Origin of the sequence: Chelativorans sp. ZYF759, assembly GCF_012911015.1 — a bacterium.
Taxonomy (GTDB): domain Bacteria; phylum Pseudomonadota; class Alphaproteobacteria; order Rhizobiales; family Rhizobiaceae; genus ZYF759.
This window is the reverse complement of sequence record NZ_WVVV01000008.1, coordinates 1-57,028: the sequence shown is the minus strand read 5'-3', so window position 1 is coordinate 57,028 and position 57,028 is coordinate 1. Positions and strand designations below refer to the sequence as shown.

General features: G+C 63.5%; 52 protein-coding genes and 1 pseudogene (1 of these 53 cut by a window edge). 39 read left to right on the top strand and 14 right to left on the bottom strand.

Features of this window, described 5'->3' with window-relative positions; all coding sequences use genetic code 11:
• From GRZ55_RS14155 to GRZ55_RS14140, 4 genes are all read left to right on the top strand, one after another.
• Positions 1-365 carry the 3' end of a hypothetical protein gene (locus GRZ55_RS14155; protein WP_169287594.1) on the top strand. Its footprint begins 643 nt before the window's first position, so only the last 365 of its 1,008 coding nucleotides appear in the window; its start codon lies off the left edge, out of view; it ends in the stop codon at positions 363-365.
• 239 nt (positions 366-604) lie between these two features.
• On the top strand, positions 605-835 hold the full coding sequence (locus tag GRZ55_RS14150; protein WP_169287593.1) for a hypothetical protein: 231 nt from the start codon (positions 605-607) through the stop codon (positions 833-835).
• Positions 832-1,020 (top strand): hypothetical protein, encoded by a 189-nt coding sequence (locus GRZ55_RS14145; protein ID WP_169287592.1) that lies wholly within the window; start codon positions 832-834, stop codon positions 1,018-1,020. The genes GRZ55_RS14150 and GRZ55_RS14145 overlap by 4 nt, the downstream gene beginning before the upstream one ends.
• Positions 1,021-1,627: 607 nt before the next feature.
• Positions 1,628-2,551 carry an HNH endonuclease signature motif containing protein gene (locus GRZ55_RS14140; RefSeq protein WP_169287591.1) on the top strand — a complete coding sequence of 308 codons (924 nt, stop codon included), beginning with the start codon at positions 1,628-1,630 and terminating at the stop codon, positions 2,549-2,551.
• 369 nt (positions 2,552-2,920) lie between these two features.
• Here the strand turns inward: GRZ55_RS14140 and GRZ55_RS14135 are convergent, their stop codons facing one another.
• Positions 2,921-3,499, bottom strand: coding sequence for a hypothetical protein (locus GRZ55_RS14135; protein WP_169287590.1), 579 nt, complete (start codon positions 3,497-3,499; stop codon positions 2,921-2,923).
• A gap of 223 nt (positions 3,500-3,722) precedes the next feature.
• Between GRZ55_RS14135 and GRZ55_RS14130 the strand changes: the two genes are divergently transcribed.
• Positions 3,723-5,351, top strand: coding sequence for a DUF262 domain-containing protein (locus GRZ55_RS14130; RefSeq protein WP_169287589.1), 1,629 nt, complete (start codon positions 3,723-3,725; stop codon positions 5,349-5,351).
• A 68-nt stretch (positions 5,352-5,419) separates the two neighbouring features.
• Here GRZ55_RS14130 and GRZ55_RS14125 read toward each other — a convergent pair whose 3' ends face one another.
• From GRZ55_RS14125 to GRZ55_RS14105, 5 genes are all read right to left on the bottom strand, one after another.
• Complete coding sequence (locus GRZ55_RS14125) at positions 5,420-5,659, bottom strand: hypothetical protein (protein WP_169287588.1); 240 nt, start codon at positions 5,657-5,659, stop codon at positions 5,420-5,422.
• Positions 5,660-6,179: 520 nt separating this feature from the next.
• Positions 6,180-6,563 carry a hypothetical protein gene (locus GRZ55_RS14120; protein ID WP_169287587.1) on the bottom strand — a complete coding sequence of 128 codons (384 nt, stop codon included), beginning with the start codon at positions 6,561-6,563 and terminating at the stop codon, positions 6,180-6,182.
• Positions 6,564-6,621: 58 nt separating this feature from the next.
• On the bottom strand, positions 6,622-7,788 hold the full coding sequence (locus GRZ55_RS14115) for a site-specific integrase (RefSeq protein WP_169287586.1): 1,167 nt from the start codon (positions 7,786-7,788) through the stop codon (positions 6,622-6,624).
• A gap of 402 nt (positions 7,789-8,190) precedes the next feature.
• A complete protein-coding gene (locus GRZ55_RS14110; RefSeq protein ID WP_169287585.1) occupies positions 8,191-10,185 on the bottom strand; it encodes a CocE/NonD family hydrolase in 1,995 nt (664 codons plus the stop codon).
• Positions 10,186-10,267: 82 nt separating this feature from the next.
• A complete protein-coding gene (locus GRZ55_RS14105; RefSeq protein WP_169287584.1) occupies positions 10,268-11,839 on the bottom strand; it encodes an ABC transporter substrate-binding protein in 1,572 nt (523 codons plus the stop codon).
• 105 nt (positions 11,840-11,944) lie between these two features.
• Here GRZ55_RS14105 and GRZ55_RS14100 point away from each other — a divergent pair, with 105 nt between their 5' ends.
• Positions 11,945-12,736 (top strand): helix-turn-helix domain-containing protein, encoded by a 792-nt coding sequence (locus GRZ55_RS14100; RefSeq protein WP_169287583.1) that lies wholly within the window; start codon positions 11,945-11,947, stop codon positions 12,734-12,736.
• A gap of 51 nt (positions 12,737-12,787) precedes the next feature.
• Here GRZ55_RS14100 and GRZ55_RS14095 read toward each other — a convergent pair whose 3' ends face one another.
• Positions 12,788-13,474 (bottom strand): GntR family transcriptional regulator, encoded by a 687-nt coding sequence (locus tag GRZ55_RS14095; RefSeq protein ID WP_169287582.1) that lies wholly within the window; start codon positions 13,472-13,474, stop codon positions 12,788-12,790.
• Between the two features lie 114 nt (positions 13,475-13,588).
• On the opposite strand from GRZ55_RS14095, the gene GRZ55_RS14090 reads away from it, so the two are divergent.
• The 5 genes from GRZ55_RS14090 to GRZ55_RS14070 are packed head-to-tail and all read left to right on the top strand — an operon-like array spanning position 13,589 to position 17,942.
• The gene (locus GRZ55_RS14090) at positions 13,589-13,963 is read left to right on the top strand and encodes a TIGR04076 family protein (protein WP_169287581.1); all 375 of its coding nucleotides are present in this window, start codon (positions 13,589-13,591) and stop codon (positions 13,961-13,963) included.
• Positions 13,960-15,048, top strand: a complete 1,089-nt coding sequence (locus GRZ55_RS14085; protein WP_169287580.1) for an aldo/keto reductase — start codon at positions 13,960-13,962, stop codon at positions 15,046-15,048. Before GRZ55_RS14090 ends, GRZ55_RS14085 begins: the two co-directional genes overlap by 4 nt.
• Positions 15,049-15,078: 30 nt before the next feature.
• Positions 15,079-15,567, top strand: coding sequence for a TRAP transporter small permease (locus GRZ55_RS14080; protein WP_169287579.1), 489 nt, complete (start codon positions 15,079-15,081; stop codon positions 15,565-15,567).
• Between the two features lie 9 nt (positions 15,568-15,576).
• Positions 15,577-16,863, top strand: a complete 1,287-nt coding sequence (locus GRZ55_RS14075) for a TRAP transporter large permease (protein ID WP_169287578.1) — start codon at positions 15,577-15,579, stop codon at positions 16,861-16,863.
• 38 nt (positions 16,864-16,901) lie between these two features.
• Positions 16,902-17,942 carry a TRAP transporter substrate-binding protein gene (locus GRZ55_RS14070; protein WP_169287577.1) on the top strand — a complete coding sequence of 347 codons (1,041 nt, stop codon included), beginning with the start codon at positions 16,902-16,904 and terminating at the stop codon, positions 17,940-17,942.
• Positions 17,943-18,094: 152 nt separating this feature from the next.
• Here GRZ55_RS14070 and GRZ55_RS14065 read toward each other — a convergent pair whose 3' ends face one another.
• Positions 18,095-18,826 (bottom strand): DeoR/GlpR family DNA-binding transcription regulator, encoded by a 732-nt coding sequence (locus GRZ55_RS14065; RefSeq protein ID WP_169287576.1) that lies wholly within the window; start codon positions 18,824-18,826, stop codon positions 18,095-18,097.
• A gap of 67 nt (positions 18,827-18,893) precedes the next feature.
• On the opposite strand from GRZ55_RS14065, the gene GRZ55_RS14060 reads away from it, so the two are divergent.
• Genes GRZ55_RS14060 through GRZ55_RS14040 form a run of 5 tightly spaced genes read left to right on the top strand, consistent with a single transcriptional unit; the run spans position 18,894 to position 23,767 of the window.
• Positions 18,894-19,538, top strand: coding sequence for a TIGR00725 family protein (locus GRZ55_RS14060; RefSeq protein WP_169287575.1), 645 nt, complete (start codon positions 18,894-18,896; stop codon positions 19,536-19,538).
• Positions 19,539-19,587: 49 nt separating this feature from the next.
• Entirely contained in the window at positions 19,588-20,727 is a 1,140-nt protein-coding gene (locus GRZ55_RS14055) for an ABC transporter ATP-binding protein (protein WP_246734757.1), read from the top strand.
• Complete coding sequence (locus tag GRZ55_RS14050) at positions 20,718-21,620, top strand: carbohydrate ABC transporter permease (RefSeq protein ID WP_246734755.1); 903 nt, start codon at positions 20,718-20,720, stop codon at positions 21,618-21,620. Before GRZ55_RS14055 ends, GRZ55_RS14050 begins: the two co-directional genes overlap by 10 nt.
• A complete protein-coding gene (locus GRZ55_RS14045) occupies positions 21,617-22,447 on the top strand; it encodes a carbohydrate ABC transporter permease (RefSeq protein ID WP_169287574.1) in 831 nt (276 codons plus the stop codon). The genes GRZ55_RS14050 and GRZ55_RS14045 overlap by 4 nt, the downstream gene beginning before the upstream one ends.
• 60 nt (positions 22,448-22,507) lie before the next feature.
• Positions 22,508-23,767, top strand: a complete 1,260-nt coding sequence (locus GRZ55_RS14040) for an ABC transporter substrate-binding protein (protein ID WP_169287573.1) — start codon at positions 22,508-22,510, stop codon at positions 23,765-23,767.
• An 80-nt stretch (positions 23,768-23,847) separates the two neighbouring features.
• Here GRZ55_RS14040 and GRZ55_RS14035 read toward each other — a convergent pair whose 3' ends face one another.
• Positions 23,848-25,746, bottom strand: a complete 1,899-nt coding sequence (locus GRZ55_RS14035; protein ID WP_169287572.1) for an AMP-binding protein — start codon at positions 25,744-25,746, stop codon at positions 23,848-23,850.
• Between the two features lie 133 nt (positions 25,747-25,879).
• Here GRZ55_RS14035 and GRZ55_RS14030 point away from each other — a divergent pair, with 133 nt between their 5' ends.
• The 9 genes from GRZ55_RS14030 (at position 25,880) to GRZ55_RS13990 (ending at position 36,452) form a co-directional block, all read left to right on the top strand.
• Positions 25,880-26,776 (top strand): LysR family transcriptional regulator, encoded by an 897-nt coding sequence (locus GRZ55_RS14030; protein ID WP_169287571.1) that lies wholly within the window; start codon positions 25,880-25,882, stop codon positions 26,774-26,776.
• A 167-nt stretch (positions 26,777-26,943) separates the two neighbouring features.
• Positions 26,944-27,903 (top strand): TAXI family TRAP transporter solute-binding subunit, encoded by a 960-nt coding sequence (locus GRZ55_RS14025; RefSeq protein WP_169287570.1) that lies wholly within the window; start codon positions 26,944-26,946, stop codon positions 27,901-27,903.
• A 29-nt stretch (positions 27,904-27,932) separates the two neighbouring features.
• Complete coding sequence (locus GRZ55_RS14020; protein WP_246734754.1) at positions 27,933-29,900, top strand: TRAP transporter fused permease subunit; 1,968 nt, start codon at positions 27,933-27,935, stop codon at positions 29,898-29,900.
• A 294-nt stretch (positions 29,901-30,194) separates the two neighbouring features.
• The gene (locus GRZ55_RS14015; protein WP_246734769.1) at positions 30,195-31,799 is read left to right on the top strand and encodes an ABC transporter substrate-binding protein; all 1,605 of its coding nucleotides are present in this window, start codon (positions 30,195-30,197) and stop codon (positions 31,797-31,799) included.
• 69 nt (positions 31,800-31,868) lie between these two features.
• A complete protein-coding gene (locus GRZ55_RS14010; protein WP_169287568.1) occupies positions 31,869-32,813 on the top strand; it encodes an ABC transporter permease in 945 nt (314 codons plus the stop codon).
• 4 nt (positions 32,814-32,817) lie between these two features.
• Positions 32,818-33,705: an ABC transporter permease gene (locus GRZ55_RS14005; RefSeq protein ID WP_169287567.1), complete on the top strand. Its 888-nt coding sequence runs from the start codon at positions 32,818-32,820 to the stop codon at positions 33,703-33,705.
• Between the two features lies 1 nt (position 33,706).
• Positions 33,707-34,756 carry an ABC transporter ATP-binding protein gene (locus GRZ55_RS14000; protein WP_169287566.1) on the top strand — a complete coding sequence of 350 codons (1,050 nt, stop codon included), beginning with the start codon at positions 33,707-33,709 and terminating at the stop codon, positions 34,754-34,756.
• On the top strand, positions 34,753-35,757 hold the full coding sequence (locus GRZ55_RS13995) for an ABC transporter ATP-binding protein (RefSeq protein ID WP_169287565.1): 1,005 nt from the start codon (positions 34,753-34,755) through the stop codon (positions 35,755-35,757). The genes GRZ55_RS14000 and GRZ55_RS13995 overlap by 4 nt, the downstream gene beginning before the upstream one ends.
• Positions 35,754-36,452: an aspartate/glutamate racemase family protein gene (locus GRZ55_RS13990; protein WP_169287564.1), complete on the top strand. Its 699-nt coding sequence runs from the start codon at positions 35,754-35,756 to the stop codon at positions 36,450-36,452. Before GRZ55_RS13995 ends, GRZ55_RS13990 begins: the two co-directional genes overlap by 4 nt.
• A gap of 41 nt (positions 36,453-36,493) precedes the next feature.
• Here the strand turns inward: GRZ55_RS13990 and GRZ55_RS13985 are convergent, their stop codons facing one another.
• From GRZ55_RS13985 to GRZ55_RS13965, 5 genes are read right to left on the bottom strand one after another with little or no spacing between them, the layout of a single operon-like run.
• Positions 36,494-37,672, bottom strand: coding sequence for a geranylgeranyl diphosphate reductase (locus tag GRZ55_RS13985; RefSeq protein WP_169287563.1), 1,179 nt, complete (start codon positions 37,670-37,672; stop codon positions 36,494-36,496).
• Between the two features lie 8 nt (positions 37,673-37,680).
• A complete protein-coding gene (locus tag GRZ55_RS13980; RefSeq protein ID WP_246734752.1) occupies positions 37,681-39,018 on the bottom strand; it encodes a BCD family MFS transporter in 1,338 nt (445 codons plus the stop codon).
• The gene (gene chlG / locus GRZ55_RS13975; RefSeq protein ID WP_210257351.1) at positions 39,015-39,929 is read right to left on the bottom strand and encodes a chlorophyll synthase ChlG; all 915 of its coding nucleotides are present in this window, start codon (positions 39,927-39,929) and stop codon (positions 39,015-39,017) included. Before chlG ends, GRZ55_RS13980 begins: the two co-directional genes overlap by 4 nt.
• A gap of 57 nt (positions 39,930-39,986) precedes the next feature.
• Complete coding sequence (gene ppsR, locus GRZ55_RS13970; RefSeq protein WP_169287562.1) at positions 39,987-41,426, bottom strand: transcriptional regulator PpsR; 1,440 nt, start codon at positions 41,424-41,426, stop codon at positions 39,987-39,989.
• A gap of 21 nt (positions 41,427-41,447) precedes the next feature.
• Positions 41,448-42,020, bottom strand: a complete 573-nt coding sequence (locus tag GRZ55_RS13965) for a B12-binding domain-containing protein (RefSeq protein ID WP_169287561.1) — start codon at positions 42,018-42,020, stop codon at positions 41,448-41,450.
• Positions 42,021-42,642: 622 nt separating this feature from the next.
• Between GRZ55_RS13965 and bchF the strand changes: the two genes are divergently transcribed.
• The 14 genes and pseudogenes from bchF to GRZ55_RS13895 all read left to right on the top strand — a co-directional run.
• Positions 42,643-43,143: a 2-vinyl bacteriochlorophyllide hydratase gene (bchF, locus tag GRZ55_RS13960; protein WP_169287560.1), complete on the top strand. Its 501-nt coding sequence runs from the start codon at positions 42,643-42,645 to the stop codon at positions 43,141-43,143.
• Positions 43,140-44,411, top strand: a complete 1,272-nt coding sequence (locus GRZ55_RS13955) for a ferredoxin:protochlorophyllide reductase (ATP-dependent) subunit N (protein WP_169287559.1) — start codon at positions 43,140-43,142, stop codon at positions 44,409-44,411. The genes bchF and GRZ55_RS13955 overlap by 4 nt, the downstream gene beginning before the upstream one ends.
• A gap of 2 nt (positions 44,412-44,413) precedes the next feature.
• Positions 44,414-45,964, top strand: coding sequence for a ferredoxin:protochlorophyllide reductase (ATP-dependent) subunit B (gene bchB, locus GRZ55_RS13950; RefSeq protein WP_169287558.1), 1,551 nt, complete (start codon positions 44,414-44,416; stop codon positions 45,962-45,964).
• Complete coding sequence (locus GRZ55_RS13945) at positions 45,939-49,631, top strand: magnesium chelatase subunit H (RefSeq protein ID WP_169287557.1); 3,693 nt, start codon at positions 45,939-45,941, stop codon at positions 49,629-49,631. Before bchB ends, GRZ55_RS13945 begins: the two co-directional genes overlap by 26 nt.
• Positions 49,628-50,536 (top strand): ferredoxin:protochlorophyllide reductase (ATP-dependent) iron-sulfur ATP-binding protein, encoded by a 909-nt coding sequence (bchL, locus tag GRZ55_RS13940; protein ID WP_169287556.1) that lies wholly within the window; start codon positions 49,628-49,630, stop codon positions 50,534-50,536. Before GRZ55_RS13945 ends, bchL begins: the two co-directional genes overlap by 4 nt.
• On the top strand, positions 50,536-51,237 hold the full coding sequence (gene bchM / locus GRZ55_RS13935; RefSeq protein ID WP_169287555.1) for a magnesium protoporphyrin IX methyltransferase: 702 nt from the start codon (positions 50,536-50,538) through the stop codon (positions 51,235-51,237). The genes bchL and bchM overlap by 1 nt, the downstream gene beginning before the upstream one ends.
• A gap of 11 nt (positions 51,238-51,248) precedes the next feature.
• Positions 51,249-52,664, top strand: coding sequence for a BCD family MFS transporter (locus GRZ55_RS13930; protein WP_246734750.1), 1,416 nt, complete (start codon positions 51,249-51,251; stop codon positions 52,662-52,664).
• A 19-nt stretch (positions 52,665-52,683) separates the two neighbouring features.
• Positions 52,684-53,463: a photosynthetic reaction center subunit H gene (gene puhA, locus GRZ55_RS13925; protein WP_169287553.1), complete on the top strand. Its 780-nt coding sequence runs from the start codon at positions 52,684-52,686 to the stop codon at positions 53,461-53,463.
• Positions 53,463-54,137 (top strand): photosynthetic complex putative assembly protein PuhB, encoded by a 675-nt coding sequence (gene puhB, locus GRZ55_RS13920; protein WP_169287552.1) that lies wholly within the window; start codon positions 53,463-53,465, stop codon positions 54,135-54,137. The genes puhA and puhB overlap by 1 nt, the downstream gene beginning before the upstream one ends.
• 12 nt (positions 54,138-54,149) lie before the next feature.
• On the top strand, positions 54,150-54,605 hold the full coding sequence (gene puhC, locus GRZ55_RS13915) for a photosynthetic complex assembly protein PuhC (RefSeq protein ID WP_169287551.1): 456 nt from the start codon (positions 54,150-54,152) through the stop codon (positions 54,603-54,605).
• Positions 54,602-54,904: a hypothetical protein gene (locus GRZ55_RS13910; RefSeq protein ID WP_169287550.1), complete on the top strand. Its 303-nt coding sequence runs from the start codon at positions 54,602-54,604 to the stop codon at positions 54,902-54,904. The genes puhC and GRZ55_RS13910 overlap by 4 nt, the downstream gene beginning before the upstream one ends.
• Positions 54,901-55,965, top strand: coding sequence for a magnesium-protoporphyrin IX monomethyl ester (oxidative) cyclase (gene acsF / locus GRZ55_RS13905; RefSeq protein WP_169287549.1), 1,065 nt, complete (start codon positions 54,901-54,903; stop codon positions 55,963-55,965). The genes GRZ55_RS13910 and acsF overlap by 4 nt, the downstream gene beginning before the upstream one ends.
• Positions 55,966-55,981: 16 nt before the next feature.
• Positions 55,982-56,815 carry a putative photosynthetic complex assembly protein PuhE gene (gene puhE / locus GRZ55_RS13900; protein ID WP_169287548.1) on the top strand — a complete coding sequence of 278 codons (834 nt, stop codon included), beginning with the start codon at positions 55,982-55,984 and terminating at the stop codon, positions 56,813-56,815.
• 40 nt (positions 56,816-56,855) lie between these two features.
• A pseudogene (locus GRZ55_RS13895) lies at positions 56,856-57,028 on the top strand (5-aminolevulinate synthase); the annotation flags it as partial.

Here is a 57,028-nt window from a genome sequence, read left to right as displayed (position 1 = left end):
AGCCCGAATTGGTCATGCGCCAGGATGGCTCGGGCTTCTCTGTCGAATGGCCCCGCCAGCGCGTCCTGGCCGAACCGGCTGGTGTTGGCGGCATCCCCTACGCTACCGACGCACGCGCCATCGCATGCTGGATCGCCCCCGAACGGGTGGCCGAGTCCCTTGAGCGCCAGATACGCGCGCACCACGAGGGTGTCACCATGACGCTCACGGCCGCCGAGAAGCGCACACGTCTCCGGAAGATCGACACCGAGATTGAGAGCCTCAAGCGGCTCCAGATCGAAGCTCTCTGGCGTGCCAGGGACGAGGGCGCGGAGGTCGATTTTCCGCGCGGTGCCGACCCCCGTCACCTCCTCGGCATCCGGTAACCAGCTGCTGCGCTCGGTGGTTTGCCATCTCGACACCGAGCGCGCTGCGGTCGCGTCCCTTTGGTGAGGGGGACGCGGCCAACGGCGGGGCCGGGTTTTTCCTTTCGGCCTGGTCCCGCCAAGTCTCCGCCGCCTCCGCGCGTGTCCATGTCGCGGAGGCCACCTCGGGCGGGTCGTTTGGTTGGCTCCTAACCCGCGTGGCGACCCGCCCATTTTTTCGAACCCGAAGGATTCAGACAATGAACACAGAACCAAAATTCGTCCTCCTCGGCCGGGGCCACGACCCGAGCGGCCACATCGGCCACACCCACGCCGAGTGGGACCGGCTTTTTGACGCCATGGCTATCGCGGACCCGCTGGCCCGTGGTGCGGCGGTCTCTCAGGTCGTCGGTGCCGCCTCGGCCCCCAAGCCGCGCGGCCTCAGGGGCCTCGATGTTGCTGCGATCTACGCGAAGCGGAACGCACGATGACCGCGCGGACCGAGCACTTCACGCCCCCGAGCCTTCGCGGCGGTCGTGGCACCACCGAAGCGTTGGACTTGAGCGACGCAACCGACGCTTTCGAGCATCTTCACAAGACAACCGGAGACGCAACGGCCGCCGCGCTCTTGGCTGGCCTCGTATTGATCGCGGAGGCGGTCCGGGAGCGCGCCTAGTTTCGCCGCACGACGCGGCGGAATGGCGGGGACGGCGGTTTCAATTCTCGCCTCCCCGCCACCCTCAATTCCGGGATTGGAAGAATGAAACAGCCAAGATCAAAGTCCGGCACATTCGCAGCGCAGATCGATGAGGACGAGCTTCTCGTCTTCATCCACGAGATGGAGCCCCGCCGCCCGTCCGATCTTCTCGGAACCGGCCGCCCTGGCTGGAGCCGTGCAAGCATTTTCCGCGCATTGAAGCGAATGAGACAGGAGGGCTCCCTCAAACGGCGGCCGTCGATGAGGCTGACGGAGGAGGCAGCGGTGCGTGCCGAAGACCTTCTGTTGGACCGATATGCAGCCGAAGACCGTGAGACTGATTTTGAGTGAATTTCGTTCCGAAACGTCTCACTTGGGAAAGCCTGGGACACCTCTGGGACAGCCTCTAGGGGGTTTTCCCGCCGGGAAGAATTCTAGCTAAGTAATTGTTTTAATTAGGTCCCATGGGGGAAGAATTACGGGAAAGTTTCATCAATGGCCCTGTCCTAACACCCCACCACACACACCCCCCTCCCCCTTAAGGGGAGGGGGTGGGGAGGAGGGTGGGACTGAGACTTTTTCTGCCATGCGGGAGAGTAGCAAAGAGATTGAGGAAGGAGACAAAGCGATGCCAAGAAGTAAAGACATCCCCGCCGATCTTGCCGCCCTCCCGCGATCCCCTGCGGAGGCGAAAGCGGTCGGCTGCCGATACTACTTTACCGGAAGGCCATGCGCCCACGGCCACGTCGCGGCGCGGACCGCGCACAACGGCACATGCCAGGCGTGTTCAAATGCGAGGGGTCTTGTGTATGCGGGAAGGGCTCGGGAGGCCAAGGCACCCGAGCGTGCAGCGGCACGGGCGGAACGTCAAAGGCTGCGGGAGGAGCGGCGCCAGAAGCGGGCAGAGGTGGAGGCGCTCGGGTTCGACCGCAAAGGCGCCCTGGAGTCTATTGCTTGGTTGGATCGCATTGACGCTATCGGGTTGGAAGCCGCGATAATCGAACGGGAGGAGAAGCGCCGCGCGGCAATCGAGAAGATGAAACAAGCCCGCCTCGACAGGATGCAGGTTGAGGGCACCGAGGAGGTCTTTAGGCAGGACCAAGAGAAGTCACAGGAAGCCTATTGGCGTGACCCCGAGCGGTACCGGAAGCGCCGGAGGGATAGAACAGCACGTGGTCTATCGGGTCACCGAGCTCGGGTATTGAGGACGCCACCGTGGATCACCAAGGCGGAGAAGCTGGCAATACAAGCCTTCTACAGGGAGTGCCCCGAGGACCTCGTAGTGGATCACATCATCCCCATCGTCCACCCGCTTCTCGCTGGTCTTCACCGGCTGGCCAACCTCCAGTATCTCACCGCACGTGAGAATACACAGAAGGCCAACCGGTTCGACTGCACAGTTGAGGAAGCGGCTGAATACGTCGCGCGTGGATTGGCGGTGTGGGCCAGGGACGTGAACGATTTCGACGGGACGATTAACTGGAGCAGGTATCCTCCGCCGCGCGGATAGGGGCGAAATTTTCCCCCGGCAAATGGGTCCCCGGTAGCCGTTGATGCCTTACGGGGCGGCATAGCGCGTTCCGTGGCCAGCTATAAGGTTCAAAATCCCGATTCTACCCGATTAGGGCGCCGTCGATAGGATAATATGCCTACATACTATCCTATTCAACCCACCGTCATTGAGCCTAAGTGGTTGAAATGATGGTCGGATTGCCGTTCCGGCCAATCTGGCGCAACGCTATATCAGGCAAGGCTTCCCGGCCAGCTGGTGAGGTAGGCTGAGCGTGACATCCGGCCTACCCTGGCATCCCAACACCCACCCGGACATCAACACGCGCTGGCGGGCCTCTCAGGGGCCGTTATCGGCATGTTTCGGTGGTCAGGTGCCGGCGAAAATGTAAGGTCCAATCAGATCGCCAAAGCCGCTCAAGACCCCGCCTAGGACAATGAGAAACGCCTCAACCGAACGGGCCACCGGGCGGTGCCAGCGCACCATTCTGTTTGTCATCGCCCGGAACCGCTGCAATGCGATCTGGCTTTCCTCGCGCTCGTCCAGCTTGGCGAACGAAAACGATCCCTCAATCTCCAAGATCAATCGGCGTGGTGTCAGCTTCCACACCTCCTCCGCCAGCACGTAAAGGAAAGCCACGGTGACAATAACGGCTCCCGCCCGCGTCAACGGGCTAAAATCGCCGCCAGTCGAGTAGGTCAGCGCGGTAGCAATAGCCACGTAACTCAGGCTGAGGACGATGATCGGGGGGAGCGCCAGCGCGATGAGCGGATACTGGAGTTGGGATAGGATGAATAGATTGCCGATATGCACCGGGGGTTGCCGCTTATCCATTTCGGCCTTTGTCCTTCCTAGCCTCAAATGCCTGTCCAGATCATCCACGCGGCCACCGCGTTCGCCACCCCGGCCGCCGTCCAGGATAGCAGGCTCGGCCGCCAGATCGCCCACGCAACGACCGCCAAGGCGAGGGCTGAGACGGGCCACACTAGGCGGCCTCCTCAATCTCCACGAGCTCCCGCCTTTGCCGCACAAAATGCGGCGGGAAGCCTCCGCAAATTATTTGGTCGCCTCACGTTGCCGGCGCCTGAGATTTCATGTGAATTACTGATGATCTTTGCCCTACTTTGTTAACCTAGTCTATAGTGGCCACACGAATCGAGGGGCTATACACATGAAGAAGTCTACAAATATCGAAAGCAAGCCTCAGGTGCGCGCTCCGGAACCAACGGTTGATCGCATTGAGGAGCTGGCGGCGCGCATACTCTCCGGAGACATTTTGTTGCCGAAATTCCAAAGGGACTTCGTGTGGGAAAAATCCCAGATTATTGATCTCCTCGACTCGATATTCAACAATTATCCCGTGGGCAGTGTCCTCCTTTGGAGGAGTCGGCAAGAATTAAAAAGTGAACGAAACATTGCTGATCTGGATATCGCTCCCACCAAACAAGATTATCCCGTAAACTATCTTCTCGATGGTCAGCAACGTTTGTCGACTATATGCGGGGCACTTTACTGGCGCGGACGAGACCCGCGTAGCAAATGGAATGTCGCCTTCGATCTTCGGGACAAGCGCTTCGTACACCTTGAGTCCCTCGATGCTCCCCCAGTCCATCGAATTCGATTGAACCGTATTCCTGATGCCGCTGCATATTTTCAGCAGATCGCGTTTCTCGAAAAAGAAGAAGACGGGCAACAGCTTGCTGAGGATGCACGAGCTCTATTCAATAGATTCAAGGACTACAAAATCGCTACCGTTACGCTGCACGATATGTCCATCGAGGCTGTGGCGCCGATCTTCGAAAGGATCAACAGCAAAGGGACGCCCCTTACAATTGTAGACCTCATGAGGGCCGCGACCTGGAGTGAGGATTTTGACCTCGTAGATCAAATCTCCTCGATAACGGACGAGCTTGACGAGAAGCAATTTGGCGGCGTGGAGAGAAAGACGATACTTCGTAGCATTTCGGCCGCCGCTGGCGGAGGCTTTTCAGAGTCGAGCATTGATCAGCTGAGAAGGCATGAATCCGACCGGCTTATTGCGGCGGTGAACGCGACCAAGTCGGCCTATCAAAGGGCCGTCGATTTCTTGGTAACAGAGCTCCACATACCAAGCGACCGCCAGCTACCATACGTAAACCAAGTGGTCGTTTTAGGGGAAGTGTTTCGACTGCTTACCAACCCTACGCCCGTCCAGACCGAGGCGATCAAAAGGTGGTTTTGGCGTACCGCTATCGCTGGCTACTTCGGAGGATGGAACACCGGGAACATGGCCGCCGATCAAGCTGCTGCAAAGGAATTTGCGCAAGGGGTGGTTGCCGAAATCGAAGCATCAACTTCTGCTCCGCCGGCAGCGATCTGGCGACAACGGGAATTCCGCTCTAACTCTGCTCACTCCAAGATTCTCATTCTGCTACTCGCATTCAATCAACCTCGCGACCTCCTCACAGGTGCGAGAATCGATGTCGGTCGCGCCCTGTTTCACGGAAACGCAAGGGAGTACCATCACTTCTTTCCACGAGATTTCCTTAAGCACCGAGGGGTTGGGGCTCGACAGGCCAATTCTCTTGCCAATTTTGTCATGTTGAGCTCTGCCAGCAACAAGATTATCACCAACCGCGCGCCTTCTGACTACCTACAGCAGGTCATCTCCAATGCGGGAGAAGGATTGCGCGATCTACTGCAGTCCAATCTGATATCGGAGGAGGCATTCGAGGCGGCTCTAAATGACGACTACAATTCATTCCTCATTTTGCGTTCTGAGACTGTGCAGGCAGAGGCTTTGCGGCTCGCTCAGTGGTAACGGCATATGAAAGCGTCTTACTCAGGATTTTGTATGCGGATGAATTTCAACCCAGCGTTCGGTAACTGTTATTCCCACGCCTTCGGATCATAGACCTCACCATGGGCGCGGCGCCGGAATAGCTCCGCCTCCTCGGCATCGGCAAAGCGCAAGACCACATAGCCCCGGCCGCGCTCGTCCACCACATGCGTGGTCCGTTCCGAGATGCTTGGATAGGCCCCATTGAGGTGGACACCGAGCCCTTGAAGCGCGGCGGCTTCCACCACCACGGCATGGGGCCAGTTGGCCCTCACTTTGGCATTCGACATCCGGCCTTTGTAGCGCATGCGCCCATAGGACGATATTCCCAAGAGGGCGTCAAGGAGAGCGGCGAAGTGGGGAGGACATCCAACACCCGCCTTGGAGCTAACGCGCGCTGGTGAGGCTCTCAGGGGCCGTTACGCCTTTATTTCCCCGGCTTCCTAGCCAATTGCCCCAATGGGAAACAACTCAGTCTCGCTCATTCCTGAAAAGGCTCTCAAGAAGCGTCTTCGCGGACATTACCGATACAAATAACAGCGCAGTGCCCCCGACAACATAAACCATAAAATGCATAATGAACCAAATCGGGTATTCTGAAAAAGATCGCCACCCACCTTTCATAAGTATGCTTCCATGGAACACGGCTTCATATATTACAAAAAGAGAAAATACTGCAAACGGGCTAAAAACAACAAAATACAGCAGAAGAATACCACGATTCTTGATCGCTAGGGTCCACCGAGATGTGCGCTCATTGGCTACCATGAGAGGCCCCTCCTTGGACCGCAACCGTGAAGAATCCTCGGACTAGACCCGCGACCTCCGCCAACCGGCCCTCCGCGCCTCCTCCTCAGTGCAAAACCAGCGTTCGCCATGCCTGAGGGAAATGCGCGTGGCATTGTAATAGCGTTGACCGGGGACATGATAAATCCGCTCGCCGGTGTTCTGGCTGATATTTCCCTTGATGTTGCAACCAAACCCCGGCGCCATGGGCGCCACGCGATTGACCAATTCGGTGTTAGCGGTGAAGCCAACGCCGAAGGCGCCACCAAGAAACACGGTGGTGAGGATCGCGGGCACCGAGGGTCTCAGCCACAAGCGGCGCGGCCGCAAGTCCTCCGAGAGGACCTTGAGCTTGTGCTCCGGGTCTCCCCATTTCACGCGGCGGAATTGAAAGACGTTCCGGGCCATGCACCGAGGTTGCCGGTCATGTTCTAAATTTCGATGGACTGGAAAGATCGGATTGGAGCTACCCGGCGCTACGCACCTTGGCGAGATACGCTGCCCAATCGTCCATCAAGGCCCGCCGCTTCGCCAGATAATCCCCGCGCCGATAGGCCCGCTCCACCGCGTCCCCAACTGTATGGGCCAGCGATGCCTCCACAATCTCGCGTGGGTGCTCGGTGGTCTCATTGGCCCATGTCGAGAACGAGGCCCGGAAGCCGTGGACGGTCGCGCCGTCTCTGAGGCCGCGCACACATTGCAGCATGGCCATGTTGGACAAGGGGAATATGCGGGCATTGTGGGCGCGTGCGCCCACAATGGGCATCTCGTTGAGCACCGCCACGGCCGCATCCGATAGTGTCACACGATGAGCCTTGCCGGCTTTCATGCGCTCAGCCGGAACGGTCCACACCTTCGCCTTGAGGTCCACCTCATCCCATGTGGCGCCCAACACCTCCCCGGTCCGCGCGGCCGTGAGGATGGTGAAGCGCAAGGCTCGTGCCGAGGCGGAGTCCATCTTGGCCAGATCGCGCATGACAGCCGGCACGTCCGCATAGGCCACCATCGCATGGTTGCCGGACTTCTGGACCTTGGCGGCGGCAGGGAGATGATGGATGAGGTTGCCTTTCCAGCGCGCGGGATTTTCGCCCTCCCTCATGCCTGAGGCCCCAGCCCAATCAAGCACGCGTTCAATGCGTCCCCGAACCCGCGTGGCCGTCTCGGTCTTGGTGGTCCAGATCGGCTCCAGCACCTTGAGGATGTGGTCCGTGTCCACCTCGTCCACGAGGAGCTTGCCGATGATCGGCCCCGCATAGGTGTCCAGCGTCGATTGCCACTGCGCTATGTGCTTGTCGTTTCGCCAGCCGGCCTTGTGGGCCTTGATGTAGCGCTCGGCACATTCGGCAAAGGTCAAGGCGTTGGCGCGGCGCTCCTCGCGTCTGGCCTTTGCGGGATCGATCCCGTCAAGGAGGAGCCGCTGGCCGGCCAGTGCTTTCCGCTTGGCTTCTGTTACGGTGATGAGGCGTGCGGGACCGAGGCCCATCCATTTGGGCTTGCCCCGGTAGCGATAGCGGAGAAGCCACGAGCGGGTCTTGCCTTCGTCGCGGATTTGCAGATAGAGGCCCACGTCAACGCGGTGCATCCCATCGCTGTCCAGGGCTTCCACTTCCTTGGCTGAGAGGGTCTTGGGCATGGGTTCGAATCCCGTTTCCGCATTCGAACCCTTAGCGCATTTTCCACATACACGTCCACATACACGTTGAGGACGGGCATTGGCGTTTTTCGGCGTGCATTGGCGTGGAGCCGATTTGGCCTAAGTCGCTGCAATCAAACGGAATTCCTGTTTGTTTTCAAATGCTTACCGGATGCCGAAACGGCCTCTCTCTCCGCCATCATACCGCTGACGGCAGTTTCGCTTCGCTCAATGCCTTCGCAGGGAAGCCGGACCGGCCGGCGGGCAGTCACCGGCTTGGATTCAAGTTCGAAAGCATGCCAGATCCCTCCGCCATCGTTCGTATCTCAGGCTGGTTCGGGTCGCGCAGGGTTCCGATCGCGCGCGCTGGCCGCTTGGCTGCGGCCGCGTCAGCCGGCGTCCTTACATAAGGTCCCGGGCGATCCGCTCTGACCGCGTGCGGGTGAAGACGCTCTTGCCATTGTGGAAGGCCTCGACAGTGGCCGAGATCACCCATTCCGTCTCGGTACAGGCGAGTGTGGAGATACAATGCGTGCTGGCTTCCCAGCCGGCCCGTTGCGCGTGGCAGGTCCATCTCGCCTCACCGGTCATGGAGAGCGGATCGTTCGCGAGGATCGACCATGTCTCCTCGCGGGTATCGCGGCTCGCAAGCCCATTTCCGGGATGCCGGTTGAGTCCGGTATCCTCGAAAACCTTGTAGGCGGTCACGCCCGAAACGAGATCACGTTCGACGCGGCGTCCACCGCTGCCGTCCACCAGCGTCTCGTACCTTGGCAGGGGGTCGGCCACGGCCGGTTGGGCGACCTGTATGCGGCGGTGATCACCCAGCAGCGGGAGCGCCAAACGCAGGGAGGCGAGTTCGATGTCCAGACCGGCATCACAGGGCGGTGGCAGGATCGTCGGCCAATAGGCGCTGGAAAGCGCAAGGCGCATACGGTGTCCCGGTGCAATGCGATAGCCGCAGGCATCAAGCGTCATTTCGATCTCGGTCGGCTCGCCTGGCGCCATCGGTTGCGGATCAGCATTCGAATGCCGGTGGGCGAGATTGAGCACCCCGAAGCAGATTCGGGTTGCCGTGCCGTCGGGATGCAAGTCTACAATGCGCGCGCAGAGATTGCCCTGCGGCGCATCGCTCGTCAGGCGGACGGACAATCGCGGCTGTCCGAGAAGGACACATTCTTCCTCTAGCGGCGCGCTGTCGAAAACCAAGGAGCCAGCGTCGTCGATGCGCTGGTCACCCGCCAGTTCCGCATCCGGCTTGCTCGTGAACCACTCACCTGCCGCCACGCCCGTATCAAGCGGTGACCGAAGTCGCATTGTGCCGGCGAAGGGCGTGCTCGGCGATTCGCTCAGCCTGCCCGCCTCGTCGAGACGCAGATTCCGTTCCTGCGGTGGTGTCCACTGGTCCTTGGCGATCCAGTAGCCCGGGTCGCTCTCACGCCAGAGCGCGGGGCGCGGCCCGTCCAGAATAAAGGCACGCATCTGTGGGAGACTTTCCGCGCCATTGTCGTCGTTTCGCAGCCAGCGGCCCCACCATGCGATCGCTTCGCCCAGAAAATCGGCCCGCGGCTTGGGATAGGCGAAATGTGGATATTTGTGCACCCAGGGACCGACCAGCGCCTTGGCCTTGTCGGGCATGCCCTCCACGGCCTTCAGCGGCGTATTGCGGTAACCGTCTGCCCAGCCGGCAATTACGAGGGCCGGCACGGGAAACGCGTCAAAGTCCTCACAGATAGAGCCTTGTTCCCAGAAGGCGTCGCGACGCTGGTGGGACAGCCAGTCTGCCATGAAGAAGGGCTCATGCTCCAGGCGTTCAAGCCACATCTCCTTCCATGCGTCGCCGACGATTTCGGGATCTGGCGGACGCGACTGATAAGCGAGCATTGTCGCCGCCCAGGACAATTGCGCCGAGAGGTGCGTGCCGTTCTTGTAGTGGATGTCGTCATTGTAGCGATCGACAGTCGAAGCGATCGAGATGACGGCCTTCAGCGCGGGCGGCTTGAGCGCGGCAACCTGCAGACAGTTGAAGCCGCCCCAAGAGATTCCCATCATGCCGACATTGCCGTTGGACCAGGGTCGGCTGGCGATCCATTCGATGACCTCCACCGTGTCGGACAATTCACGCGGCGTGTACTCCCCGTCGATGACGCCTTCGGATTCGCCAGAGCCGCGAATATCCACCCGCACGCCCGCGATGCCGGCGGCCGCGAAAGCGGGATAGGTGGATTCGTCGCGCGGGGCGGTGCCATTGCGCTTTCGGTAGGGCAGAAACTCGAGCACAGCCGGCACGGTCTCGACCTCGGCTCCATCCGGCATCCAGATGCGCGCGGCCAGACGTGTACCGTCGGCCAGCCGAATCCATTCGTTCTCGATGACGCGGAAGCTGCGTTCAGTCATTGTACGCTCATATGTAGAAGGAGAGGTCCGCGGCGGTGGTCGCCGCCACGGATCAAGGATTTCGGATTCGCCCAGGGGAGCGTCAGGCGTCGAGCCAGACCCTGCTTGCGATACGTCCGTTCGAGATGTCGTTGCCGATGTCGTGGACGAAGCCCCTGAGCCTTGCCGAGGACGCGTTCACGAAGTCGTTGAAGACCGGCAGAATCAGACCGCCCTCGTCACGCACCATCAATGCCATGTCGCGGTAGAGCGCGCGCCGCTTGTCCTCGTCGAGCTCGGCGCGAGCCTGGGCGGCCATGGCGTCGAAATCCGACCTCATGAAGCGGGTGTCGTTCCATTCCGCATCCGAAACATAGGAGGTCGCGTAGCGTGTATCCTGGGTGGGACGACCACCCCAATAGGAGGCGCAGAAGGGCTGAACGTTCCAGACTTCCGACCAGTAACCGTCGTTTGGCTCGCGGCGCACGTCGATCTCGATGCCCGCTGCGGCGGCGCTTTGCTGGAAGATCTGCGCGGCATCGACGGCCCCAGGGAAGGCTGTCTCGGCGGTACGCAGCAGAATCGGACCTTCATGGCCCGATTCCCTAAAGTGGAAGGCGGCCTTGTCGGGATCGTATTCGCGCTGCTCGATCTCCGGAGCGAGTGCATAATTGTCGTTGACCGGGAAATCGTTGCCTAGCGTACCGAACCCGCCGACGACCTGATTCAGGATTGCCTCGCGGTCGATGGCGTATTTCAGCGCCAGCCTGAGATCGTTGTTGTCGAAGGGCGCGGTATTGCAGTGCATGAGGAAGGAGTAGAAGCCCTTGCCCGATGTCTGCAGGATCTCGACGTTCGGCGCACGCTCCAGGAGCGCCACTGTCTTGGGATCGACGGTGTTGATGAAATCAACCTGGCCGGAGGTGATCGCGCTGACGCGTGCGGTCGCGTCGTTCATGACGATGAGCTCGACGCTGTCGACAAAGCCGCGGTCATCGCGCCAGTCGTTTTCGTTCTTCTCGAATGTCGCTCGGATGCCGGGTTCAAAGCTCACCAGCTTGTAGGGACCCGTGCCGATCGCGGCCATCGGATCGTCTTTTCCGCCATTGGGCTGAATCTGGATGTGGTAGTCCGACAGCACCAGCGGGAGGTCGGCACTGCCTTCACTCAGGGTAACAACAACATCGCCCGCGACCTCCTCGACGCTAACGACGGAGCCCAGAAGTCCGAGCGCACCCGACTGGGATTCGCTGTCGGAATGGCGACGGATCGTCTCGACGACGTCTGCTGCCGTCATCGGCGATCCATCGTGGAATTCCACGCCCTGACGGATCTTGAAGGTCCATTGCGTGGCATCGGGCGATGGAGTCCAGGATTCGGCGAGCGAAGGTACCGCCTCACCGGTCTCGGGATCCGATTCAACCAGCGTATCGCCCCAGCAATGCGCGATCACGAATGCCACTGTCGCTGTGGCCATCGCCGGGTCCAACGTGTCGGCCGATGCACCACCGCCGATCCCCATGCGCAGGTTTCCGCCACGCTTCGGTTCCTCCGCGCGCGCCGGCCCGGCCAGGAGGCCGCCGGCTGCGCTCACCAGGCCAAGCGCCGCGCTTCCTTGAACGAAGCTTCTGCGGGACAGGTTCAAACGGGGATATCCATTGCGTAGGTCGATCATGATGACGCCCTCCTTGGCTGCTGTTTTGCGGCAGATCATGACCGATGCCCCAAGCTACGCAATTTCGCGACTTGACGCGTCCTTGCGCGGCTTTACGCTATCGGCATGGATCATCATGCCCGTCACAAATTTTATGCCAATCTCAAGTATGCCTGCAGCACGCGCGTTTCGATTTCGGATTTCTGTCGCGAGGTCGGGCTGAACCGGCAGCAATTCAATCGCTACATAAACGGGCAGGCGCGTCCGTCGCCGCACAACCTGCTGCGCATCGCGTCCGCCTTCGGTCTTGAGCCCGGCGATTTCACGGCGCCCCCCGAGGAGTTCCGGCGCCGACTGGCTACCGGTCACGCGCCCGCCGATCCGCGTCATCCCCTGCTTGACGCGTTTCCGGGCGACCTCTCGGCGCTGCGCAGATATCTGGGCTTTTATCAGACCTACCATTTGTCCCTTTCGTGGCCTGGCCATGTCGTGTGCTCATGCGCACATCTTCGCGAGGAAGAAGGCCACGTCGTGGTGACCACGCTTGAGCGGATAGAAGATGCCGAGAGCGGGATCCGGCAAAGGTCACGTTATGTCGGACTGGCGGCCTTCTACAGGAACCGCATTTTCATCACGGAGCGAACGCGCGGCGACGCGCCGACCTTCGGCCAGACGGTGCTGATGCCCTTCGAGGTGCATCAGCGCCTGTTTCTAAGGGGGGTCACTATGGGTGTGTCCTGGCGCAAGGATAATCAACCCTACGCCTCTCGAATGATCTGGCGCCATCACGGTCACCAGACCGACCGGCGAGCCCTCATCTCGCGTTGCGGCAGCTACACCACGTCATCCGGCAACCTCCCCTCGCCAGTGGTCTCGTTCCTGGGATCAGGGGAACCCGTGACCGTGACGCTCGACTGATCAGTCTGCCGATATCGCTTCGCCGCGCGTCCTCCGTCCAACTGTCTCGCTTCAGGAGCCTGTGGGGTCGAGGGCTTCGCCGAGGTGGAGCTTGCCATCTTCCACGAGGGCGAAGCTGCGGAGTATGTCCTTTGTCACGGCGGCCGCCGCTGCACGACCGTCGCGCTGGCGCACGGCGTCAAGGATTTCGGCGTGAATGTCGTTGCCTCGTCCGATGGCGGGACCGGCCCTGGCGATCATCAGCTTCAGATAGGGGCCGTATTGTAGCCATAGGCCTTCAACCACCGGCAGGATCACCGGCGACCGGCTCTCCTTGTAGAGCGTGAAATGGAAACGGTAGTTCTGCTCGAGATCGGGCTGATCGCCAAGCAGTGTTCCCTCCTGCAGGATAGAAGCCAAGGACTGCTCGGTCTCGCCCGTCATCCGCTCTACGGCGAGTTCCGTCAGCATGGGCTCAAGCGCGATGCGCGCACGCATCAGGTCGGTCAGCCTTTCCGTATCGAAGGGTGGCACCTGCAGCGTGCGCGAAGGGGTGTCGACCAGTGCGCCCTCGGCAACGAGCCTGCGAACCGCCTCACGAACGGGGGTCATGCTCGTGCCCAGCTGTTCAGCGAGGCTACGCAGGCTCAAAACGTCAGCTGGAGCGTAGGCGCCCCGGGTGAAAGCCGCATGCAGAGCCGCGTAGACGCTTTCGCGAAGCTTGGACTGGTCGATGCGGTCAAGCACGATTTCCCCCATCGCTGGATCCTCTGACTATTTCTAGCACCAGTCGTTGACGCTTCAAAAGCGTCGAATTATAAAATATCACATATCACAGCGAAATAGGGCACATAAGCCCAGCTGGAGGGGAACATGGCGGAGAACGGGGCCTTCTGGCTTTACGATCTCAAAGTCGAAACCGTACTCGACGGGCGCACGCCCGTTTGCCGTCACGTTGAAGGTGAGAGCTTTCGCGTCGAGGGCGAGAACCTCGTCTTCGAGGTGGGTACGCGGATATCAATGTATGCGCTTGCCGCAGTCCTGCCGCTGCTCCCGGCCAAGCAGCGCGACACCTCCCCGCACGACTGGATGAGCACCGACGCCGAGGTCGCCTGCCCCGATCCCCATTGTGGCGGCCGCCTGCGGATCACCCGCCTTGAGAAACGCCATTTCACGCATGCCGAGACCACCGGTCTGCCGGAGGCACGCGACACGCCCTACTGGCAGAAACAGGAGCCTTCGACATGAGCGTCGAGACCACCGACCTGCGGGCAGACCATCCCATCTCACGCGTTATCAAGGGGGGTTGGCAACTGGCGGGGGACCATGGTGCGGTCGAGCCTTCAGCCGCCATCGCGGACATGGAGGCCTTCCTCGACGCGGGGATCACCACCTTCGACTGCGCCGACATATACAAAGGCGTGGAGGAAATGATCGGCTACTTCATAGCCGATGTGCGCCGCCGCCGTGGCGCGGAGGTCGCCGACCGCGTGACGGTGCACACGAAGCTGGTGCCGGATCTCGCGCTTCTCGGGACGATCGGCGGCGATGAAATCGAAGCCATCGTCGACCGCTCGCTCAAGCGACTGCAGATCGACCAGCTGCACCTCGTGCAGTTCTTCTGGTGGGACACGAGTGTCGGCAGCCCCGAAGCCGCGATGGAGCAGCTGGCGCGGCTGAAGGAGAAGGGCAAGATCCGCAATCTCGGCGTGACGAACTGGGACATACCGGACACGCAGCGCCTGATGGGAGCCGGGGCCGATCTCGTCTCAACGCAGATTCAATACTCGCTGCTGGACCGCCGCGCTTCGCGCGCGCTTGCGCCGTGGACACGAAACAACAATCTGCAGATCCTGTGCTACGGCACGCTGGCCGGCGGTTTCCTGACCGAGAACTGGCATGGCAAGCCCGATCCAGGTTTTGCCTTCGAGAACCGATCGCTGGTCAAGTATCGCCTGATCATCGACGAGTTCGGCTCCTGGGACCTCTTTCAGGAACTTCTGGCGCTGCTCAAGGACATCGGCGACAAGCATGGCGTTTCGCTCTCGTCGGTCGCCACGCGCTGGGTGCTCGACCAGCCGCAGGTGGCGGCAGCCATCGTGGGCGCGCGCTACGCACGGCATCTTCCCCAGACGCTGGAAGTCTTCAAATTCTCGCTGGATGATGCCGATCGAGCGGCGATCGAGGCGCTTCTGGCTAGATCGGCAGGTCCGAACGGCCCCGTCTACGGCCTGGAAGGCGATCGCAACAGCCGGCACGGCCGGATCATGAAATATAACCTCAACACACGTCCGGATACGCCGACACTTGCCGAAGAGGGCGTCAATGGCTGAGGCGGGCGCAGGCCGGCGGAGCCGGACGCGATGAGAATCGTTGATGGCATCGCGCGCGCCATCATCGCGATGCTGGCGCCGCTTTCGGCGCTGACGCTGGCCGCAATCATGCTCGTGATGGTGGCGGATGTCAGCGGTCGCTACCTGTTCAACCGACCGATCAGAGGCGCCTACGAGATCACCGAATTTCTCATGTGCGTGATGGTCTTCGGGGCCCTGCCGCTGGTCAGCCTTTGGGGCCGGCAGGTGGAGGCGTCGCTGCTGACCGACGTGGCTCCGCGCCTCGCCACCTCTTTGCGCTGGCTGGGCGGCGTCCTCTGCGTGGTCGTCTTTGCCTATCTCGCGATGCTGACCTGGAACTACGGCGACCAGCTCGCACGCCAGAACGCCCAGTCGCTGTTCGGGGGCATCCCGCGCGCGCCTTTCGCCTACTACATGTCCCTGCTCTGCCTGCTGACCGCGCTGGCGTCGGCGATTGCCATCATCCGCCGTGACGACGGCCCCGGCGCGCCGGAATAGGAGGCGGGCATGGTAGCGGCGATCGGGCTTGTGACGGTCTTCCTGCTGATCATGCTGCGCGTTCCCGTCGGCGTCGCCATGCTGGGGGTCGGCTTTCTGGGATTTGTCAGTATCTCCGGCCTGCGACCGGCCTCCTTCATGACGGCACAGACGGCCTTTTCCACGGTCAACAGCTACAGCCTGTCGGTGGTGCCGCTGTTTCTCCTGATGGGCAATCTCATCAACCGCTCGCGCATATCGAGCGATCTCTACGACGCAGCCCATGCTGCGCTCGGGCATTACCGCGGCGGGCTGGCGCAGGCCACGATCCTGGCCTGCGGCGGCTTCGCGGCGATCTCCGGTTCGAGCATGGCCACTACCGCATCAATGGCCCGGGTAGCCTACCCGTCCATGCGGCGCTACGGCTATGCAGACATACTGTCGACCGGATCCATTGCAGCCGGCGGAACGCTGGGGATCCTCATCCCGCCTTCGGTCGTGCTGCTGGTCTACGGCATCCTGACCGAGACCTCGATCTCGAAGCTCTTCATCGCCGGCATCCTGCCCGGACTGCTCGCGGTTGCCCTTTACATGCTGACCATCGCCGTGATCGCGCGGCTCAAGCCTGAATGGGGACCGGCCGGCGAACGAACGGACCGCGCGGAGCGGCGGCGCAAGCTCGCGCGCGTGTGGCCCGTTCTCGCGCTCTTTGTCGTGGTCATGGGCGGTATCTATGGCGGCATCTTCACGCCCACGGAAGCCGCAGGCATCGGTGCATTCGGCGCCCTCCTCTTCGCGTTGGCACGGCGTGCGCTTACATGGCGGGCACTCTTCGAGACGCTGACGGAGACCGCCGTCACCTCGGCGATGATCTTCTTCGTCATCATCGGGGCGATGGTGCTCGGCAATTTCCTCAACGTTGCCGGGCTGCCGTCAATGCTGCGCGATCTGATCATCACGCTCGACCTCAGCCCGTTCTGGGTGATGGTGACGATCTGCGTGATCTACGTGCTGCTGGGCATGGTGCTGGAAAGCATGTCCATGATCCTGCTGACGATCCCGATCCTTTTTCCGATCGTCGTCGGGCTCGGTTTCGACCCCGTCTGGTTCGGCATCCTGATCGTAATGGTCGTGGAACTGGCGCTGATCACGCCGCCGATCGGCCTCAACGTCTACATGCTACGCTCGGTACTGCCGCATGTGCCCCTGCGCACGCTGTTTGCCGGCGTTTTTCTCTTTCTGGTTCCCGATCTGGCGAAGCTCATGCTGATCGTGCTCTTCCCGGGCATCGTGCTGTGGCTGCCGTCGATGATGTGAGTTCTTGAACGACCAACCAACAAAAGAGGTGGAATGACATGACATACAGAACGCTGATGGGTGCGGCCGCTGCGCTCGCCATGCTGGCCGGCACGCTTCCTGCCACCGCAGAGGAGGTGGTGCTGCGCTATTCCAACTGGGTGCCTGCCACCCATCCGATCATCACCAAGGTGATAGAGCCGCTGTCGCGCGATCTGGAGGAAGCGACGGAGGGTCGCGTCTCCATCGAAGTGATGCCGGCGCTTGGACCACCCCCCGGCCATTTCGACCTGGTCGAGAACGAAGTCGCCGACATGGCGTTCTCCGTTCACGGCTATACGCCAGGTCGTTTCTCGCTGACGGAAATCGGCGAACTGCCCTTCACCCACAACAACGCGGTCGTCAATTCGCTGGCCTACTGGAACACCTACCAGCGTTTCATGATGGATGCCGACGAGCATGAGGGCGTGCGGCTGCTCGGCCTGTGGACGAACGGCCCCTACCAGCTGACCATGTATGGCGACTTGCTGACGTCGATCGACTCGGTGGAAGGCAAGCGTATCCGTGTTCCGGGGCCGCTCGTGGAGCGGGTATCGACAGCGCTCGGCATGGTGCCAATCTCTTCCTCGGTAACCGATTCCTACGAGCAGATCTCGCGGGGCGTCATCAACGGCATGTTTCAGCAGCTCGAGACGGTCTGGAACTTCAACCTGACCGAATATTTGACACATGTGTCGGTCGTGCCGGGCGGCTTTGCCCATTCCAGCCAGTATCTGGTGATGAGCAACGCGGCCTATGAGCGGCTTTCGGAAGAAGACCGCGCCGCACTCGATGAACTGACGGGCGAGGCGCTGGTCGTGCGGTTTGCCGAGATGTGGCAGGCCGAAGAGGACGATGCCATCGGCAAGCTCGAGGAAGCGGGAACCGAGTTCCTCGAGGTCTCCGAGGAGGTTCAGGCCGAACTCAGGGAACGCCTTGCCTTCATCGAGGACGAGTGGGTCGAAGCAGCCAACGAACGCGGCGTCGACGGCGCAGCTGCCCTGGCCTTCTACCGCGCGGAGATCGACAGGATCTCCGCCGAAATGGGCGTCGACAACTAAGAGTTCGCAGTCACATCGTCGCCCTGGGAAAGCACTTCGCATTCCCAGGGCGTTTAACGTTCGGTCGACCGATGCCCCCTTGCGGTTGCTTTGGACCGAGCGGCGGTTTTCAAAGATCCGATGCCGGCGCGATTTCCATCCGTGGCTGCGAGCTAGGTTTCGTCAACGTCGGCGGTCGTTTCCGTGATCACCTCGCTGAAGTCGGAAGTGTGCGCGATCTCGCAACGGGCCGTCTGGCCGAACTTGTCGCGGGTGGCGAGAAGTAAGTTCCTGCGGGCGACGCCCATTGCCGTGCGCTTAACGGCGATCTTGGCGGGATCAAAATCCATGACCTGGCCGTCGGTCTCGATAGCCGAGCAGCCGATCAGCGCCACGTCGAGGCGGAGCGCTTGCAAGGCCAGGATTGCATCCTCGCCTACCACCGATCCGTCGGGCCCGGCCACCCTGCCTGGCAGCATCCTGATCTCGTGTTCGGCAGGATCGACCAGCGTGGCCACATGAAGGCTGTTGGTCACGACAGTGATGCGGGGGTGCCCCCGTAGGGCGGCAGCCACGGCTTCCAAAGTGGTGCCTACATCAAAATACGCGAAAGCTCCCTCCGGCAGCATCGCTGCCACCCTGCCTGCTATCTCTCTTTTCTCCTGGACGTTCATGGACCGCTTCGCCCGATGTTCCACCCGGTTGAAGCCAATCCGTCCCTTGGCGCCGGCGCCACCGTGGAAACGCTCGATCAACCCTTCCTCATGCATGGCGATGACGTCGCGCCGAACCGTCTGCATGGAAACGGCAAATGCCTCGGCCAGCGCCTCAAGCGTTACGAAGCCACGCGCCTCGATTTCGGCGAGGATCGCGGTGCGCCGCTGCGAGGAAACCGGGATTGACAAGGCGAGACTCCGATGGACAAGAGCGACGGATGTAAGTTATCTTCCAAACAAGAGGAGGACAATCGTTATGACGGGCCTATTTTTAGCGCCGGAGGGGGCGGTGTACAGCGCCGACGGTCGGCTGTTCGACGTATGGGACTGGAACTGGACCAGTCCCCGCAATTCCGACCCCGCCGGCACAGGCTTTCGCGCGGTCGAACCGCTCGAGGCTCTACGCGCCATCGGGGCGGGCGGCAAGGCGCGCAAGGTTCCCATCGGTGTCATCGGCCCCCGCGAAGCCAACGCAGAGCAGATCGACCTCGCCTATAGCCTTGGACGCGCCCTGGCTGAATTGGGTCTGACCGTGATCTGTGGCGGCAAAAACGGCGTGATGCAGGCCGTGGCACAAGGCGTTCACGAGGCTGGCGGTCTCTGCGTCGGTCTGCTGCCCGAAGGTGACTGGCGCGAGGCCAACCCTTACGTAGATCTGCCCATTGCAACAGGCATCGGCAAGGCCCGCAACGTATTGATCGCCCAGTCATCCGCCGCGTTGGTGGCGGTTGGTGGACAGTATGGCACGCTGTCGGAAATCGCCTTCGGACTGCATTTCGACAAGCCGGTCTTCGGCCTGGGCGACGCTCCCGATCTCGCGGACATCCGCAAGGCCGCCTCCGTCGAGGAGGTCTGCCAAGGGTTGGCCGAGTATCTGCTCCGCCGCCCCTCGCTGTCATAAAACTTACATTGGCGGGCGCTATGCCGTCATCATCTTTACCTGGTGCATCATGATCGAGCTTCGCAACGTGACGCGACACTTCGGCCCAGTGACAGTCCTGGAGGGGATCTCGCTGGCTGCCGAGGAAGGCGCCTTCCTCGCCCTTCTGGGCCCTTCCGGCTGTGGCAAGTCGACCCTGCTGCGGATCATCGCGGGCTTGGACAGGCCGAATTCGGGCGAGGTGCTTATTGGCGGCCGCGAGGTGTCGGAGTTGACCGCTGCGCAGCGCAACATCGCGATGGTCTTTCAGTCCTATGCTCTCTACCCGCATCTGACCGTCGCCGAGAACATCGCACTTCCCCTGGCGATGCGTGGTCAAACGCGGCTGGAGCGCTCGATCGTCGGCGGTCTTCTTCCCAGCGCTCGCATCAAGCGCACCGAGCAAGGCAAGCGGGTGCGCGAGATCGCCGCCCAACTCGGCATCGAGCCGCTGCTGGAACGCAAGCCCTCCCAGCTATCTGGCGGTCAGAAGCAGCGGGTCGCCGTGGCGCGGGCGCTCGTGCGCGATCCATCGATCTTTCTGCTCGACGAGCCACTCTCGAACCTCGATGCCAAGTTGAGGGTTCAAATGCGCGCGGAGATCGTGGCGCTCAACCGTCGTATCGGGCGCACCTTCATCCACGTGACACACGACCAGGCCGAAGCCATGGCCATGGCCGACAAAGTGGCCGTCATGCTGGGTGGCCAGATCGCGCAGTTCGGAACGCCGCGCGATCTGTACGAAACCCCCGTCAGCAGGGACGTGGCGGCATTTGTCGGCACACATCCGATCAACTTCACGGCAGCAGCCACCCCCGACGCTCTGCCGAGCGGCTTCAGCCTGCCGGCGGGCATCTTGCCTACGGGAAGCAAGACCTTCATCGGGATCAGGCCCGAGCATCTCACCCCTTCCAGTGCCGGACCGGTGAAAGGGCGCCTGGTGCATCTGGAGTATCAGGGCGCGGAGATGCTTCTCGACCTCCGTCTCGAAGACGGATCGATCGTCCGGTCGCTCGCCCCTGGAGACTGGCATGCCGCTGGCGAAGGAGAGGAGATGCGGCTCGGCTTCGCGCCCCGCAACCTGCACATATTCGACGCCGCGACGGGCAGCCGCATCACGGTCGAGGGATATGGCCGCGATGGCGTCAAGGAAACCGCACGATGCGCCTGATCAGCAGAAGAAGCGCTGATGCGCTGACCGATCTTTGGCTGGCGGGGCCGGCGACACTAGCCATGCTGGTGCTGATCTTCATTCCCGTCGCCATCGTCGCGATGCTGTCCTTCACCGACTACCAGTTCGGCGCGCGCAGCTTTAACTGGATCGGCTTCGACAACTACCTCGTGCTGATAACCGACCCGCAGGCGCGGCGTGCCATCACCAATACAATTCTCTACGCCGCGATCGTCATACCCTTCTCGATACTGTTCGGACTACTCGTGGCGCTCGGGCTGCACGGCCTGATGCAATATGCGCCGCGCCTCTCCGCCATCCTGCGCGCGGCCTATTTCCTGCCCGTCGCGGCGACGCTGGTTGCGATGGCGGTCGTCTGGCAGATGATGCTTCACCCCAATCTGGGGCTGGTCAACCAGATGCTGGGCGCCGCCGGCATCCGGGGTCCGGCCTGGCTGTCAGATCGCGGGCTGGTGCTCTACACGCTGGCGGTGATCGGGGTCTGGCAGACCGTGGGCTACAACATGGTCTTGTTCCTGGCCGGCCTCGCGGCGATCCCGCAGCATCTTTATGACGCGGCGGAGGTGGATGGCGCCGACCGCGGCTGGGAGCGGTTCTGGACCGTGACCTGGCCGATGCTGGGCCCGACGACGCTTTTCGTCACGGTGGTGACAGCCACCGGCGCGTTCCGGGTGTTCGAGACGGTGGCGACGCTGACGCGCGGCGGGCCGGCCTTTGCCTCCGACGTGCTCGTCTACGCGATCTACCGGGAGGGCTTCGTCTACTTCAAGGCTGGCTATTCGAGCGCGATCACCATGGTCTTCTTCGCCTTCGTGCTCCTGTTCACCGTGGTCAAGTTCCGGTTCATGGAAAAGCGGGTGCACTACCGATGAGAACCGGTGTCTTCCTCAGGCGCGCCATCGCGCTCAGCCTGCTCCTCTTCGGCGCGGCCCTGGTGCTGACCCCGTTCTTCTGGATGCTGTCGCTGTCATTCAAATCCCAGGCAGAGATCTTCACGCCGCATCTGAAGCTGTTTCCGGAAGCGCTTCGCTGGGAGAATTATGTCGCCGCCTTCGAACGGTCGACCTTGCTGCGCTTCCTGTTCAACGGCTTCGTGGTGTGTGCGGGCATCCTCTTCTTCCAGGTGATGTTTGCCCTGCCCTGCGCCTATGCGCTTGCGCAACGGAATTTCCGGGCACGCAGCCTGATCTTCGGGCTGGTGCTGGCGGGGCTGCTCGTGCCGTTCCACGTCACCGCGATCCCAATCTTCCTGGGGCTGGCGGAACTGAGGCTTCTCAACACCTACAGCGCGCTCATCATCCCCTTCGTGGCGTCGGTGTTCGGCATCTTCCTGTTCCGCCAAGCGATCGCGGCCATGCCGGGCGAGCTTTTCGAGGCGGCACGGGTCGACGGCCTGTCGGAGACGGCGATTGCCTGGCGCATCGCCTTTCCGCTCGCCATGCCGGCGGCGACCGCCTTCGCGATCTTCTCGGTCGTGGCGCATTGGAACGATCTGTTCTGGCCGCTGATCGCCATCACCGATTCGAGCCTTGCGCCGCCGCCGCGCGGCATTCTCTACTTCCGCGACGAGGAGTCCGGCACCGATGTCGGCCCGCTAATGGCGGCTGCCGTGGTGGTCGTCGCGCCGATGATCGTCGGCTTCCTGCTTGCCCAGCGCCGCTTCATCCAGGGTCTCGCCGTCGGCGGGCTGAAGGGATGATCGACGCCAACTACAAGAGCGCACAGCGCGCCCATCGCCCCTGAGACAATGGAGACCGTCATGAGAAGACTTCTGATTTCGAGCCTGGCCGTTCTGGCCGTGGCCGGTACGGCTGCGGCAGAAGACATCACCCTGCGCGTCCACTACGCGATCCCCACCATCTGGTCGGATGCGCAGACCAAGCTAGCCGAGGCCTTCATGGCCGAAAACCCCGACGTGACCATCGTCATTGACGGTGCGGCCGAAGGTTACGAGGACGGCGTGCAGCGCATCTTGCGCGAGAGCGTGGCCGGCAATGCGCCGGACGTCGCCTATGTCGGCCTCAATCTGTGGCGGGTTCTGGAGTCGCGCGGTCTGGCCCAGCCGCTCGACGGCTTCATCGGCGACGAGGCCGAATTCGAGGCCAAGGGCTACACGCCGGCCCTGCGGTCGCTCGGCCAGTTCAACGACACGCAATATGCGCTCGGCACCTCCGCCTCCACGCTGGTCATCTACGTCAATCCCGACCTCGTCGAACAGGCCGGCGGGTCGATGGACGATTTCCCGACCGATTTCGACGGCATCATCGAGCTGGCCGCCCAGATCGACGCCCTGTCGCCGACAATCGACGGCATCTGGACCCAGCGCCACGACTGGCGCTTCCAGTCTTTCCTCGGCGCCTATGGCGGCCGCCCGATGACGCCGGACGAGAGCGACATCACCTTCGATGACGAGGCGGGCATCGCTGCCGCCACCCTCTACCAGCGCTTCGCCCAGGAAGCCGGCATGCAGAGCTACAACGAGGGCAACGCGCGCCAGGCATTTCCGGCCGGCACGCTGGGCATCATGATCGAGAGCTCCTCGCTGCTGAATCGCTTTCTCGAGGGGGCCGACGGACGTTTCGAGGTCGTCGTCAAGCCGTTGCCGATCATGGCCGAGCCGGAAGACGTCTACTTCCCGACCGGCGGCTCGGCCCTCGTCATGCTGACCGATGACGAGGCCAAGCAGGAGGCCGCCTGGCGCTACATGATGTTCGCCACCGGGCCCGAGGGTGCCAAGATCATCGTCGAGAACACCGGCTTTGCGCCCACTAATGCGCTGGTGATCGAGGACGAGACCTATCTGGCCGATTTCTACGCTGAGAACCCAATGCACCGGCCGGCGCACGAACAGGTCGCCCGTTTTGCAGGCCCCTGGTATGCTTTCCCCGGCCCCGAGGGCGTGGCTGTGACCGATCTCATTGCCGCCGCGATGGTGGAGGTCAGCGATGGCGGCGCCGATCCGGAAGAGACCGTCAAGGAACTGGCCGAGACCCTGCGCGACAGGCTTGGGATGCGCTAGAGGTCAGCTCCCCGCGCAAATTCGAGGAAGCTAAAGACGGGCCGTCCAAAGGGCGGCCCGTCTCGCATTTGCGACGGCGATCAGACTTCGAGGGTGTCGTAAGTGATGGCCAGGCGCGACATGTGCTCGGCGACGACCCGGCGGAAGTCTTCGCCTGGCGCCAGGACGATCTCCACCCGCCGCTGGCCCATCTCTTCCTGGCAGGTGAGTTCGACAAGGGCGCCGTCCGGCAGGAGATCACCAAGCTGACGCTTCAGGGCATGCTCTACGGCCAGACGGCGAAGGGCGGGCTTGAATACCTTGCCGGTGGTGGTCAGCGGAAGGTCGTCGAGCAGATAGAGCTGCTTCGGCACGGCGGCAGGTTCGGGAATGTGGCTGCGAACCTGCTCGAGGACCTTCCAGGGATCGGACTCGCCGCCCGGCTTGAGCTTGAGGAAGGCCACCGGCAGTTCGCCGGCATAGGGATCCGGCTGACCGACGGCCGCGCAGAGCTGCACGTCGGGATGACGCATCAGCGCCTCCTCGATCACCAGCGGATCGATGTTGTGCCCGCCCCTGATGATGACGTCCTTGGAGCGGCCGAGAACGACGATCTGGCCGTCGGGGTCGATCCGCCCGGTATCGCCGGTCGCCAACCATCCGCCGGGCATCCGCGCCTGATCCGCCAGTCTTTCGTCGCTGTAGCCCGGCGAAACATTGGGACCGCGGATCGCCAGGAGCCCGTGCTCTCCGGCGGTGAGCGGCCGATCCGGGTCGGGGTTGCCATTGGGCAGTGCCCCGAATGCCCGTACCTCGCTGAAAGGCAGCCGCCAGCCCGACGATCCCTGTCTCCGGCTGGCGTGGCGGGGAATGGCAGAAATCATGCCCGCAGCCTCGGTCATCCCGTAGATCGAGCGAATGGGGACGCCGAAGCGCGTCTCGAACGCCGATGCCAGGCCTGCGGGCATTGGCGAGCCGCCACCGAACAGGGCCTTCACATGGCTTATGTCGGCATTTTCGACCGGTCGCCCGACCAGGGTCGAGACGAAAGTCGGACCACCGGAAAGGAGTGTCACCCGGTAGCGCTGCACGACCTGCCAGTAGTCGCGCACGAAGGGCTTGCTGCGCATGCCGAGCTTGGAGGGAATGAGGATGGCGGCACCGGCGGCAAAGGCGCTTCCAGCCAGAACGAATGCGCCAGCAACATGGAACAGCGGAAACCCGTTCAACACAACGTCGCCGGGACCGATGTCGTAGAACATGCCCGCGAACCAGGAGACGTGCACCTCGTTCTCATGGGTATGGCGGACCAGTTTCGGCAGGCCGGTGGTGCCACCGGTGTGGAAGAAGGCGGCCGTCTCGCCTTTGTCTATGCTGAGCGGGAATGTCAGCGACGCAGGCTGCCGGGCAAGAAGTTCGGCGAAATCGACGGTGTCCTCTCCTCCCGTTGCGCCTACCGCGACCACGTGTTTGAGCGTGCCGGCCCGCTCCCTGATCTCGGCCACCTTGTTCCAGATGTCGATCTCCGGATCCGGGCCGAGAACGACCAGGACCTTGGCCTCCGCATGCTGGAGCAGTTCCGCCACGTGGTCGGATGAGAGCATGTAGTTGATCGGGCACACGCGGCCCGCCGCCTGGGCCCCGAGGAAGGCGACGAGGGTCTCGGGCATAGTCGGCATCAAGATGGCGACCGTGTCGTCGCGTCCGATGCCCAGCGCGCGGAAAGCATTTGCGGCGCGATTCACCATTTCCAGCAGCGCCGAAAAATCCAGAACCTGCGGCGTGTCGTCGAGAGAGCCTGTGGGCAGATAGATCACCGCCGGCATGTCGCCATGTAGCCGGGCGGAACGACGCAACAGGTCATAGGTCGAGGATACCGGCACGACCTCTTCGAGCCCAAAGCGTTCCAGCGCCTGGATGTCGGCGAGTTCGCGGATGGCGCGGCGGGCGACTTCCGGGCCGGGGCGTCCGGCTTCATTCTTCAGGATTACGTTGTTCACGGTCGGCTGCTGCTTCACACGGCTTGAAACTGCCCGGAGCATAGCCGCGTGCCATACCTTGACTAGACGGCACGCCCGAACCCAAAGTTCCGCTCATGGAACACTTGGCGAACCCGAAGATCGAGATGACCGCATGACCTCACGCTTAGATCTGAACGCATTGATCCTGTTCCACGATGTCGTCAGGGCGCGCAGCATCAACAAGGCGGCTCTGGCGCTCAACATGCCGAAATCGACCATCAGCCGCCGCCTGCGCCTGCTTGAAGAGCAGCTTGGATCCACACTGCTCAAGCGTGGCGCGCGGGCGCTTGGTCTCACGGAAAGCGGGCAGGCCCTCTATCGGCGTTGCGAGCACATCGTCGCGGAACTGGAACAGGCGAACCTGCAGACCGCACAGATGCAGGACGAAATGAGCGGCGTTCTGCGGGTGAGCATGCCAATCTTCTTCATCGGCTGGGTCAGCGAAGCCATCGCCGATTTCGCCAAGAACCACCCTGCCCTGCGGCTGGAAATCGAAGCGCACAACCGCGTCGTCGATGTTGCCGAGGAGCCGTTCGACGTGGTCATTCATTTCGGCAACCCGCCGGAAACCTACAATCCGTCGCGCAAGCTGGCCGAACTTCCGCGCAGTTTCTACGCAACGCCACGATACATTGCGGCCAGGGGCATGCCCAGGGCGTATTCGGAACTCGCCGACCATGACATGATCCTCCACCAATACCAGATTCGCGACCGCATCTTTCCTCCACTCCAGCCGCAGGAGGGCGAGCCGAGACCGCCCTCGGCCAGGGCCGTGGTCAACCATGCGGTGCTTGTCCGCGAACTCGTTCTCGGTGATCTCGGGATAGGCCTGATGCCTGACATCATGTGTCGGCAGGACCTCGCGGACGAGACCTTGATGCGCATCCCGCTCGACTGGGCAAGCCCGCCATTGACGGCTTCGGCAACCTACCTCGCGCGGCGCTATGCACCGGCCAAGATGCGTGGCTTCCTGGATTCCATGTCGGCCTATCTCCAGAGCCACGCATAGGCAGCCCTGTTCCATTAATCGAACATCCTGTTCAGGCCGGTTCCCCTACCGCCAGCCCCAGGCCGACAGTAATGTCGCAGAGTTGGCGACTTCGATCATGACGCCGACGAAAAAGACAAAGGCCCATGGAGGACATCTTTCTGATTGTCGGGCCCAAAGGAGGAAACATGAAATCGGCAGCTTTCTTGCTGGCAGGATTGCTCCTGGCGGCTCCCGCGCAGGTGTTCGCCCAGACCGTCACGGTGGGCACTGCCACGCCCGGTTCGCTGTTCCATTCGGCCGGCACGGCCGTGGCCAGCGTCATCAACGAAAAGGCAGGCATGCGGGCAATCCTGCAACCCTTCGCAAGCGCGAATGTCTATATCCCCGCCGTCAGTGAAGGCGACATCGACATCGGGGTGGGAACCGCGCACGAGATCGGCGCCGCGGTTGTCGGGCTCGAGCATTTCGAAGGGCGGCCCCAGGAAGGCCTGCGCGCGGTGGGTACGATGTTCCCGCTTCGCTTCGGTGTCTTCGTGCGGGCTGATTCCGACATCGAGACGCTGGCGGACCTGCGCGGCCGCACGCTGCCGAGCGGCTACAGCAGCCAGCAGATCGCTGCGACCATGATGGATGCAATCTACGCTTCCGCCGGCCTGACCGTGGACGATGTCGACACCGTGACCGTGGCCAACACGGTGGCCGGCGCCGACGATTTTGCCACCGGTCGCGTCGATGCGTTCTTCTTCGCGCTGGGCGGTGCGAAGGTCAGCGAGGTCGACGCCGCGGTGGGGGGACTGCGGGTGCTGCCGTTCCAGAACACGGAAGAGGAACTGGAAGCGGTACGGCAGTTCCTGCCGCAGGCCTATTTCCGCGAGGAGCAGCCAGGGCCCGGCAATCCCGGCGTAACGGAGCCGACGATGGCACTGGCCATCGATGCAGTTGCATTCGCCAGTGCCTCGACCAGCGACGACATCATCTACGAGATCACCAAGGCGCTGCACGAGAACAAGGATGCGCTGGTGGCCAGCTTCCCTGCCTTCCGGGGTTTTGATCCGGATGCCATGGCACGATCGCTGGACCCGGTCGAATATCATCCCGGCGCCATGCGCTATTTCGAGGAAGTCGGCATCGCAGACGGCGAATAGACGTAGCCAGACGGGAACGGGCGCGCATCATGTCAGAGACGGTCTCCCCCAGGGACGATGAACCGACCCCCGCAATGCCCGGTGCGGTCGGCTGGCTCAAGATCGCGCTCGCCTCCGCCATCACCATCGCCGCCCTCATGTGGGGCGGCGATCTCTTCCGCCGGGTCGGGCTCAATATTCTGACCCAGCAATTCGTCGCCGGCATGCTGGCGGTCAGCCTTGCTTTGGCCTTCCTCCATTTGCCGGCTCGCCGCGACACGATGCGGTCGACCATCCCCTGGTATGACTGGCTGTTCGCGGCCGCAGGGCTGGCGTCGGGCATGTATTTGGCCGTCAACATTCCCAGCCTGGTCGATCTGATCTTGATGCGCCCGCGGGGCGGCGTCATCGCGGGCGGCGTGATGATCGTGCTCAGCATCGAGGCGCTGCGCCGCGCAACCGGCTGGTCGCTGCCGATCATCATCATCCTCTTCGTGCTATATGGTCTCTACGGCCATCTCGTGCCGGAGCCGCTGGACGGACGTTCGTCCGACGTTCAGAGGCTGGCGGCCTATCTGGCGATCGACGTCAACGGCATGCTCGGCACGCCGATCATCGTGGCCTGCACCGTGATCGTCGCCTTTCTGCTTTTCGGGAGCCTGCTCAGCGTGACCGGGGGTGCGGCGTTCCTTTCGGATCTTTCACTGTCGCTGATGGGCGGCTTCCGGGGCGGGCCGGCCAAGATCGCGGTGCTGGCCTCCTCGCTCTTCGGCTCCATCTCGGGCAGTGCTGTGGCCAATGTGGTCGCATCGGGCGTCATCACGATTCCCTGGATGAAGCGGGCGGGCTATTCGCCGGCACGCGCGGGAGGGATCGAGGCCGTTGCCTCCACCGGCGGGCAGTTGATGCCGCCCGTCATGGGCGCATCGGCGTTCCTGATCGCCGAGTTCCTGCAGATCCCTTATTCGGAAGTTCTGCTCGCCGCGCTCGTGCCGGCGGTCCTCTATTATCTCGCCCTGTTCATCCAGGTGGACCTTGAGGCCGGCAAGGCCGGAATCAACGCGATGCCGCGCTCGGAGCTTCCACGCGCGCGCGACGTGCTGAAATCGGGATGGCACTTCTTCCTGCCCTTCGTGGTGATGATCTACGCGCTGTTCTCGCTCAACTGGCAGCCGCAGATGGCCGTCGTCGCCGCGATCGTCACGCTGATCGTTCTGGCCGTGCTCTTCGGCTACAAGGGCAAGCGTCCCGCGATTCAGGACCTGCTGCGCAGCGTGCACCGAACAGGTCTGAGCGCGGTCGACATCATCGTCATATGCGCCGGCGCCGGGGTGGTGATCGGTGTCCTGTCGATATCCGGGCTCGGCTTCAGCCTGACACTGACGCTCGTCCAGATCGGCCGGGGAAGCCTGCTCCTGCTTCTTCTCATCGCTGCGGTGGTCTGCATCATCCTGGGCATGGGCCTGCCGACGGTGGGCGTCTATGTGCTGCTCGCCGCGCTCGTCGCGCCGGCCATTATCGAACTCGGCGTGACCCCGATCTCGGCGCATCTCTACGTGATGTATTTCGGGCTTCTGTCCTTCGTCACGCCGCCGGTCGCGGTCGCGGCCTTCGCCGCCGCCTCGATCGCCAAGGGCGATCCGCTGGCCACGGCGCTGCAGGCGATGCGATTCGGCTGGACCGCCTATATCGTGCCGTTCCTCTTCGTGTTCTCGCCGGCCCTCGTCATGCAGGGCGAGGCGGGCGAGATCGCAATGGCGGTGGCGACCGCGCTGTTCGGCGTGTTCCTGGGGTCGGTCGGGATGGTCGGCTACATGACAAGATCGCTGGGCGCCATCCACCGCGTGGCCTTCCTCGGCGCAGGCATGATGGCATTGATGCCGGCGGGAGCGTTCGAGGGGGCGGTCTATACCGATCTGGCCGGCATGGCCGCGGGCATCGTCCTCGTCGGCTACGAGTTGTGGCGCGGCCCGAGGAGCCGCCGCAGCGCCGACGCGAACGCCGGCGAGCTTTCCTGAGGCGACGAACCCGTTCGGCTCGCCGGACCACCTGCCCGCCGTCTGCCCCTTCTCATGCGCGGCGTGGACCGCACTGTATTTTTGCAAACTGAGCAAATTCTAGTCAGTCCAAGCAAGTACCCCGTAGGAAGGTTGCATCTGCCGGGCCAGAATCCGTCTGGCATGTCCCTTGCTTTCCTTGGTTGCATGAGCGCGCCTCCAGAAGCGCGCCGGCGATCATCCAGAGGAGAGTTGGACACAATGCACAGCTTGAACACCAAAACCCGCGCGTTGCTTGGCGGATGCTGCCTGGCCATGGCGCTTGCGCTTCAAACTGGGGTCGCATCGGCCGAGTCGGTCCTGCGCATCGGCATGACGGCGGGCGACATCCCGCGCACGCTCGGTCAGCCGGATCAGGGCTTCGAGGGCAACCGCTTCACCGGTCTGACAATGTATGACGCGCTGACGCAGTGGGACCTGTCGTCCGCGGAAGATGCCAGTGTCGTGATCCCTGGGCTGGCCACGGAATGGTCGGTCAACGAGGACGACCAGACCAAGTGGACCTTCGTCCTGCGCGAGGGTGTCACCTTCCATGATGGATCACCCTTCGATGCCGATGCGGTCGTGTGGAACGTCCAGAAGGTGCTCGACGAGGACGCGCTTCACTATGACGCCAGCCAGGTCGGCGTCACCGCGTCGCGCATGCCAACGCTGCGCTCGGCGACCAAGATCGACGAATACACCGTCGAGCTGACGACCTCGGAGCCGGATTCATTCCTGCCAATCAACCTTACCAACCTGTTCATGGCGAGCCCGGCGAAGTGGCAGGAGTTCTTCGACGGAGCCAGCGGCGACGATACGGCAAAGGCAGCGGCCGCCTGGGACGCTTTCGCGCGCGACGCTTCGGGCACGGGCCCTTGGATCATGGAGAGCTTCGCGCCGCGCGAGCGGCTGGAACTGGTGAAGAACGACGACTATTGGGATGCCGGCCGCGTGCCCAATGTGGACAGGCTGGTTCTCTACCCCATGCCGGAAGCCAATGCGCGCACCGCGGCGCTTCTGTCGGGTCAGGTCGACTGGATCGAGGCGCCGGCACCCGATGCAATCGCCCAGATCGAAAGCCGCGGCTTCGTGATCCACAAGAACGAAGCCCCCCATGTGTGGCCGTGGCAGTTTTCGCGCATCGAGGGCTCGCCCTGGAACGACGTCAATGTCCGCCAGGCCGCCAATCTGTGCATCGACCGCGAAGGCATGCGCGACGGCCTCCTCGCGGGCCTCATGGCACCGGCCACGGGCGCAGTGGAAGAGGGCCATCCCTGGCGCGGCGACGTAACCTTCAACATCACCTTCGATCCCGACGAGGGTCGCCGTCTGATGGAGGAGAGCGGTTTCTCGGCCGAGAACCGCCTTTCGGTGAAGGCACTGACCTCGGCGTCGGGTTCGGGCCAGATGCAGCCCCTGCCGATGAACGAGTATATCCAGCAGGCGCTCGGCGAATGCTATTTCGACGTCGAGCTGGAGGTGCTGGAGTGGAACACGCTCTTCACCAACTGGCGCCAGGGGGCGAAGGATCCGGCATCGCTCGGGGCGCATTCGACCAACGTGACCTTTGCCACGATGGACCCGTTCTTCGCACTCGTCCGCTTCCTTCAGTCCGGGATGGCTGCGCCCGTCTCGAACAATTGGGGCTACATCAACGAGCCTCTCTATGACGAATTGGTGGAGAAGGCCCGCCGGACCTTCGAGCCGGAGGCGCGCGACGCGGCACTTGCAGAACTCCATGCCGCCTCGGTGAACGACGCGGCCTTCCTCTATGTCGCGCACGACGTCAGCCCGCGCGCGATGAGCCCGAACGTGCAGAACGTGATCCAGCCCAAGAGCTGGTTCATCGATTTCTCACCGATCTCGATCGAGGAATAGACACCAGCAAAGCCACGGCAGGCTGATGCCTGCCGTGGCTCCCGCGGTATCAAAAGAGGCTGGCAGCTCATGCTCGTCTATCTCGCGAAGCGCCTCGCCTACACGGTGCCGATCGTGTTCAGCGTGGCCCTGGTCTGCTTCATGCTGGTGCATCTGTCGCCGGGCGATCCTCTCATCTCGATCCTGCCGGCGGATGCCTCCGTCGAGCTCGAACAGCGGTTGCGCATCCAGTACGGTTTCGACCGGCCGCTGCCGGTCCAGTTCTGGATATGGATCTCGAACGCCCTGTCAGGCGATCTCGGCGCCTCCATCGCCAACGGGCGCCCCGTTCTTTCCGAAGTGCTGCAGGCGGTCCGCAACACGCTTTTGCTGGCCTGCACGGCTGCAGTGCTCGGCTTTGCGCTCGGCATGTTCTTCGGTCTCGTCGCCGGTTATTTCCGGGACAGCTGGATTGACAAGCTCGCCACCTCGATCGCCATCGCAGGCGTTTCAGTACCACATTACTGGCTGGGCATGGTGCTGGTGATCATCTTTTCAGTCCAGCTCAACTGGCTGCCGGCCGTCGGTGCAGGGCCGGGCAACTGGAGCTGGACCTGGACGCACCTGCAATATCTCGTGCTTCCGGCCGTCACCATGGCCGTCATCCCCATGGGGATCATAACGCGCACGGTGCGTGCGCTGGTGGGCGACATCCTCTCCAACGACTTCGTCGATGCGCTGCGGGCAAAAGGACTTGGGGAAGGCCGGGTGTTCCTGCACGTGATCAAGAACGCCGCGCCCACGGCGATCGCGGTGATGGGACTGCAACTCGGCTATCTGCTGGGCGGATCGATCCTGATCGAAACCGTTTTCTCCTGGCCAGGAACCGGCTTTCTGCTCAACACCGCGATCTTCCAGCGGGATCTGCCGCTGCTCCAGGGGACGATCCTGGTCCTGGCGCTGTTCTTCGTCTTCCTCAATCTCTTCGTCGATATGCTGCAAGCAATGATCGACCCGCGCATCAAGCGAGGATGAAAAGATGGCCATTGCGACAGAACCGCTGACCGAGATCGCCGTGGCCGAAAAGCGCCGCGGTTATTGGGGGACAGTCGGCAAGCGGCTCACGCGTGATCCCGTCTCCATGATCTGCGCGGGCATGCTGGGGCTGATCTTCCTGGCCGCCATCTTCGCGCCCTATCTCGGGCTGCCCGATCCCTATCAGGGCTCGATGATCCGGCGGCTGCAGCCCTTTGGCACGGCAGGCCATCCGCTGGGCACCGACGAACTTGGACGAGACATGCTCTCGCGCCTTATCCATGGCGGCCGACTGAGCCTGCTCATTGGTATCTTGCCCGTTTTCAACGCCTTCATCATCGGAACGCTGCTCGGGGTGATCGCGGGTTACAATGGCGGTTGGGCCAATTCGGCCATCATGCGCACAATCGACGTGTTCTACGCCTTCCCGTCGGTGCTGCTGGCGATTGCCATATCGGGCGCGCTCGGCGCCGGCATCCTCAATTCGATCGTCTCGCTGACCATCGTCTTCATCCCTCCCATCGCACGGGTGGCGGAAAGCGTGACAACCAGCGTGCGCAATCTCGACTTCGTGGATGCGGCCCGTGCCTCCGGCGCGGGCGCCATGACCATCATGCGGGTCCACGTCATGGGCAACGTGCTGGGCCCGATCTTCGTCTACGCCACCAGCCTGATCTCGGTCTCCATGATCCTGGCCGCCGGGCTCTCGTTTCTCGGGCTTGGCACGCGCCCGCCGCAGCCAGAATGGGGCCTGATGCTCAACACGTTGCGGACCGCGATCTACGTCAATCCGTGGCTTGCTGCGCTTCCCGGCGTGATGATCTTCGCGGTCTCGATCGGCTTCAATCTTCTAAGCGACGGGTTGCGCAGCGCGATGGACATAAGGAACTGAGATGCTTGAATCCACCAAGGATATGGGCGGGCCGCGCCAGAGCCTCCTGTCCATCAAGGGCTTGAGAAAACACTTCCCCGTGGGCGGCGGGCTGTTTGGCAAGAAGCAGGTCGTGCGGGCCGTCGACGACATAGATTTCGAGGTCGCCAAGGGCGAGACGCTGGGCATCGTGGGTGAATCGGGCTGCGGGAAGTCAACGACCGCGCGGCTTCTGATGCACCTGATCGCACCGGATGCTGGCACCATCGTCTATGACGGGGAGCCCGTCGGGCCGTCGCTTTCACTGCGCGAACTGCGCCGGCGCATGCAGATGGTGTTCCAGGATTCCTATGCTTCACTCAACCCGAGACTGACCATCGAGGATTCCATCGCCTTCGGCCCCAGGGTGCATGGCGAACCCAACCAAGACGCGCGAGCGCTTGCGCGCGATCTCCTCAATCGGGTGGGCCTGAAGCCGGAGACCTTCGCCAACCGGTACCCGCACGAACTCTCCGGCGGCCAGCGCCAGCGCGTGAACATTGCCCGCGCGCTGGCACTCAGGCCGCGCATCGTGTTGCTGGACGAGGCGGTGTCAGCACTCGACAAATCCGTCGAGGCGCAGGTACTCAATTTGCTGATCGATCTGAAGCGCGATTTCGGCCTGACCTACGTGTTCATCAGCCACGATCTCAACGTTGTGCGCTATATCTCCGACCGGGTGCTGGTCATGTATCTGGGCGAGGTCGTCGAGATAGGTCCGGTGGACGAGATGTGGGCCAATCCCCGCCACCCCTATACTGCCGCGCTGCTCGCCTCCATGCCGACGCTCGACCCCGATGCGCGAACCCAGGAAGCGCCTCTTGCCGGTGACCCGCCGAATCCGATCGATCCTCCCGCCGGTTGCCGCTTCCACACGCGCTGCCCTTTCGCGGAAGAGATTTGCGCTTCGACGCGTCCGCGCCTCTCGACTGTCGACACGGCCCATGCGGTCTCCTGCCTCATGTACGAGCCGGGTTCAGGCCATTCGCGCGCCACGGGCACCCGGGCGCTCCAGTTCGAGGTGGTCTCATGAAGCCTGTCGTCTCGGTAAGGGATCTCACCGTCTCCTTCCACGGGGAGCGCACCGTCCATGCGGTGAACGGCGTGAGCCTGGAAGTCCGGCAGGGCGAAGTCCTGGGTCTGCTCGGGGAATCCGGCTCTGGCAAAAGTGTCACCATGCGCGCGCTGATGCGGCTCCTCCCGCGCAAGCGGACGCGCATCGCAGGCTCGATCGAGGTGGATGGGCGCGACGTGCTTGCGATGAAGGACGACGAATTGTCTGCCATGCGCGGCAAGGTCGTATCCATGATCTTCCAGGAACCCGCCCTCGCTCTCGACCCAGTCTACACGATTGGCGCCCAGATCGCGGAATCAGTCGTGCGCCACGAAGGCAAGAGCATGGCCGAGGGACGCGAACGCGCTCTTGAGATGCTGGAGCGGGTGCGCATCCCCTCGCCCAAGCGCCGGCTCGACGCCTATCCCCACGAGATGTCCGGCGGCATGCGACAGCGCGCGATGATCGCGCTTGCGCTCGCCTGCAAGCCGAAAATCCTCCTGGCGGACGAACCGACCACAGCGCTCGACGCAACGGTCCAGATCCAGATTCTGCTTCTGCTGCGCGAATTGCAGGCGGAGATGGGCATGTCGGTCATCTTCGTGACTCACGATCTGGGTGTCGCGGTGGAGATCTGCGACCGCGTTTCAGTTATGTATGCAGGCAAAGTCGCAGAGACAGGAACGCTCGCAAACCTGGTTCGCGATCCGCGCCACCCTTACGCCCAGGGCCTGCTCTCCTCTACCGTGCTGGGGGCCCGCCGGGGGGAGCGACTGACAACAATTCCGGGAGCGCCGCCCTCGCTCAGCCAGCCGCCACAGGCCTGCTCCTTCGAACCACGCTGCCGCTTTGCCGTGGCATCCTGCGCCATCCAGCGGCCGCCCGAAGTCGACCTCGGTGAACGGCGGATGGCGCGCTGCATCTTCGCCGAGAAGACGGCGTCGGAAAAGATCGCCTCTTTGCAGCCGACGCCGGCATGAAGATACTTGTGCTCAATCCGAATTCGACGGCCGCAATGACCGACAAGGTCGCGCGTTCACTCGTGCCTTTCGCAGCGCCTGCCAGCGAATTGACCTTCTGCAACCCGGCATCGACGCCCGCCAGCATAGAAGGCCATTACGACGAGGCAGCGAGCGTATTGGCCATGCTCGAAATCATCAGAGATGAAGAGCGGCGGGGCAACCGGGGCACGGTTATCGCCTGCTTCGACGACCCGGGCATCGGCGCGGCGCGGGAGATTGCCGCAGGACCGGTGATTGGCATCTGCGAAGCAGCCATGCAGGCGGCAAGCATACTTGCAGCACGTTTTTCGGTTGTAACGACGCTGTCGAGATCGGTGCCCATCATCGAAGATCTGGCGCTGCGCTACGGTATGGAAAGACGATGCCGGCGGGTACACGCCGCCGACATTGCGGTGTTGGCGCTGGAGCACGACCCGGAAGCGCGCATGGTCGTGCGGGATGCGGTCTGCCGGGCAGTGGCGGCGGATGGCAGCGACGCGATCATTCTGGGCTGCGCAGGCATGGCGGATCTGACAGGCTGGCTCTCGGATGAGGCGGGCGTTCCGGTAATCGACGGTTGCCTGGCCGGCCTCAAGATCATCGAAGGACTGGTTCAGGCGGGTTTTGCGACCAGCAAGGCGGGCGCCTATGGCTGGCCGCGAAGCAAGGACTAGAACGCTCTAGCCCCAACGGGCACAGAGGCGCTGGCAGCCCGTCAGGGCACGGCCAATCGGGCCATGTGGGCGAGGTCCTTGAAGAAGACGCGCATGTGGGCCAGCGGATCGGTCCGCACCAGACGCTTGTTGAGGTAGGATTCCCAGGTCAGCCTCTGCACGTCCGGATCCGTGCAGATCGCCACGAAGCGCTCCCTCCGGCGGTCGGACTTGTACCAGAAGCCCTGCATAAGTCCGAGGATCATGAAAACGCGTCCATGCTCGCGCATGAATTTGCTGCGTGCCGTCGCGAGTGCGCGAGCAGAGCCCGTGGCGAGAAAGGCTGCACCACCTTCCGCAGCAAGGCGGCCTGCCACCATGGCATAATAGATGCCTTCTCCCGAGGCAGGAGCGACGACACCGGCCGCGTCACCGGCAAGCACCACGTTGCGGCCATCGTCCCAACGCTTGAGCGGCTTGAGCGGCAGTGGCGCGCCTTCCTCCCGGATGGTTTCGCAATCGGCTAGGCCGCTCGCCTCGCGCAGAAGTCCCGTGGCCCGCTTCAGGTCATGGCCCTTGACGGCGGAGCCAACGCCAACGCTGGTGGTGTCGCCATGTGGGAAGACCCAGCCGTAGAAGTCGGGCGAGATGCGCCCCTGGTAGTAGACCTCGCAATTGCTGCCGTCGAAACCCGTGAGGGCAGACGGCGTACGGACGATCTCGTGATAGGCAAAGACGTAAGGTGGGCGTCTGTCCGGCCCCATGGCCTGACGGCGGACCTGCGAGTTGGCGCCATCGGCTCCCACAACCAGTCTTGTCACCGCAGTTTTCCGCTGGCCTGCCTGTGAATAGACGATCTCGACCTGGCCGTCCGACAGCCGCCGCAAGGCTTCGAAACGACCCTCGGCGACGACAACGCCGCTTGCCGCTGCCCGCTGTCTCAGCCACGGGTCGAACCGGTCGCGGTCGACCATGCCGACATAGGACCCCTCGATCGCCATGTCGACTTCGACTCCCGAAGGCGAGATGATCCGCGCGCCGCCGACGCGCCCGGCGAGCAACTCCACGGGGATGTCGAAATCGGCAAGGAGTCGGGGCGGTATCGCGCCGCCGCAAGGCTTTATGCGACCGGGCCGGTCGATGAGCAGAACCGAATGCCCGGCATTGGCGAGGAGGTGTGCGGCAGTCGCCCCGGCGGGGCCGCCGCCGACAACGATGGCATCATGACGGGTGGATTGCATGGCTCACCTCATTCGGCAGGCGTCGCATGGGCGACGGTTTCAACCAGGGCGGAATGTGTCTGGCGCCGCATGATCGCGACGCGGGAGGCAAGCGCGGCGGCGGCGAGGAAGGCCAGCGCCTCGGCCAAGAAGACGAGGCCGTAGGAGAAGGCGATCTCGCCGGTGAGCCAGCGCGAGAGGTCGACCAGGACCGTGCCGAGGAGGCCGCCAAGGCCGAAGGCGATCGCCTGGGCCGCGCCCCACAGCCCCATTCGCATGCCGGTACGCTCGGGCCCGGCAGCACCTGCCAGCGCCATCATCGAGCCGATCGCGGCGACAGCGAACACACCGTTGGCGAAACCAAGCGCAAAGACATTCACCCCGAGTGGCCAGATTTCGGGCTGGGCTGCGGCAAGCGTCAGGCAGCAAAGCGCCAGCGCGGAGGCGAGACAGCCCCCGACGGTGAAGACGCGAAGCGCGCCGGGGTAGCGCTTCGACAGCAGGCTTCCGGCCACACCGGTGAGCACCATGCCGAGGAAGACGCCGCCATGCTGCACGCCGGCGAGCCTGGTCGTCTCGCCTGGTGTCCAGCCGAAGACGAGACCGGCGAACGGCTCGAGGATCAGATCCTGCGCACTGAAGGCGAGCATGGAGACGAAGACGAAAATCGTGAAGAGCCGCGCCTTCGGATCCGCCCAAGCGTCAGCCAGGCTGCGGCGGAAGGATACGGGCTGCCTTGCAGGACGCGCTTGGGAAGCCCGCGCCAGGGATTGTTCGATCCCCCACAACGCCAGCACGGTCAGCGCGACCGCGGCGGCCCCCGTCAGCGTCACCACGCCGATGAGCCGACCGAAGGAGAACGGCTCCAGCAGGCCGCCGGCGACAGTCGCCGTCACCGCCATGCCGGCAATCATCATCAGCCAGACGATGGTTGCGGCCGCCGGGCGGCGCTCGGGTGCCACGCTGGAGGCGAGAAGCGCAAGCAGCGAGGTGCCAGCTGCGCCGACGCCGACGCCGATGAGCACGAAGTCGAGGAAGGCAAGCACGAGACCCAGAACCGCATTGTGCGCCATCACCGCGATGGCGACGGAGGCGCCGGCGGCGCCAAGGCCCAGAAGGGCGACGCCGCCAACGATCCAGCGCGTCCGTCTGCCGCCCACGTCGGAGGCATGCCCCCACAGAGGACGCAGAAGCTGGACGCCGTAATGCAGTCCGACCAGCAGCCCTGGAATGACCGCGGCCATCGACAGTTCGACCACCATGACCCGGTTCAACGTCGCGGTAACGAGGACGACGATCGAGCCAATCGACGTCTGGACGAGGCCCAGCCTGAAGATGCCCATCCAGCCCAGGGTGCCGCCCATCATGCGCCTCCGGTTGCCATGGTGCGCAATGCAAAGGCGGTGACAAGCATGCCGGTGACGAAAAGCGTGGTCCCCGTTGCGTTGTACCAGGCAGCGAAGCGACGCGGATCCTTGAGCAGGCGCAGCATGCACACCAACTGGAGAAGAAGCAGGAGGCCGACGAGGCCGGCATGGAAGGCAAACCCCCAATGGAGGAGCAGGCCGATCACACCAATCTGCGGCATGGCCATGACCCAGCAGGCGAGACGGGCTGCGCGTTCGGGCCCGAGCAGGACGGGCAGGCTGTCGAGCCCCATCTGCCGATCGCCCTCGACCGACTTGAAGTCGTTGAGCGTCATGATGCCATGTGCGCCGATGCTGTAGAGCAGGGCGATCCACACTGTCGGCATGCCCGGAAAGGCGCCAATGGCGGCGGCCGCTGCGGTGAACCATGGCAGGCCCTCGTAACACAGGCCAACCGCGGAATTGCCCCACCAGCCATTGCGCTTGAGCCGAAATGGCGGCGCGCTATACGCCCAGGCAAGCGCGAGACCGACCAGGGCAGCGGCAATGACCCACCAGCCGAGGATCGCCGCAAAGGCCAGCGACAGGATGGTATTGGCAATGGCAATGCGCAGCCCCCAGGCGCCCGGCATCCGCCCAGAGGGGATGACGCGATGGGGTTCATTGATGGCGTCGACATGACGATCGTACCAGTCGTTGACGGCCTGGCTCGTGCCACAGATCAAGGGGCCGGCGAGCATCATGCCGGCCAGCATATAGGGCCAACGCTCTTCGAGGCTGGCACCGGAAGCAACCGTGCCGCAGGCGAAGGCCCACATCGGCGCGAACCATGTGATCGGCTTGAGAAGCTCTATCGCCGCGGAAAGCGACGGTGCACCGATGGTTGGGCGTGCTGCGGCAGGACGGTCCATCGGCAGAGCTTAGGCCGAGCAGGAGGATACGTCAATCTTGATTGACACTAATGGGTGTCAATCTTCTCCATGATCCACGTCTGGCTCGGTGATCCCGTATCGGCGCAGCTTGATGTAGAGGCTCTGTCGTGAAAGACCCAGCATGTCGGCGGCCGAGGCGCGGTTGTTGTCGGTGAGCTTCAGCGCCGCCTCGATGCACAGCTTCTCGATAATGTCGGCCGTGTCGCGGACGAGATCCTTCAGCGGCACACGCCCAACGAGATCCGTGAACTGGGCTGCGGTGGTTGGCGAACCAGTCGGAAGTGTCGGCGCCATTGCATCGTTGCGCATCGTTTCGCGTATGGAGAAGCCGAAGACAGATCCGCGCTCTCCCTGGATGCGCGTCGCGGAGACTTCCACCGTTTCGGAGCCCCCAAGATCGTCGCGCATGATCGACGAGAAGCGGCGGACCGTCCCGTGCTCCCGGAGATTTGCCATCAACACCTGGAGGTCAACGGCGGAGCCCCCGAGCCAGTTGTCCAGCGGCTTGCCCTCAAGCCGATCGGGAGAGACGACGCGGACGAGGTCGAGAAAGGCTGAATTGACGTCCAATATCTTGCCGTCATCATCGGTCACGACCATCGCATCGGGCAGGTTTCGCGCGATTGTCAGAAGGCTGGAGACCACAGACAGACCGGCGCCGGCCCTGTCTCCCGCCAGGAAGCACACGAGCAGATTGGTCTTGCCGAATTCACGGAATGGCGTGACTCTTACCGACATCGCCTCATCCAGCGTGGCGGCGCGGATCTTGAAGGTCTCCTCGCGCCGCCTGCGCGAAATGTCCGAAAGCGTCTCGAGGGCGAGGGCCTGGTCCTGCCGCGAGAAGGCGATGGAGGCCGACGCCCCCACGATCTTCTTGACCGGACGAGAAAGCAATCTGGCGGCACCCTCGTTGGCGTCGACGATCTTGAGGGACTGGGAATCCACCACGAGCAAAGGTTCGTAGGCCAGTTGAAAGAGGATACGGTAACGGGATTCGACATCGCGGATCTTGCGATAGTCCTTCTCCATCTCGATTTGCGCACGCACCAGCCGCTGCTGCATTTCAGCCAGGCCGCGCATGTCGGTTCCGAGAGCGAGCTTGTTCTCGCGGCCGCGAAATGAGACGATACGGTAGCCGACGGGAAGGTCACGGCCACCTTGCCTGCCGTGATTGAGCTGGCGGGTTCGGGTCAATGGCGAGGTCTGACTTTCCAGCAGCAGTTCCTCGACCTTCTCGCGGCTCTCCACGGTGACCGTGTCCGACCAGGGTCGCCCGATCCAGTGGTCGAGCCCCCAAGGCTTGTAGTCCTTGTCGCGATAGGAAACGTCGACGACGCGGCCGGTGGGAGATATTACCAACGCAATGTCGGAGCTCGCGGTCGCGACTGCATCAACAGCCTCGCCATCGAGTTCGGAAAAGAAGTCAGCACTGTTGCGAAACGAGCGATAAACATCGCGCGAAACCGGTTTGTCCATGATGCGCTTTCATCGTCTCGTTCATCCCGATGTGGATGCAATATGGCGGTTGCAATCCCATGCTGCAACCGATGCTTCGGCGAGGACGAGTGCCTGCGGCAAATCGCGGACGACCAGATCAGCGCCAAGGCCTCGAACGATCTCGGGATGCGACGCCGCCAAGCTTCCTCCGGCCATGATGGAAACGCCGGAGTTTCGCGAACGCCGCCTTAGCTTCAGGATTGTCGCGGCCAGAACCGGCGCGAACGGCTCGCCACAGATCGACAGGCCGATGATCTGATATTCGTTCTCGCGGGCGAGGAGATAGAGATCCTCTTCTTCGTCGAAGCTGCAGCTATCGACCTGCCAACCCTTCCGGCGGAAGGCATCTTCGGTCACGCTAAGCCCGAAGCTGTGCTGCTCACCCGGCACCGGCGACAGCAGGATGGAATGACCCGGCCGCGTTTCGCAGGTCGGCGGGCATTCTTCCACAAGACGCCAGAACAGCCGCTGTATGCGCGACATGCACACGGTAACCTGCATGAAGTCACATACATCCATTCTCCAGTAGTCGCCGATGAGGCGGGCCGCCGGCTCCAGATAGTCGGTGGCCATGCGCTGGGGATCCGCTCCACTGGCAGCCTGGCGAAACGCGAAGTCCTCGCAGCCGTCATCGTCCTCATCAAGAAGAAACTGGGTGAACTCCGCGACTCGGTAGGCCTGGAGCGGATCAGAGTCGGCCTCGATATCCTGATCGCCAGCAGGCCTTAGCACCGGCCTGTTGCGGAGCGCGAGGAGCGGGACGACCGTTTCGCAGAGCGCATCGACGAAATCGCTATCGTGGATGTGCGATGCGGGAGTTCTGGACCTGACATGGGGGATGTCCATGCCGCCTGGCATCGACTTGCGGTTACGGGCTTGCAGGGGTGTGCGACTGCGCAACATGATAGGCGGCCTCCCGTCCCGCCAGCGGGAAGACCGCGCGCGTGACGGCTCGTTTCGCATACGCCCGAGAGGGCGGTCCTGCGGGGCCGCTTCGCGTCGTCTTCACGCGTCTCCTTCGTTGAATGACGATACAGGCTCCCAAAAGAATGTCGAGTCAAAAGCGTCCACACAACGTGACAGTGTCTATTTCTTTTTACGTCATGTTTGATTGACACATCGCTTCGGCGGTGACTATCCTGCACCAGACCAAGACGACGCATTCAACAGGGAGCGGCGGTCACGCCCGGCAGGAATGGGCCTTCATTCAAACCAGACTGGATCAGCCACGACGCTCTACACGGCAGAGCAGCGTCGGCGACGCGACGCCACACCCTGGACGGTGGTGCAAGGCGTTCTGGCGCCGGTCCAGCTGGTGGTTTTCGCGGCCAGCCTCGCGCTGATCCTGCGCTACCTGGTTACAGGCTCGGGGCTTGAAGTGGCCCATGCCTCGATCGTCGCCAAGACGCTGACCCTCTACGCAATCATGATCACCGGCTCGATCTGGGAGAAGGTCGTGTTCGGCAAATATCTCTTTGCCGAAGCCTTCTTCTGGGAAGATGTCTTCTCCATGCTCGTTCTCGCTTTGCACACGGCCTATCTCGCGTGCCTTTGGGGAGGATGGCTGGCGGCGGGTGAACTCATGGCGCTCGCGCTTGCCGCATATGCGACGTATCTCATCAATGCCGGGCAGTTCCTCCTGAAGCTTCGCATGGCACGCCTCGAGGCGACCCCCACGACCGAGGCGCTGCCATGAATGCGACCGCAATCCCCGGCCCGACCCGCCCGCTGCGCGAGCGCGGCCAGCACGAGGTCTTCTGCGGCCTCACATCGATCGTCTGGCTGCACCGCAAGATGCAGGACGCCTTCTTCCTTGTCGTCGGGTCACGCACCTGCGCCCACCTGATGCAATCGGCGGCGGGCGTGATGATCTTTGCCGAGCCGCGCTTTGCCACCGCCGTCATGGAAGAGCGCGATCTTGCCGGCATGGCTGACATGCATGACGAGCTCGACGGTGTGGTGAAACGCCTGCTCGACCGGCGGCCCGACATCAGACTGCTGGTGCTCGTTGGCTCATGCCCGTCGGAAGTGATCAAGCTCGACCTCGGCCGCGCCGCGCAACGGCTGTCGACCAGTCACGGCCCCTCTGTACGCTTCCTGCACTATTCGGGCAGCGGGATTGAAACAACCTTCACCCAGGGCGAGGACAATTTCCTGTCAGCGCTCGCGCATGATCTTCCCCAGGAGCCGGCGGACGCCGAACCCTCGCTGATCGTGGCCGGGGCCCTGGCCGACGTCGTGGAAGACCAGTTCCGCCGGATCCTCAAGGCTCTTGGGATATCCCGGGTTTCCTTCCTGCCGCCGCGCCGGTCCACCGAACTGCCGGCCGTAGGTCCCAATACGCGAGTCATCCTTGCCCAGCCCTGGCTCGGCGAGTCGGCGAAGCTGCTGGCCAGTCGTGGCGCCCAGATTCTTTCCGCGCCCTTCCCGCTCGGCGAGGAGGGAACGACTGCCTGGCTCAAGGCCATCGCCGATGCATTCGGGGTCCAGAGCGGGCGTTTCGAGGCCATCACGGAACCTGGTCGCAGACGCGCACGCAAGGCGGTGGCCGCGCGGCGCTCCGAGCTTGAAGGGCGGCGTCTGTTCTTCTTCCCCGACTCGCAGGCCGAGCCCAGCATCGCGCGCTTTCTCTATCGCGAGGCCGGCGTCATCCCTGTCGAGATCGGCTCTCCCTATCTGCACCGCCATCACATGGCGCCGGAATTCGCGCTGCTGCCCGACGACGTCTTCGTTTCGGAAGGACAGGATGTGGACAACCAGCTGGACCGCTGCCGCGCGGCGCGGCCCGACCTAGCGATTTGCGGCATGGGGCTGGCCAACCCGCTCGAGGCCGAGGGCATCGCCACCAAATGGTCGATCGAACTCGTCTTCACGCCGATCCAGGGCTACGAGCAGGCGGGTGACCTGGCCGAACTCTTCGTCCGGCCACTCGCGCGCCGGGCCCAGCTGAAAATGGGGGCCTGACCATGCAGCTGACGGTCTGGACATATGAAGGCCCGCCGCATGTCGGCGCGATGCGGATAGCGGCGTCGATGGAAGGTCTGCACTACGTTCTTCATGCGCCCCAGGGCGACACATATGCCGACCTGCTGTTCACCATGATCGAGCGCCGCGATACGCGCCCGCCGGTCACCTACACCACATTCCAGGCACGCGATCTCGGCAAGGACACCGCGGAGATCTTCAAGACGGCCTGCGCGCGTGCCGTTGAACGCTTCAAGCCCGAGGCGATCATCGTCGGCGCCTCGTGCACAGCCGAACTCATTCAGGACGATCCGGGCGGGCTCGCCGCGACCCTGGGTCTCGATATCCCGGTCATTCCACTGGAGCTTCCCTCCTACCAGAAGAAGGAGAATTGGGGCGCGTCGGAGACCTTCTATCGCCTGGTGCGTGCCTTTGCACCGGCGCCGGATAGGCCGCGCCAGATGCGGCGCGCCGGCCAGAGGACCTGCAACATACTCGGGCCGTGCGCGCTCGGCTTCCGACATCGCGACGACATCGTCGAGGTTCGGCGGCTCCTGGAGGAACTCGGTGTCGGCATCAATCTCGTCGCACCGCTCGGCGCGCGGCCTTCCGATCTGCCACGGCTTGCCGACGCCGATTTCAACATCGTGCTCTATCCCGAGATCGCTCAGGTTGCCGCCGACTGGCTGAAGCGTTCGCATGGCCAGCCCTTCCTCTCGGTGCCTCCGATCGGGGTCGGCGCCACCGACAAGTTCATCAGATCCGTCGCAGAAATGGCAGGCATCGATACCAGCGTGCAGCATCCTCCCGAGCTCCGCCTGCCCTGGTATTCGCGCTCCATCGACTCGACCTATCTGAGCGGTAAGCGGGTCTTCATCTTCGGTGACGCCACCCACGCCATCGCGGCGGCCCGCATCGCGCGCGACGAACTGGCCTTCGAGGTCTGCGGACTCGGCACCTACAGCCGCGAATTCGCACGCGAGCTGCGCGCCGAAGCCCATGAACAAGGCGTCGAGCCACTGATCACCGACGATCACCTCGTCGTCGAGGACGCCATCATCGCGGCGCAGCCCGAGTTGGTGCTCGGTACGCAGATGGAGCGCCATGTCGCCAAGCGTCTGCGCGTTCCCTGCGCCGTCATATCGGCACCCGTCCATGTCCAGGATTTCCCGGCGCGCTACTCGCCCCAGATGGGCCGCGAAGGCGCCAATGTCATCTTCGATTCCTGGGTGCACCCGCTGATGATGGGCCTCGAGGAACATCTTCTGGGGATGTTCCGGGAGGACTTCGAGTTCAACGACGAGCAGCACCCCTCGCATCTTGCCAATGCGGGTGCCGCCTCGAAGCGCGTGCAGCATCCTGCCGAGCACGAACTCATCGTTCTAGCCCAAACGCTTTCATGGGACGGCGAAGCGGAAAAGGAACTCAAGAAGATCCCCTTCTTCGTGCGCGGAAAGGCGCGGCGCAATACCGAACGCTATGCCGCCGAACGTGGACTGATCACCATCACGCTAGAGACCCTGTACGATGCCAAAGCTCACTTCAGCCGCTGACGCGACCCCGATCGCCGTCACCATCGTGACGCTCGACAGCCACATGGCGAGCGCGGTCGAGCGGGCGGGTGCGACGCTGCGTGACGAACTGCCGGGGTTGAGGCTGACGCTGCATTCGGTGGCCGAGTGGGGCGGCAATGAAGCCGCTCAAGAGCGCTGCCGGCGTGACATCGCGCGCGCCGACATCATCATCGCCAACATGCTTTTCCTCGAAGATCACATCAACAAGGTCCTGCCCTGGCTGGAAGCGCGACGAGACGATTGCGACTGCATGATCGGCTGCCTTTCGGCTGGCGAGGTTGTCCGGACGACACGGATCGGCGGATTCTCGATGTCGGAGAAGCAAGGGGGCGCGATCTCCCTGCTCAAGCGCTTGCGGGGCGCCGACAAGAAGGGCCGCTCAGGCGGCCGCCAGCAGATGAAGATGCTGCGTCAGATCCCGCGGATCCTGCGCTTCATCCCGGGCAAGGCACAGGATATCCGGTCCTATTTCCTCACCCTTCAATTCATGCTTTCGGGGTCGGACGAGAACATCCGCAACATGGTGCGCCATCTGATAGGCCGGTATGCCGCCGGCCCACGGGCCCAGCTGCGCCAGACGGTCAAGGCCAAGGCACCGATCGTCTATCCCGAGACGGGGCTCTACCATCCGGCCCTGGCGGGACGGGTGACCGAGACGGTCGGCGAAATCCCGACGGCGGGTGGCCAGAGCGGCACCGTCGGGCTCCTCGTCATGCGCTCCTACGTGCTGGCCGGCAACACCGCCCATTATGACGGGGTGATCAAGGCACTGGAAGAAAGAGGCCTCAGGGTGGTTCCGGCCTTCGCCGCGGGCCTCGACGCCACGCCGGCCATCGAGCGCTTCTTCATCGACAAGGGCGGACGGCCGACGGTGGACGCGGTCGTCTCGCTCACCGGCTTCTCGCTGGTCGGTGGCCCGGCCTACAACGATTCGGGCGCGGCGGAGACCATGCTGGCCCGGCTCGACGTGCCCTATCTCTCGGCCTTCGCCATCGAGTTCCAGAGCCTCGAGGAATGGCGCGCCGGCGAACAGGGGCTGACGCCGGTCGAGACCACCATGATGGTGGCCCTGCCGGAGATCGACGGCGCCACGGGTCCGATGATCTATGGCGGGCGTTCGGTCCCTTCCGAACGCGGCCGGATGGAAGGCGGACGCCGCGACATGGAATGCGACCCCGAGCGCGCAGCCATGCTGGCGGGGCGCGTGAAAAAGCTCATCAGCCTGCGCCGCACGGAGCGCGCGGAGCGCAAGGTCGCGATCGTGCTGTTCAACTTCCCGCCCAACAGCGGGGCGACCGGCACCGCGGCGCATCTATCGGTTTTCCGCTCGCTGTTCAACACGATGCAGGCGATGCGGCGCGACGGCTACTCGGTCGACCTGCCGGCCGACGCCGAAGCGTTGCGCGACCGGATCCTGCACGGCAACGCCGAGCTTCTGGGCCAGCAGGCGAATGTAGCCGGGCGGATTCCCGCCGACCGCCATGTCGCCCGCGAGAAATATCTGAATGAGATCGAGGCCCAGTGGGGCCCGGCGCCCGGCACCCATCAGACGGACGGGTCGGCGATCCTGGTGCTTGGCGAGCGGTTCGCAAACGTTTTCGTCGGCATACAGCCAGCCTTCGGTTACGAGGGCGACCCGATGCGCCTGCTCTTCGAGAAGAGCTTCGCACCCACCCACGCCTTTTCCGGCTTCTACAGCTGGCTGCGCGAGGATTTCGGCGCCGATGCGGTGGTGCATTTCGGCACCCATGGCGCGCTTGAGTTCATGCCCGGCAAGCAGAGCGGCCTTTCCGCCGAATGCTGGCCCGACCGGCTGATCGGCGACATGCCCAACATCTATCTCTACGCAGCCAACAATCCTTCCGAAGGCACGATCGCCAAGCGCCGCGCCGCGGCCACGCTGGTGAGCTACCTCACCCCGCCGATCGCGAGCGCCGGTCTGTACAAGGGACTGGTTGACCTCAAATCCTCGCTTGACCGCTGGCGCGGCCTTGCGCCAGACGAGATCGAGTCGCGCATCCGGCTTGCCGACATCATCCGCGCGCAGGCCATTGAGCTCGATCTCGCCGACGAGGCCGCGTCCTGGCCGACGGACGCATCCGCCCAGGTATTGGCACTCGTCGACCAGCTGACCGAACTGGAAGCCACGCTCATTCCGCATGGCCTGCATGTGATCGGGGAGGCTCCGACGATCGAAGAGCGGGCCGACCTCCTGCAGCTCGTCGCCGAGGCTCAGGGGACCGAGTTCGACCGTGACGCGGCCCTCGAGCTCGCCCATGGCCGCCGACCTTCCCTTGACGGTCATGACGATCTGCTCGACCGGCTGGCCGTCACCGCGCAGCAGCTCTCCGTCGACACCGAGATCGACGCAATTCTCACCGCGCTCGATGGCCGCTACATCCGGCCGGTGTCGGGCGGCGATCTCATCCGGTCGCCCATGATCCTGCCGACCGGGCGCAACATCCACGGTTTCGACCCCTTCCGGTTGCCGAGCGCCTTTGCGGTCGCCGACGGCGCCCAGCAGGCTGAGCGTCTTCTGGCCCGGCATGTGAGCGACCATGGCGCGCTGCCTGAAAGCGTGGCGCTGGTGCTATGGGGCACCGACAACATGAAGAGCGAGGGCGGGCCGATCGGCCAGGCGCTGGCCCTGATCGGTGCGACACCGCGCTTCGATTCCTATGGCCGACTGGCCGGTGCCGATCTCATCTCGCTCGATCGTCTTGGGCGTCCGCGCATCGACGTCGTGATGACCTTGTCGGGCATCTTCCGCGACCTGCTGCCGCTGCAGACCAAGCTGCTGGCAGAAGCCAGCCTGGTTGCGGCGCAGGCCGACGAACCTCTGGACATGAACTTCGTCCGCAAGCACGCGCTGGCCTATGCCGAACTGCATGGCTGCGACATTGAAGAAGCCGCTCTCCGCGTCTTCTCCAATGCGGCCGGCGCCTACGGCTCCAACGTCAACCAGCTGATCGACGCCGGCTGCTGGGACGACGAGGACGAACTGGCCGAGGCCTATACGCGGCGCAAGTGCTTCGCCTATGGACGCGACGGCAAGCCGGTGCAGAAGAGCGAACTGCTTGCCACCATGCTCAAGGATGTCGAGGCCGCCTACCAGAACCTGGAATCGGTCGAGCTCGGCGTGACCACGGTCGATCATTATTTCGATACGCTCGGCGGGATCAGCCGCGCGGTGCGCCGCGCCAGCGGCCAGGAAGTGCCGGTCTATGTCGGCGACCAGACACGCGGCGAGGGCAAGGTCCGCACCCTGTCCGAGCAGGTCTCACTTGAAGCCCGGACCCGCACGCTCAATCCCAAATGGTACGAGGGGCTGCTGGCCCACGGCCATGAGGGTGTGCGCCAGATCGAAGCGCATGTGACCAACACGCTCGGCTGGTCGGCGACAACCGGCCAGGTCGCGCCCTGGATCTACCAGAACATGGCCGAGACCTTCGTGCTCGACGACGAGATGCGCCGGCGCATGGCCGACCTCAATCCCCGCGCTGCCTCGAAACTCGCCAACCGGCTGCTCGAGGCCAACGACCGCACCTACTGGACGCCGGACGACGCCACGCTCGACGCCTTGCGCCGAGCCGGAGACGAACTCGAAGACCGCGTCGAAGGCGTGGACGTGGAGGCAGCAGCATGAACGTGTTCACCCATCCCAAGGACCTCAAGCGCGCAGCTGGCCGGGGGGACGGCGAAGGCAGTGTTCAGGTCAGCTTGGACCCCACGCTGAAGATCGAGACAGCCAAGGTCTTCGCAATCTACGGCAAGGGCGGGATCGGCAAATCGACCACCTCGTCCAACCTTTCCGTCGCCTTTTCGAAGCTCGGCAAGCGGGTACTGCAGATCGGCTGCGACCCCAAGCACGATTCCACCTTCACGCTGACCAAGTCGCTCATCCCTACCGTGATCGACGTGCTTGAACAGGTCGACTTCCACACCGAGGAGCTGCGGGCCGACGACTATGTTGTCGAAGGATACAACGGCGTGCGCTGCGTCGAGGCCGGCGGCCCGCCGGCTGGCACCGGCTGCGGCGGCTACGTGGTCGGCCAGACCGTCAAGCTGTTGAAGGAGCATCACCTGCTCGAGGACACCGACGTCGTGATCTTCGACGTGCTCGGCGACGTCGTCTGCGGCGGCTTTGCCTCGCCGCTCCAGCATGCGGAGCGCGCGCTGATCGTGGCAGCCAACGACTTCGATTCAATCTTCGCGATGAACCGCATCGTCGCCGCCATCAAGGCGAAATCGAAGAACTACGATGTCAGGCTCGGTGGCGTCATCGCCAACCGTTCCCGCGATACAGACCAGATCGATCGCTACAACGACGCGATCGGCCTCAAAAGACTCGCCCATTTCGGCGATGTCGACGCGGTGCGCCGCTCCAGGCTGAAGAAGTCGACGCTGTTCGAGATGGAGGACTCGCCCGAGGTCCGTGCCGTCCAGGCGGAATACATGCAACTGGCCGAGACGCTGTGGGCCGGCACCGACGCGCTGGAGGCAGCGCCAATGAAGGATCGCGAGATCTTCGATTTCCTGGGGTTCGACTGATGTCCGACACGGCCTATATCCAGCGCCGCGGCGAGATCCGCACCTATTTCGACCGCACCGCCGTCGAGGGCTGGAAGCGGCTTGCTGGCAATGGACCGCTATCGGCCATCCGCGAGACGGTGCGGCGGGGGCGTGCGGAGATGCGGACGGCCATCCTGTCTGCGCTGCCGGCCGATCTCTCCGGATGGCGGGTGCTGGACGCGGGCTGCGGCGCGGGTGCGCTGTCGGTCGAACTGGCTCGTCGCGGCGCCGACGTCGTCGGCATCGACGTTGCGCCCTCCATCGTCGAGTTCGCGCGCGACAACCTGCCGACCGATCTCGGACGCGGCTCGATCGCCTATGCGGCCGGCGACATGCTGGCAGAAGAGCTCGGCCAGTTCGATGCCGTGGTGGCGATGGATTCGCTGATCCGTTACGAGCCCGAAACCGCGATCGACTCGCTGGCCCGTCTTGCCGCCAGGACCGAAAGGCAGATCGTCTTCACCTTCGCGCCCTGGTCGCCGGCGCTGGGGCTGATGCACCGCGCGGGCAAGCTGTTCCCCCGCGGCGACAAATCGCCGGCAATCGTCCCGGTCAGACCCGAACGTATCGCAATGGGCATCGACGACAGACTGCAATCGTCCGGCTGGCGCCCGGGCGCGACGCGTCGCATTTCCTCCGGCTTCTACACCTCGCAGCTGATGGGGGTGTCGCGGTCATGAGACGGTCGACCATGGCACAGGCTTGGATCAGGCTTGGAACGCGGTTCCTGCCGTTTGCCGACGCCGCGACCACCGGTCTTCCGCTCGGCCGGCTGCTCCGTCTGTCGCTTTTCCAGGTCTCGGTTGGCATGGCGCTGGTGCTTCTGACCGGCACACTCAACAGGGTCATGATCGTCGAACTCGCGGTTCCGGCCTCGGTGGTGGCGATCATGGTGGCGCTGCCGATCCTGTTCGCGCCGGTGCGCGCGCTGATCGGCCATCGCTCCGACACCTACCGCTCCTATCTCGGCTGGCGGCGCGTGCCCTTCATCTGGATGGGCACGCTCCTGCAGTTCGGCGGGCTGGCCATCATGCCCTTTGCGCTCCTGGTCCTGTCCGGTGGTGGCGAGGCGGCCCTTCCCCATGCCGGCGTGATCGGTGCGGCGCTGGCCTTCCTGCTTGTCGGCGCGGGCCTGCACACGGTCCAGACCGCCGGACTGGCTCTCGCCTGCGATCTGGCGCCGCCTGAAAGCCGTCCGCGCGTCGTGGCGCTCCTCTATCTGATGCTGCTCATAGGCATGTTGCTCAGCGCACTGATCTTTTCCGTCATCCTCGCCGAATTCAGCCATGTGCTGCTGATCCAGGTCGTCCAGGGCGCGGCCGTCGTGACCATGGCGCTGAACCTGATCGCGCTCTGGAAGCAGGAAGGTCGCAACCAGGCCGCAACCGATCCGGCTCTGCCGCGCCAGGCCTTTGCGGAAGCCTGGGCGCGCTTCATTGCCGTGCCGCATGCCAAGCGCCTTCTGGCCCCCATCGCGCTCGGCACAGCGGGCTTCACCATGCAGGACGTGCTGCTCGAACCCTATGGCGGGGAGGTGCTTTCGCTCACCGTCGGCCAGACGACGCTGCTGACGGCGTTGCTCGCCGGAGGCACGATCTGCGGGCTGGCTCTCGCCGCCTATGCGCTCGCGCGCGGTTTCAACACGTTCCGGCTGGCGGCCTTCGGCGCGCTCATCGGAATCGTCGCCTTCTCGCTGGTCATCGCGTCCGCGCCTTTCGAATCAACGCTCCTGTTCAGGATCGGCACATTCATGATCGGCTTCGGCGGCGGGCTGTTCACGGTCGGACTCCTGACAGCCGCAATGGACATTGCCCGGACGACAGGCAGCGGCATCGCGCTCGGCGCCTGGGGTGCGGTTCAAGCAACGGCGGCCGGCGCCGCCATCGCCATTGGCGGTGGGTTGCGCGACGCGGTGGAATTCATGGCCGCTCGCGACATGCTCGGCCCTGCCTTCCAGACCCCCGAGGCCGGCTACACGGTCGTCTACCACATCGAGATCGCGCTGCTGTTTGCCGCCCTCGCCGCCGTCGGGCCCCTCGCCCGCTTCGCCGGCGTGGCCGAACCGGCAGAGCGCGGTCGTTTTGGAATCGAGAGTTTTCCCGGCTGAAGCCGCAAAGGAGAAGAGCATGTATCCCGTCGAATTCAGCAACTATCTCGATCTGGCGCAGGTTCTGCTCTACGTGTTCTGGTTCTTCCTGGCCGGCCTCATCTTCTGGCTGCGCCGCGAGGACCGCCGCGAGGGATACCCGCTGGAATCCGACCCAACCGGGGAGGTGCGGGGGATCGACCCCATCTTCATGGCGCCGCCCAAGACCTTCCTCCTGCGCGACGGCACCACCAAGACCGTTCCGCATGACGAGCGCGACATGCGCGCGGTCGCTGCCACGCGCCTCGGCGCCTGGCCCGGCGCGCCGATCACGCCGACAGGCGACCCGCTGGTCGACGGCGTCGGTCCGGCCGCCTGGGCCGAGCGGCGCGATGTCGCCGACACGACCTGGGACAACCGGGACAGGATCGTGCCCTCGCGGGTCGATGGCCACTATCACGTCGCCTCGGGAGACCCCGATCCGCGCGGGATGACCGTCTTCGCCGCCGACGGTGAGCCGGCGGGCATCGTGACCGACATCTGGGTTGACCGAGCCGAACACTGCATCCGCTATCTCGAGGTCGATCCGGGTCCCGGCCGGGGTCCGCTGCTCGTGCCCATGACGCTCGCCCGGATCGTCGGCAGCGACTTCAAGGAACCGAGCGTGAAGGTGAAATCGATCACGGCCGCCCAGTTCGCCAACGTGCCGCGAACCAAGTCTGCCGACCAGGTGACCTTCCTCGAGGAGGACCGCATCTGCGCCTATTTCGCCGGCGGCCACCTCTATGCAACCCGACAGCGCACGGAGCCGATATTCTGATGGACGACCATGACGACTTTGCTTTCGAGCCCATCCGCGGCCTGCCAGAGCGTCTGCCACAGGGCGAACGCCTCATCTGGCAGGGTGCGCCCGACTGGCGGCTGCTCGCCGTCGAGGCCTTTCATGTACGCAAGGTGGCCGTCTATTTCGCAGTCATCGCAGCCTTGCAGGTGGGATCGGCCATGTCGGGCGGAGAGCCCGCAGTTGCTGCGCTTTCCGGCCTGTGGATGCTGGGTCTCTCGGCTGCTGGCGCGCTTGCCATCCTCTGCGGGCTGGCCTGGCTCTATGCGCGCACCACGGTCTATTCGCTGACCTCCAGGCGTATCGTGATCCGCGCTGGCCTGGCGCTTCCCGGCACGCTGAACCTGCCACTTTCGCTGGTGGAGACCGCAACCGTGGCTCGGCGCGCCAACGGGGCCGGAGGGGTCGCCTTCGCGGTGACGAAACCGAACCGCGTCGCATGGATGGTCGCCTGGCCGAATGCGCGGCCGTGGCGCTTCAACCACCCAGAGCCGATGTTCCGCGCGCTGGCCGATGTCGAGCCGGTGGCACGCCTAGTGGGTGAAGCACTGGCGGAGTGCGCCGGCCCGGTCAAGTCGGCTGCCATCCGCCCCGCCAGGGCAAAGGGCAAGACAGAAGCGGGATTGCTGCCCGACGCCGGCCAGCCGGCCTGAGGAGATATGACAATGGCGCGCACGACCTGGAAACCCGATCCGCTCAAGAGGCCCGCCATGGCCTGTGGCAGTCTCGTCGCCCTCGCCGTCGCCTTCGCGGCCTTCGGCCCGAAGGCGGAGCTGCCGCGGGCGATCGAGAACTCGCCCGTCAATGAACGTCTCGGACTTCGATTCTTCGACAGCGCCGACGGCACGGTGACGGCGCAGAACGCAGACACCGGCGCGACGATCGTCACTCTTGGAATCGGCGAAGGCGGCTTCGTGCGCCAGGCGATGCGCGGGCTGGCGCGCGATCGCATGCTGCGCTCGATCAGCGACGAGCCGCCATTCCTGCTCTATCGGCTTGCCGACGGCAAGCTGGTGCTCAGCGATCCGGAGACAGGCAGGGCGATTGCCCTCGACTCCTTCGGTCGCTCCAACGCCGCCTCCTTCGCGGCATTTCTCGGTCACGGGAGGGAACCGAAATGATCGAACATATCAGCCTTCGCAGACAACGCATCGACGTGCCCTGCACCATCGAAATCGAACACAGCTGGGAGAGCCTGCACGCCCATGTCGACCTGGACGGGATCCTGGTCGGGCCCGGCGACGAGGTCCACGTCCATGGCGACGAGATCTCGGTGCCGTTCGGCGAGAAACGCGTGCTTCATCGCATGGCGACGGTTACCCGCGCCACGGCACCCGAGCGCCTTTGGGTCAAGATGACCGGCGACTTCGAATTCATGGAACTGCTGGAATTCAGCTTCTCGTCGGAGGCACGGCCATGACCATCGAAAAACTCTCGCTTCGCCCCAGGGACACCGACGGCATGGCCGCGGAGGACACGCTGCTCGCGCCGCGCTTCTATACCACCGATTTCGAAGCCCTGGACCGCATGGACGTCTCCCCTGTCCGCACGGAATGGGACGCTCTTCTCCAGGAGATGGAGGACGACCCCAACAAGGGGCACTTCAAGCGCAACGCGGAATGGGACAAGATCGATTTCGAAGCGCTGCCGTCCGGCCTGCGCGACGAATTCGTGGATTTTCTCGTCTCTTCGCTGACGGCCGAATTTTCCGGGTGCGTGCTCTACAAGGAGATGAAGAAGCGCGGCAAGAACCCGGAGATGGTGCGGCTGTTCTCCTATATGAGCCGCGACGAGGCCCGCCATGCCGGCTTCATCAACGATGCGCTGAAAGAGGCCGGTATCGGCGTCAATCTCGGCTTCCTGACCAAGGCCAAGAAATACACCTATTTCCGGCCGAAATTCATCTTCTACGCCACCTATCTTTCGGAGAAGATCGGCTACGCCCGCTACATCACCATTTTCCGGCATCTGGAACGGCACCCCGACCGCCGGTTCCACCCGATCTTCAAATGGTTCGAGAAGTGGTGCAATGACGAGTTCCGCCATGGTGAGGCCTTCGCCCTTCTGATGCGCGCCAACCCCGACCTGCTCAAGGGGATGAACCGGCTCTGGGTGCGCTTCTTCCTGATCGCCGTCTACGCGACCATGTATGTGCGCGATCATGCCCGGCGGGAGTTCCACAAGGCGATAGGGATGGATCCGACCGACTATGACTACAAGGTCTTTCGCATCACGAACGACATCACGCGGCAGGTCTTCCCGCTGGTGCTCGACATCGACAATCCGCGCTTCCATCGCGGACTGGAGAAGCTCCGCCGCATCAACGAGGCAGTAGCCGCATTGCCTCCGAAGGGCATCGGCGCGCGGTTGAAAAAGGTGGGCTATTCGCTCGCCGCCGCATCCGCCTTCCTGGGACTCTACACGATCCCGACGGTGGAGAACGACCTGCCTGAGACCAGCCGCATGCAGCCGGCCTGGTAGGAGGAGAAAACGCGCCATGGCCTACGTCCTGCCAGCTATTTTCGCCCTCTTCGTCTGGTGGTTTGCCACTGGGGCGATCATCTGGCTGGACGGCTTGCCCAAGCACACCTTCAAATGGAGCATGGCCGGGGCGACGTTGCTTGCCCTGGCCGGCCTCTATGGTCTTTCGACGAGCGCCGGCGGCAGCGAGCTCTGGGACACCTATGTCGCCTTCGCCTCGGTGATGGCGGTGTGGGGCTGGGTCGAGATCAGCTTCTACATGGGCTGGGTCACCGGACTCCAGAAACACCGTTGCCCGCATGGATGCTCAGGATGGCGGCATTTCGGTCACGCGCTGCGTGCCAATGTCTGGCACGAGCTGGCGATCGTCGGCTTCCTTTCCGCCATTGCCTGGCTGACCTGGGATGCGCCCAACCAGATCGGGCTCTGGACCTTCATCGTCTTGTGGTGGATGCATGAGAGTGCGCGCCTCAATGTCTTTCTCGGGGTCCGTAATCTCAACGAGCACTTCGTTCCAGATCACCTCGATTTTCTGAAGGGCTTCCTGCGCAAGGCAGACATGAATCTGCTTTTCCCGGTCTCTGTCACGGTATCGACGATCGTGTGCACGCTTCTGGTCGTGGCAGCGGCGTCGGCCACGACGCCGTTTGAGCAGGCTAACTACACCTTGCTGGCCACCATGATGGCGCTTGCCATCCTTGAGCACTGGTTCCTGATCCTGCCCTTGCCTTTCGAGCGGTTGTGGTCCTGGAGCCTCGGCTCACGCAAGGAGCCAACCCGCACCGGTCCGAATGTCGCGGCCGGGGTGGCATCCATGCCGATCGCGCTTGCGTCGGCCAACAACAAATAGACCGCTCGGATTCGCGCGGACAAACCCGATGGGGGATGAGATGACTGTGTTTGAGGCTCTTTTTTCCGAGAGGCTGGCTGCCTTGCACGATGAGGGACGCTATCGGGTCTTTGCGGATCTGGAGCGGCGGGCGGGGTCGTTTCCGCGTGCCAAGCGTTTCGTGGGCGAGGAGGCGCGCGAGGTCACGGTCTGGTGCTCCAACGACTATCTTGG

Bases quoted from the DNA above. Each gene is read 5' to 3' on its own strand.
- GRZ55_RS14150 (WP_169287593.1), top strand. From the start codon at position 605: ATGAACACAGAACCAAAATTCGTCCTCCTCGGCCGGGGCCACGACCCG.
- GRZ55_RS14145 (WP_169287592.1), top strand. From the start codon at position 832: ATGACCGCGCGGACCGAGCACTTCACGCCCCCGAGCCTTCGCGGCGGT.
- GRZ55_RS14140 (WP_169287591.1), top strand. From the start codon at position 1,628: ATGCGGGAGAGTAGCAAAGAGATTGAGGAAGGAGACAAAGCGATGCCA.
- GRZ55_RS14130 (WP_169287589.1), top strand. From the start codon at position 3,723: ATGAAGAAGTCTACAAATATCGAAAGCAAGCCTCAGGTGCGCGCTCCG.
- GRZ55_RS14125 (WP_169287588.1), bottom strand. From the start codon at position 5,659: ATGTCGAATGCCAAAGTGAGGGCCAACTGGCCCCATGCCGTGGTGGTG.
- GRZ55_RS14120 (WP_169287587.1), bottom strand. From the start codon at position 6,563: ATGGCCCGGAACGTCTTTCAATTCCGCCGCGTGAAATGGGGAGACCCG.
- GRZ55_RS14115 (WP_169287586.1), bottom strand. From the start codon at position 7,788: ATGCCCAAGACCCTCTCAGCCAAGGAAGTGGAAGCCCTGGACAGCGAT.
- GRZ55_RS14110 (WP_169287585.1), bottom strand. From the start codon at position 10,185: ATGACTGAACGCAGCTTCCGCGTCATCGAGAACGAATGGATTCGGCTG.
- GRZ55_RS14105 (WP_169287584.1), bottom strand. From the start codon at position 11,839: ATGATCGACCTACGCAATGGATATCCCCGTTTGAACCTGTCCCGCAGA.
- GRZ55_RS14100 (WP_169287583.1), top strand. From the start codon at position 11,945: ATGGATCATCATGCCCGTCACAAATTTTATGCCAATCTCAAGTATGCC.
- GRZ55_RS14095 (WP_169287582.1), bottom strand. From the start codon at position 13,474: ATGGGGGAAATCGTGCTTGACCGCATCGACCAGTCCAAGCTTCGCGAA.
- GRZ55_RS14090 (WP_169287581.1), top strand. From the start codon at position 13,589: ATGGCGGAGAACGGGGCCTTCTGGCTTTACGATCTCAAAGTCGAAACC.
- GRZ55_RS14085 (WP_169287580.1), top strand. From the start codon at position 13,960: ATGAGCGTCGAGACCACCGACCTGCGGGCAGACCATCCCATCTCACGC.
- GRZ55_RS14080 (WP_169287579.1), top strand. From the start codon at position 15,079: ATGAGAATCGTTGATGGCATCGCGCGCGCCATCATCGCGATGCTGGCG.
- GRZ55_RS14075 (WP_169287578.1), top strand. From the start codon at position 15,577: ATGGTAGCGGCGATCGGGCTTGTGACGGTCTTCCTGCTGATCATGCTG.
- GRZ55_RS14070 (WP_169287577.1), top strand. From the start codon at position 16,902: ATGACATACAGAACGCTGATGGGTGCGGCCGCTGCGCTCGCCATGCTG.
- GRZ55_RS14060 (WP_169287575.1), top strand. From the start codon at position 18,894: ATGACGGGCCTATTTTTAGCGCCGGAGGGGGCGGTGTACAGCGCCGAC.
- GRZ55_RS14055 (WP_246734757.1), top strand. From the start codon at position 19,588: ATGATCGAGCTTCGCAACGTGACGCGACACTTCGGCCCAGTGACAGTC.
- GRZ55_RS14050 (WP_246734755.1), top strand. From the start codon at position 20,718: ATGCGCCTGATCAGCAGAAGAAGCGCTGATGCGCTGACCGATCTTTGG.
- GRZ55_RS14045 (WP_169287574.1), top strand. From the start codon at position 21,617: ATGAGAACCGGTGTCTTCCTCAGGCGCGCCATCGCGCTCAGCCTGCTC.
- GRZ55_RS14040 (WP_169287573.1), top strand. From the start codon at position 22,508: ATGAGAAGACTTCTGATTTCGAGCCTGGCCGTTCTGGCCGTGGCCGGT.
- GRZ55_RS14030 (WP_169287571.1), top strand. From the start codon at position 25,880: ATGACCTCACGCTTAGATCTGAACGCATTGATCCTGTTCCACGATGTC.
- GRZ55_RS14025 (WP_169287570.1), top strand. From the start codon at position 26,944: ATGAAATCGGCAGCTTTCTTGCTGGCAGGATTGCTCCTGGCGGCTCCC.
- GRZ55_RS14020 (WP_246734754.1), top strand. From the start codon at position 27,933: ATGTCAGAGACGGTCTCCCCCAGGGACGATGAACCGACCCCCGCAATG.
- GRZ55_RS14015 (WP_246734769.1), top strand. From the start codon at position 30,195: ATGGCGCTTGCGCTTCAAACTGGGGTCGCATCGGCCGAGTCGGTCCTG.
- GRZ55_RS14010 (WP_169287568.1), top strand. From the start codon at position 31,869: ATGCTCGTCTATCTCGCGAAGCGCCTCGCCTACACGGTGCCGATCGTG.
- GRZ55_RS14005 (WP_169287567.1), top strand. From the start codon at position 32,818: ATGGCCATTGCGACAGAACCGCTGACCGAGATCGCCGTGGCCGAAAAG.
- GRZ55_RS14000 (WP_169287566.1), top strand. From the start codon at position 33,707: ATGCTTGAATCCACCAAGGATATGGGCGGGCCGCGCCAGAGCCTCCTG.
- GRZ55_RS13995 (WP_169287565.1), top strand. From the start codon at position 34,753: ATGAAGCCTGTCGTCTCGGTAAGGGATCTCACCGTCTCCTTCCACGGG.
- GRZ55_RS13990 (WP_169287564.1), top strand. From the start codon at position 35,754: ATGAAGATACTTGTGCTCAATCCGAATTCGACGGCCGCAATGACCGAC.
- GRZ55_RS13985 (WP_169287563.1), bottom strand. From the start codon at position 37,672: ATGCAATCCACCCGTCATGATGCCATCGTTGTCGGCGGCGGCCCCGCC.
- GRZ55_RS13980 (WP_246734752.1), bottom strand. From the start codon at position 39,018: ATGATGGGCGGCACCCTGGGCTGGATGGGCATCTTCAGGCTGGGCCTC.
- chlG (WP_210257351.1), bottom strand. From the start codon at position 39,929: ATGGACCGTCCTGCCGCAGCACGCCCAACCATCGGTGCACCGTCGCTT.
- ppsR (WP_169287562.1), bottom strand. From the start codon at position 41,426: ATGGACAAACCGGTTTCGCGCGATGTTTATCGCTCGTTTCGCAACAGT.
- GRZ55_RS13965 (WP_169287561.1), bottom strand. From the start codon at position 42,020: ATGGCCACCGACTATCTGGAGCCGGCGGCCCGCCTCATCGGCGACTAC.
- bchF (WP_169287560.1), top strand. From the start codon at position 42,643: ATGGGCCTTCATTCAAACCAGACTGGATCAGCCACGACGCTCTACACG.
- GRZ55_RS13955 (WP_169287559.1), top strand. From the start codon at position 43,140: ATGAATGCGACCGCAATCCCCGGCCCGACCCGCCCGCTGCGCGAGCGC.
- bchB (WP_169287558.1), top strand. From the start codon at position 44,414: ATGCAGCTGACGGTCTGGACATATGAAGGCCCGCCGCATGTCGGCGCG.
- GRZ55_RS13945 (WP_169287557.1), top strand. From the start codon at position 45,939: ATGCCAAAGCTCACTTCAGCCGCTGACGCGACCCCGATCGCCGTCACC.
- bchL (WP_169287556.1), top strand. From the start codon at position 49,628: ATGAACGTGTTCACCCATCCCAAGGACCTCAAGCGCGCAGCTGGCCGG.
- bchM (WP_169287555.1), top strand. From the start codon at position 50,536: ATGTCCGACACGGCCTATATCCAGCGCCGCGGCGAGATCCGCACCTAT.
- GRZ55_RS13930 (WP_246734750.1), top strand. From the start codon at position 51,249: ATGGCACAGGCTTGGATCAGGCTTGGAACGCGGTTCCTGCCGTTTGCC.
- puhA (WP_169287553.1), top strand. From the start codon at position 52,684: ATGTATCCCGTCGAATTCAGCAACTATCTCGATCTGGCGCAGGTTCTG.
- puhB (WP_169287552.1), top strand. From the start codon at position 53,463: ATGGACGACCATGACGACTTTGCTTTCGAGCCCATCCGCGGCCTGCCA.
- puhC (WP_169287551.1), top strand. From the start codon at position 54,150: ATGGCGCGCACGACCTGGAAACCCGATCCGCTCAAGAGGCCCGCCATG.
- GRZ55_RS13910 (WP_169287550.1), top strand. From the start codon at position 54,602: ATGATCGAACATATCAGCCTTCGCAGACAACGCATCGACGTGCCCTGC.
- acsF (WP_169287549.1), top strand. From the start codon at position 54,901: ATGACCATCGAAAAACTCTCGCTTCGCCCCAGGGACACCGACGGCATG.
- puhE (WP_169287548.1), top strand. From the start codon at position 55,982: ATGGCCTACGTCCTGCCAGCTATTTTCGCCCTCTTCGTCTGGTGGTTT.